Raw genomic sequence first — 54,890 nt, forward strand, 5'->3', positions numbered from 1 at the left:
GTGCTGGATGGTGAAGCGGTGGTAATCAAAGATATCGGTTTTGCTGGCGTGAAAGGTTTCGGCGGCGGATTTGACAATTACATGCTTTCCATGTTCGGAGAAGGAGCGATGAAAGCTTTTGTGCAGGAAGCCGTGGATGAAGCGTTGCGCCTCGACCGCGCGCTGGCCAGGCTCGATGCCGACCACGAGCATGTGAGCAAAAAAGTAGCGCTGATGCATTATTCGCCTATCAAGGAGACAGTGATCGGCGAGCCTGAGCCCATCTTTCCTTTCCTGGGGTCATCGCGCCTGTCGGAACCGTTGAACCGGAGACAGGTGGTGGCAGCGTTTCATGGCCACGCCCATGTAGGTACGCTGGAGGGGAAAACCAGCACCGGCGTGAGGGTCTTCAACGTCTCAAAACCCATTCTTGTCAAGGCAGGATATAAGTGTCCTTTTTACATGCTGGAAGTTTGAAGTTTCCGGTTTAAAGTTTCAAGTTTAAAACACACGCTAGACACGCACGGACACGGTTTTCGGCGGATCTTTATTTTCCCAAGGCGTAAGAATTACTTATGAATTCAACAATCTTGTGTTCATTTATTGATTTAATTGCTGCTTAAATGCCTGAATTTCGGGTGCCGATAGTCAGGATTTCAGCCCATGCCACGAAAAATTGCTAATCTCTGGATCATTGATGACGACCCCATGGCCTCTTTTTACATCAAAAGGCTGGCCGAGCTGGGAGAGCTTGCAGATATTATTACCATCTACGATAAAGCCCGTGGCGCCGTAGATTACCTGTTGCATCACCGGCAAACGGTGGAACATCTGCCAGACGTGATCCTGCTCGACATTTATATGCCCGAGCTCGACGGGTGGGGGTTTCTCCAGGAGTTTGCCAAGATCAAAGACCAGCTTGCCAAACCTATTGAAATATATATCATCAGCTCTTCAGGTCACCTGAAAGATATCAACCGGGCCAATTCCATCCCCGAAGTAAAAGCCTACATTCAGAAACCGGTAACCAAAGAAAAACTGAGGGAGGTTGTAAAACCGCTGAAAGGCTGATTTCCGCCGTCATCCATTCTGGAATCAAAGGCATGTTTTTTTAACATTATGACCGAAAAGGAGCCTTCTTTTCATCGGTTTGGTCATGCATCATTTCAATTTTTACCGGATCCGGCCTGCAACAGCTTCGTTGCCAGCCGATCCAAAGGCCATTTATCCTTGCACTGACAGAATAAGATCGCTGTCCGGTCGTTCGTTATTGAAGAGACCTTCGCATGTACAACCGCTCCCGTTGAAGTATCCAGGCAACTCATTCATTACCGGCCTATGCGCATAAGATCTCTACTGTTTTTTTTCACAGCCCTGGCATCGATCACCGCACAAGCGCAGAAGGCACACTGGGCGGTGCCTGATTTTGCCGTAGCGCAATACGCGGGAAGCATCGGTTATTTCAGCGCCGGTGCGGGCTACGACGTGTTCAGATCGAAAGCGCGTTTCAGCGCCCACTATGGCTATGTGCCGGAGAACCGGGGCGGCAGGGTCAACGTGATCTCGACGAAGCTCTTCTTCAAACCGATGACACTCACCGTCTGGAACCGCGTGCGCATGAACCCCATCGACATCGGCCTCATGGCGAGTTATAACGATCATAACAAAGCTGAATCGACCGGCCCTGAAGGCGACCGCCACAAAGGATATTACTGGTGGAACCCCGCGCTGCGCATGCACTTTGCCATGGAGAGCTCCGTCACCTACGAGTTTAAAAAAGGCCACTCCCTCCGGGCCATCACAGGCTACATCGAATACAACAGCAACGAGCTCTACTTCGTCAGCTTCTTACGCGATATCAATACCATCCGGTTGTCTGATGTTGTGAAGGTGGGGACGGGTTTCAGAATCTACTTTAATGAAAGAAAAGAAGCCCGGAGCCAGAAGAAGGACTAGTAGGAAGTACGAGGGACGAGGGACGAAGTACGAGGGAAAAATCCCCTTGTAGCGAAGTGCTCATGGCAAAACAGACGCGCGAATTAAGTACGCAGTAACTGTTCGGGGGATCCTTCGCTCACACAGACCATCGCACTGGCCACGCTCTGGATGATGGTCTTCGAATAGACAGTACTGCACGGCCGTGGACCGTCGACTGTGGACTGTGGACCTTTCAACGCATCGCTTCGATGCCACACACCAAATAAACCAACGGCGCATTCCAGTTAATGGCTACCTCATTACTTGCATAAGAGCAAACGTCGTCGATGTAGGCTTCATCGGGGATGGAGGATGGATATGCGCATTTGTCTTGCATGCCGGGGTTGGGGCCGCCTGCGAGAAGACCGGGCACCGGTGCTGTGACGCCATCAGCTTCTGAAGGGCGATGGTGTGGATGCATGGGTGTTTTGCTTCCGTGGCCCGTCACAAAAGAATATCCCGTGGCATTTCTGCCCAGCAGGTAATCGAGATTGGATAGGGCATGATCTGCATATCGCTTATCGCCGCTGATGCGGTATGCCTGGATCAGGAGGATGCCCTGGTTCGCCGCTACGGCATTGCTGCCCCAGACAAAATCTTTTGGCGTGGAGCCCATCACCGTGTGATAGGGATGTGAACCGACATCTTTGATCATGTCGCCGGCAAATTGCACGATGCGCTGTTTCATTTCTGCAACAACGGGCTGTGCCTCCGCAGGCAGTTGTTTTTCGTGGCGGATCAAGGTATAGTATCCGAGCAGGCGCACCTGGTTCCAGGTGGGCACCAGCAGCGCTCCCGGTGAGAGACCGATCGCATTCCTGTATTGCGCATCTTTTGTAGTGGCGTAGAGCTCCGCGGCAGCCCAGCTGAACTCGTCAGAAAAATCACGGTCACCATAGGCGCCGGTGGTCACATCCGGATCGAAGGCTTCGTTCATTTTGTTCTGGTCGTACTTTACGTCGGGATTTTTTTGCGCCCACTTCCAGGCATGCTGCGCGGCCCTGAGGCACGAGTCGGCCAGCCCCGGAAACTGACGTTCAAATTTTCGCAACACGCGTACGGCCTGTGCGCTGACAGCAGCAAGGTTCAAAGCGGCGGCGGTTCCCTTCTGCACCACATACCTTGGCGTGGTAGCCTGATCAGGCATCACCATCGGGTCGAACCTGGCATTGGTGCATTTGTGATAAACACCTCCGTCGGCGGGATCCTGCATCGTGAGCATCCAGCGCAGGTTCCACAAAATTTCATCGAGCACGTCGGGAACATCGTTGCCGCTTTCAGGGATCGCGAGCTTCAGCGTATCGAAATATGCCGGAAAATCTTCATAGGCTGAAAGCAAAGTACCTGTTGTAATACCGCTGTTGACGATGTACTTGTTGTAATCACCTGCATCGATCCAGCCCCGTGGACTCGATATCACCGTGCCTGCGGGTCTTTTCTCCGTGGCTGCCGAAGGATGCACGATCACCTCGCGATGGGTTGGACCCGAAGCCCTGCTCCACTGGCCGGCATACTGCGGTGTTAAAGCCATGGAGAAGCGCTGATAATAAAAGGCCTTGATGGACGCTTTGGCAACCCCTTCATGAATTTTTTCGCGGATCTCGAACGGGTAAGAATAGCCGAGGCCGGGAATCACCACTACGAACCGGCCCGGTGTTTTAAAAGCTGAAAAATCGGCGAGCCTGGTTGGCTTCGGAGAAAACGCAGAGCGTTTCACATCGCTCAGCTTACCGCTGAAATATTTTTGTTTCAGGTCCGGTGATGCAATGTAGAACTCGCTGTAGGCCTCCCCCGCCACCACCGCTATCTTTTGCGCCGGCGGGTAAAAACCGATCTGGTTGGTCCGAATATTCTCGGATAATTTTTCCTGGGCTTCGGAAGCACAGGAGATCATAAACACCATGAGCAGCAACACTACTCCCCGGTGACTGCTGATGTGAAAACGCATATGTTGTTGCATGTGTGTCAGGCTACGGAAGAAAAGATAATAAAAAAGCAAGGACCTTTTCAGATCCTTGCTCCCAACTAAACTAAATATTAACGGGTACGGTTTACGATCCGGACATTGTCAACGGTGATCGTGCCATCTATATCCGTTGCGGTTGCATTGTTGATCACCAGGCGGATCTCATGCGTGCCCTGCTTGAGGATGTCTCCGTAATTGGCCAGCTTCTTTCCTCCGGAGGTTGCCAGGTTTGAGAGCGGAACGGAAACGGTATACCAGTTACCATCGAGTGACTTCACTGCCTGCCCCAGCGGGTAAGCGTAGGAATACTCGGCGTCCAGGTTGATCCACACCAGCAGCTGAACTCCATCCAGGTTGTTGGTCGGTTTTTCCACCGCTACTTCCAGCCGCAGGTCCATGTCGCTGATGGCAGTTGCCGGTTCATAGCCAGCTCCTTCGGGGAACATCTTCTTGCCCCAGTAGGTAATATCGATCACCTTATCATTAGACCAGCCAAAGTTCTTGTTCAGCATGGTGCTGATGAGTCCGAACTTGTTGTCGATGGGTTTGATGATGCCGCCGGGGGTTGATGTGGTGATGTTCGAGCCCTGGATTCCCCATCCAAAAGGATTGAGGTCATCAAAGTTCATGAACATGCCGGTCTTGTTGCCGAACTGGCTTCTCACAGTCTGGCTGGAGAGACCACTGTTAGAGGCAACGAAAATATGTCCGCCAGACGCGGAAACGCCGGCCGGGACAGTAACCTTGAGCCAGGTGCCGTCAGGTGCCGTAGTGATGTTCGTGCCCAGCACATTGCCGGGGAACGCAACAGCCTGAACGAAGTAGAAATACTTACCGGTAAGGGTAATGGTCTCTCCTGCTTTAGCCATTTCGTTGCTCACCGACTCGATGATGGCTGGCGGAGGCAGGGTCTCGAAGTTATACGAGAAGCTCTGCCCGTCTTTTGTCACCACCCGCATGGTGTTGGATACATTGGGATTGGTAGCAATGGTCGGCACCTGGTCCACAATGGTTACAACGATGCTGCTATTGGAAACATAGCTGGGCAGCAGCTTCACATCATAGTCGTTCAGGTACAGTTTGGTGACTCCTCCGAGGTTGCGTCCCTGGATCACCAGCACGGCGCCGAGCGGAGCCTGCGTCAGGGAAACATCGCGCGTGGCAGGGTTGGTCAGCCGCACATTCGTGATGACCGGTGCCTCCGCTTCATCATCGCACGAGAGCAACACCGCCGAAGCAGCGATCATCACCAGGCACGATAGGTATAATGCGTGTATCTTTTTCATAGTTATAAATGATTTAAAGCTTAACGGATCAGTCTCTGCCCAGTGTTTTCATTTTACTAAAATCGTAAGCAACGGGCTCGGCATTCAGGTTCGGATTCTTCAAGAGGTCTCCTTCCGGAACGGGCAGCAGGAAGTCTCCACTGGTAGGCGTATAGTGCCTCGAGGCCAGGGTGATGGGCAGCGTTGCAGCGTTGCCGTTGTAGTTGCCCCTTTCCTGCGCCGCCAGCAGGGCGATCGCTTCGTCAGGCTTGTAGTAGTTCAGGCGCACATAGTCGAACCAGTTGTCACCTTCGTAGGCAAGCTCGCGCCTGCGCTCATTGAGGATGTCGTTAAAATTGAACTGGGTCAGGGCCACGTGGTTGGCGATGGACCGCGCGCGCACGGCATTCAGCGCTTTCAAAGCTTCAGCGTCGCTGGTGGTTGCGTTGTTACCCAGGATCGCTTCGGCGTAGATCAGGTACACATCGCCCAGTCTCAGCAGGTGCGTGCTCAGGTCGGTCTTCATAAAAGCAATGAGGCCACCACCTTCGGCTTCGTTATCCTTCGCATTTCCTACAATGTGTTTCCTGGCCCATGCGCCTGTAGGCGACTGGAATTGCGAGCCACCATCCCAGGTCACCTTGAGGCCTTTCGGGCTGTTGGCGTTGGTGGGATCACTCGGCTTGTCGCGCTGAAGGTCGGTATAAAAATCGCCGTCCATCATCATCGTAGATTTTCTCCTGGAGTCGTTCGTCACACGATTGCCCGCGCCGATCCTTGTTGCGTCTTCACCGAACAGCTGCTGCAGGTTGATGGAAGGGCCGCTCCATGTTCCCCATCCGTCTCCAAAACCCGTGAGGTTCTGCACGGCGAGGTCTGCCTGCATGGCATTCTGCGAGCCCCAGGCTTCTGCCGACTGCCAGTGCCATGAGAGCAGGTTCTCCGGATTGCGGTTGCCGGTGGAGATCCTGAACAGGTTCCAGTAAACAGGCTCCAGCTTCAGCGAAGAATTGACCACCATACCGGCGTACTCTTTTGCCTTGTCAAGGTCTGCCTGTTTGCGGGTGCCGATCTGGCCTACGCCCGATCTTGTGAGATAAACCTTCGCCAGCAGTCCATATGCCGTGTAGCGGTTGATCCTTCCGGGAAGATTCTCCTGGGGAAGCAGCTCGCCGGCACGTGTCAGCATTCTGACAATGTACTCGTATATGTCGGCCGTTGTATTCCTGTATAACCTTACGGCCGATCCATCGGTGATCGACTCGGAATTGCTTTCGATGATCGGAACCGGTCCGAACGATCTTACGAGGTAGAAATACGCCATGGATTTCCACACGAGCGCTTCGCCCAATGCCCTGTTCACAACTGCCTTGTCAAGCGATGCCGGCGCATATTTGGTGACGCCTTCAAGCACACTGTTGGCATATCCCACCGCCATCCACAGTGAATTGTATGCTTCACTGATGCCGGAGGTGGTAGCGTTAACGTTGAATGTATAGAAGGGATTGTCAGCGCCCTTATGCTCGTTGCCGGCCATCACATCGCCGATGTTAATGAACGAGCGCTGGAAATCGAACCAGACCCCGCCATACAGCGCATTGACCGTTGCATTGATCTGGCTCTCGGTCTTGAACCATTCTTCTGCAACATAGGCATCCTGCGGAGGGCGGTTCAGGAACTCGTCGCCGCATCCGGTGGGCACCACGCTTAACAGTGCCAGCATCCAGAAAATATATTTATACTGTTTCATAGTTTCTTCAATAAGGGTTGATTAAAATCCGAGGCTCAGGCCAACGGTGTACATTCTCGGAGAGGGGTAACGCCCGTTGTCTACGCCGAACAAGTTTCTGTCCCAGGTGTCCTGGCCCACCTCAGGATCGAATCCCGAATATTTGGTGAACGTGTAGGCGTTCTGCACCTGCGCGTAGACATATACGTTGCTGGCCTTGATCCTGCTGATCAGTGACGCAGGCAGTGTATAGCCAAGCCTGATGTTCCTGATCCTCAAATAGGATCCGTCTTCGATGTACCGGCTCGACACCCTTGTGTTCTCATTAGGGTCTGAGAAGGTTGCACGCGGAATGTCTGTATTCGGGTTGCTCACACGCACATTATTGATGTCGTTCCACCATCCATCGGTAGCGGCGTTGATGGGCTCGAGCTTGGCACGGTTGGTAACTTCCTTCAGCTGATTGTCCCACGCGCTTCTCATGGCAGCCAATCCTGATCCGTTGGGGTTCTTCATGGCATTGAATATCTTGTTACCATAAACTCCTACGAGGAATATCTCGAGTGAAAATCCACCATAACGAAAAGTGTTGTTGAACCCGAAAGAGAACTTGGGCTGCGGCGACCCAAGGTTTACCCGGTCGCGTGTATCGATGGTATCGTTCTTGTCGATGTCAGCGAACTTGAGATCGCCGGGCCACACAGTACCATCGCGCGAGAATATAGGCTGTCCGTCAGCACCAACATCGTTCTTAGGGTCCCACTGCACGGGGCTGTTCAGGATGTCTTCCTTATCCTTGAAGATGCCCACCACCTTGTATCCGTAGAAATTTCCCAGGGGCTGGCCATTCAGCGTGCGTGACACCAGTACGTTGCCCGAGGCGCCGATATTTCCGCTGAGGAACGCATCTTTTATGCCCAGGTCGAGCAACGTATTGCGGTTACGGGTAATGTTCAGGTCAGTATCCCACTGGAACTTGCCCGTGAGGTTTTTGCTGCTGACCTGGATCTCGAAACCTTTGTTCTCGAGCTCACCGAAGTTACCCCAGGGTGCTTCCCTTTTGACAGCGTCGTTTCCGATCGTTCCCATGTAGCCGGGGAGTTGCTGCACCAGCAGCAGGTCCGATGTAAGCTTGCGGTAATATTCGAAGGTGAGGGAGATCCTGTTCTCGAGGAACGCTGCGTCCACGCCAACATCCACCTGCTCGGAGCTTTCCCAGGTAATGAGCGGGTTACCGTAGTTTGTATACCTGAAGCCCAATCCAAGGTTGGTGGGCAGTGTGGCCAGCGTTTCACCATATTTGAATCCACCCTGATTGCCGGCGTTACCGGTCTTACCCCAGCTGGCGCGCAGTTTCAGGTTGCTGAGTGTTTTGATGTTTTGTAAGAATGGTTCACTTGTCAGCCTCCACGAAAGTGCTGCTGATGGAAAGTATCCCCATTTGTGGCCGGGACCGAAGTTACCGCTGCCGTCGGCGCGATAAGTGAAGGTTGCGTAATACTTCTCGTTGAAATTATAATTCAACCTTCCGTAGTACGACTCAAGCGCACCGCTGTTGGATGCATCCGCCGCCGTAAATTGCTTCGGATCGCCCAGGTCGATGGAGTGCACATCGTTGGTAGGCAGATCCCTGCCCGTAGCCCCTACGCTGTACCATCCCCATGATGAAGCTTCCTGGCCAAGCATGGCAGTGACATTGTGCACATTGGCAAACTGCTGGTTGAATGTGAGGTAATTCTTCACTTGCCAGAAGTAGCTCTGACCGCTTTGCCTTGAGATAGAGTTATGCTCATTCACGGCGCCGCCGCCGTAGTTGTAAGTAGGATTCCAGGAAGAGCTATTGTTGAGCTCTGCGTTTCCGCCGAACTCAGAACGCAGGGTCAGGCTCGGAAGGAACTTCAAGTCTGCATACACGTTGCCGATCACCGTGGCGCGCTTCAGGTAGTTTTTCTTGTCGAGGGCTTGCGCGAGCGGGTTCACAAAAGCACCTTCGCTGCTTACGCCAGCATACGAGCCGTCGAAGTTGCGGGCAGGCACGTCGGGCCTTGCTTTAAGGGCGGTGCCGATGATGCCACCCCGGTCAAAGACGCCGAGCCGTTCATCTGTTTTACTAACAGCCAGGCTGTTTCCCACGGTCAGCCATTTTTTAACGTCCGTATCCAGGTTTACACGCAACGAATAGCGGTCGAAATTTGAGCCGAGAATCATACCATCCTGTTTGAAATATCCTCCGGTGATCACATACCTGGTCTTGTCTCCACCGCTCAGGGTGAGCTGATGATTCATCACCGGCGCTGTTCTGAAGATCTCCTTCTGCCAGTCGGTTCCTTCACCCAACACTGATGGATCTGCAAACATCGGATCGGGAGTCTCTCCTGCGGTTTCCGCGGCCCAATCGTTCCTGAACTCGGCATATTCGCGCAGGTTCATCATCTCCATTTTTACGGGAGCCTGCTGCACGCCGTAGTAGCCGTCATACGCTACCTTGGCCTCGCCTTTTTTTCCACGTTTGGTAGTGATGATCACCACGCCGTTCGAGCCCCGGTTTCCGTAAATGGCGGTGGCCGAAGCATCTTTCAGGATCTCGATGGATTCGATATCACTCGGGTTGATGGTCGACAGCGGACTGTACGTAGTTTTTCCTGCACCACCCACTGCGCCAAGACCCATTTCATAAACGTTCCGGTTGTTGCCTGAGATCGGCACACCGTCGATCACATACAAAGGCTCCGTATCTCCATTAACAGAAGAGGTACCCCTGATGCGGATGGAAACGCTGCCACCGGGCTGACCCGACATTTGTGTAGCCGTGATACCGGCAACACGTCCGATCAGACCCTGGTCGATACCCGTTGTAACACTCTGGTTGATGGTCTCGCCTTTTACCGATACCACCGCACCGGTGAGATCGCTTTTCTTCACTTCACCATAACCGATCACAACAACCTCCTGCAGTGTTTTGATATCTTCGGCAAGTTTGATGTTCACAACGGTGAGGTTACCGACACGAACCTCCTGCGGCTCGTAACCGATGAATGAAATGCTGAGCACATCGGTTTCGGTCGCCTGGATGCCGAAGTTCCCATCAACATCGGTGGTGGTGCCCGAGGATGTGCCCTTGAGCACGATGTTTACACCGGGCAATGGCGAACCAGCCTCGTCTGTGATCTTACCTGTTATCAGCCGTTGCTGCGCGAACGCAACACTGCAGACGAACAGAAATAAAAACACCGAAGCCAGTCTGTTTAAGCCTCTGTAGTTTTTCTTCATACGCTTTCGTTTTGGTTAAGGGTTAAATTGTAAAATTGGATATGTTCTAGTTGTTTGAAACCTGATCAAGGACGTTTGAGAGACAAGGCCTTCCCCGCATAAGCGATCACCTGTGCGGGACGAGCCGTGAAGCCCATCCCGACAGGTTGATCATTGTTTACCCAAACAATCTCAAATTTTCTCTCCTTCAGCATGCCTGCATAGGCGCCCTGACGAGGTCCGATCGTCAGCGTCTGCGAGGCTTCATCATAGGAAAGTGATATTGTTGCATATTGACCTTGCTCATAGTTGTAGTTAACACCTTCGTCTTCATAAAGTGTGAAAGATGCATCCTTGCCTGTATACACATATAGTGTCAGTGGATCGGCAGGCTTTTGCGAGGTGAACTGGATCTCAGGCCCGGCAGGGATGATCGACCCCTCTCTGACAAACACAGGCATTTTATCCAGCGGCGCCTCCGCTTCAACGGTTTGCCCTCCTTCGAAGTATTTTCCGGTGTACAGGTCATACCATCCGCATGATTCCGGCAGGTAGACCTTGCGTGAGCGTGCCTTGTATTCGTAAACAGGGTTCACCAGCAGCGCAGGACCGAACATATACTGATCGGCGATATTGCGCACATGCGTGTCAGCCGGGAAATCCATCACCAGCCCGCGCATCAGGGTATAGTCTTCAAAATAGCTGCGACCGGCAAGTGAATACAGGTAAGGCATCAGCCGGTAGCGCAGCTTGTCGTAGTACACCATGCTCCGGTAAGCTTCATGGCCTTCAGGGGCGATGTTGAAGATCTCACGGAAGGGATACTGGCCGTGCGAGCGGAAGATGGGACAGAACGCACCGTACTGGAACCACCTTGTATTGAGCTCACGCCATTCATTCAGTGTTTCGCCCGTGGCCTTCTCGTACCTGCGCTCAACGGCAAACCCGCCGATGTCCATGGTCCAGTAAGGAATACCCGACAGCGAGAAGTTGATACCGGTGGCGATCTGGTCCTGGAAATCGCTCCAACGCGATACGATGTCTCCACTCCAGGTAGCCGCACCGTAGCGCTGCTGCCCCGCGAAAGCGGAACGGGTAAGAATGAACACACGTTTATCAGGACTTGACTTGCGCTGCCCTTCATAAACACTGCGCGCGTTCATAAGTGAATAGGCATTGAAGTATTTTGCGCCCGGTCCCATCGCCGTAGGACTCATATTGATCTTGCGTTCCTCCAGCGAAAGGTTGGAGTGCATGTCGGGCTCGGTTGCATCGAGCCACCATGCATCGATGCCCAGGCGGTTGAGCCTTGCATCGATCTGGTGCCAGAACATGGCGCCGGCGGCAGGGTTGAACGGATCATAAAAAGTAGACTCGTAACCTACGCCCACCCAGTCTTTCCGTTTCTTTTCCACGTTGCGCGCAAAAAGAAATCCGTTGCGGCTCATCTCTTCATAGTTCCTGGTGCCCTTGTTGAACTTCGGCCACACCGAGATCATGAGGCGGGCGTTCAGCTTGTTGTGAAGCTCATCCACCATGCGCTGCGGATCCGGGAACCGCGTTGCATCAAATTCATGGGAGCCCCACTTGGGATCTTCCCAATATTGCCAGTCGAGCACAATGTTGTCGAGGGGAATGTTACGCTTGCGGTATTCTTTCACCACATCGGTAAGCTCCTGCTGCGAACGGTAGCGCTCGCGACTCTGCCAAAAGCCCATGGCCCATTGGGGAACGATGGGGGCCTTGCCCGTAAGCCTGCGATAGCCGCCGATCACATCGTCGGCATTGTCGCCTTTGATAAAATAGTAGTTGATCTCATCGGCAACTTCAGAAAAAAAGGAAAGATCATTCTGCTCCTTTTCAGGAAGAGGATCAAGATGCTTCACGGCCATGTAGCCCCCATGGTCGGGATCCCATTCTATTTTCAGCGAATGCTTCTCCCCTTTTTTAATAGCGGTTGTGAACTTGTTCGTCCAGGGGTTCCAGTTCTGCCGCCATTTGTCGAGCACCAGCTGGTCATCCACCCACACCTTGAAATAACCTGAGGCATACACGAGAAACTTGTGCGGCCCCTCCACATCTGACGCGAAGAGTCCCTGCCACACCACCTTTCCTTTCTGCGCAACATCTTTGGGGAAATTGTCAACTTGAGGTGTCTCGAGGTACTCGAACTCGATCTTATCTTCGATCACACTTTTAACGATCTTGTCGCCAACATAATAATCAGCGCTCAGTCCGCCGGGCTTTTCTTCTTTTGTAAAAAGTTTCAGGGAGTTCAGCGGCTTGTAATCTCTCGGATCGCCAAACCTGCTGATGGAGTAGTTATCCCACAGGATGCCATAATTTTTGCTCGAGTAGAGGAAGGGAACAACGTCAACGATGTTGTGCTGCACGAGCTCCACATCCTGGCCCTTATAGTTCATCTGGCCGTTCTGATGGCCGCCCAAACCATAAAAGGCTTCGTCGGCCGGCGATTCAAACACCTGCCGTACCTGCCATGCCTTCTGATCTTCTACGGTGGTGGCGGTGAAGGTCTTGCCTCCGCCCCGCTGTTCGTGGAGGATCACGGCGCCGGTGCTGTCGGCAAAGGTCACCTCACCTGTGCTTAACGAAACGTTGGCCCGCAACGATGGCGTAACCAGCGTGGCCATTTCTTCAGACTCGATCAGCTGCCATGAGCCGTCTGTTTTCAGACCGGGCACCACCACAAGGCTCGGTGTTGTTGAAAAGGTATCGGCAGGGGTGGCTGTTACGTGGATGATATCGTTCGACACCACCTGAAGCCTCACCTGCCGGGCGCCGTCTGCCCGGGGATGAAGTGTTACTACGATGCCGTCATCAAGTTTCTGGACGGCTTGCTGCTGGTTGCAGGCCGTCAAAAGACACAACAGGAGAATAATGTTTGCTGAAAGAGCCCTCGTCATCGGTAAAATGTTTCAGTTCATTCGATTGCCGGTATAAGATTTCCGCAATCGGTTTCGATAAAGGTAGAGGGTAAACCGCCGTTGAATGGGTATTGAAATGTTCAGTAGTTGTGGCTGCGCCGTTAACAGAGGGGGTGAAAATGTTTCAAATCAGGGTCGGTTTTGTTAGCAGCTAGGCAGTTACGAAAATGCGTAACTGTCTGTGAATCAGGCCGGGGTTCGAAGAAGGAGGAGGTAAGGTACGAGGTACGAAGTACGTGAGCACCCTGATCGCAGATAGTGCGTTTCGCACAAATCGTACCTCGTACCTCGTATTTCGTACCTTCTATGGTTGTACCTTCTTAAAGCATGATAACTAATGCCATAGAGATGGCGATTGCGAAATAGAGAACGATCTCGAGAACAAACATCAGCCTGCCTTTCTTTTTCAGTCTTTCCATGCCGTAAACCCTGCTAAAATTCAAATGTACGCGCACACACGCTTTCAGGAGGTTATAAAATCGTTACGATTAGGGGGGCATTTGTTTATAATGCAAACTCGACCTCTATCAATCCGTTCAGTCCGGCATAATTCCTCGCACTGCTATACAGGTAATCCTCTGCATTTTCAACTATTCCTGCCTCAACAGGATTATTGTGCACGTAATCCAGTTTCTGGTCTATCATTTCATTGTAGAACAATTCAACGGCGTGATACTCGTTCTGCCAGAATTTATATTTCTCATGCTTTCTGCTATCATTTGCTTCGCGCCTGAAAATATCCAGCATCCATGATCTTCGGCTCTCCCGCTCGTTTTGCTCTATTGCTCGGCAGATATGAACAGACGTAAATTTCTTAAAGTCGCGGATAATCTCTTCAATCTTGTTTTCGGCGCTCCGTCCAACGATCATGTGAATGTGATTGCTCATCAAGCACCAGGCATAAACAACTAAGCCCTTTTCTTTCTGGCAATAGCGAAGAGAATCGAGCAATATGTCTCGATAAAGCTGACGTGTGAATACATCAACCCATTCAACAACAGCAAACGTTATAAAATAAGGACTGTCCTGATCTCGGACCTTGTATTTTTCGCTCATGAGAAGAGGGTCGTAAGCGTTTATTAATCCAAGATAGTAAATTCTTCGAGCAAGCGTAGTTTGTGAAACTAAGTTCCAGGTCCCCTCTGGGGCGGAAGTTTCTTCCGGCCCTTTTCTGGAAATCTTAGAATCGAAGCCCGGTCTTGATACGGAAATTACTTCCGTAACCGGGTCTGTTGTGGAACTAAGTTCCACTGCAAGAGTACAGCCCCGATCAAGGGGGAACAAAGCGCACGGAAATAACTTCCGCGCTAGTGGAGCTTCGAATCGTAGCCCCTGGGGCGGAAGTTTCTTCCGGCCCTTTCTGGAAATCTAGAATCGAAGTCCGGTCTTGATACGGAAGTTACTTCCGTAACTCAGTTACCTCTTCGCTCCCGCATACGCCGACGGCAGCACATTAAAATGATCTTTGAAGTACTTGCTGAAGTATTTGGGGTTGTTGAAGCCGACCTGGTAGGCGATCTCGGAAACGGTGAGCTGGCTTTTTTCCAGGAGCTGGGCGGCGCGTTGCAGGCGGATGGTGCGGATGAACTCGAGCGGCGACTTGCCGGTGAGCGCCAGCAGCTTTTTATACAGGTGCACACGGCTCATGCCCAGCTCGCGGCTGAACTCTTCTACCGTAAATTCGGCATCGCCCAGGTTGCTCTCTACCACCTTGATGGCATTCTGGATCAGCTTCTCATCGAGGGAAGTGATCGGCACATCGGCAGCTTTCACGTCGATGTGCTTGTGGAACATTTTCTGGAAGGCCTCACGCTGGGCCAGCAGGTTGCGGATGCGCGACTGTAAAATTTCGAAGTTGAAAGGTTTGGTTACGTAGTCGCTGGCGCCGCTGTCGAAGCCTTCTATTTTCTGCTCTTCGGCGGTGCGCGCGGTTAACAGGATCACGGGGATATGCGAGGTGCGCTGGTCGGTCCTGATCTTTTTGCAGAGCTCGATGCCATTCATTTCGGGCATCATGATGTCGCTCACGATCAGATCGGGTAAAGAAGCCAGGGCACGCTGTAGTCCTTCGTTTCCATTCTTGGCTTCCAGCACGGTATATTGAAGCTTGAGGTTGTCTTTGAGATAGAACCTGAAATCCTCGTTGTCCTCCACGAGCAGCAGCACCGGTTTTTTGCCGATGCGTTCGCCATGATGGTGGTACTCGGTAATTTCTTCGGATACGAATCCCGCTGATTCGATCGTCGCTCCGGGCGTATGGGGCACCAACTCTGTCAGGGGAAGCAGCACCGTAAAACAGCTCCCCTGCCCCGGCGCGCTTTCAACAGCAATAGACCCTCCGTGGATCTTTACAAATTCGCGCGTGATGGAAAGCCCGATGCCACTGCCCTGGTTCACCATACTTTTTGGTAAATCATGCTGGAAGAAACGTTCAAAGATCTTTTCCTGTTTGTCGACGGGGATGCCGATGCCGCTGTCTTTTACGTTGATGGCGAGCCATGTCGAATCGTCCTTGTCTGCGAAGCTCACCTCCACCGAGACGCTGCCATTCTCCGGCGTAAATTTGAACGCATTGGAAAGCAGGTTGAACAGTATCTTTTCGAGCTTATCCTGATCGAACAGTGTTTCGAGCTCCTGGATGGACGATTGAAAAGTAAACCGGATGTTCTTCTTTTCAGAAAGGTCTGAGAAGGAATAGAACACTTCACGGATAAATTTCACGATGTCGCCTTCCGAAGGATTGAATTTGATCTCCTGCACCTCCAGCTTCCTGAAGTCGAGCAACTGGTTCACAAGGTTCAGCAATCGCCTGGCGTTCCGGTGGATGAGCTCGAACTGGTTGCGCTGTTCTCCTGCGGCAGCGTGCTTCAACATTTTCTCCAACGGCGTTAGGATGAGCGTAAGGGGTGTGCGGAACTCATGGCTCACGTTGGTAAAGAATCTGATCTTCATCACATCGAGGTCATGCATGCGCTGGGCTGCCTCCCGCTCCTGCTGGATCCTGAAGTTCATACGTGCGTTGTAGAGGATCAGCCACCGGGCCAGGAACAGGGCTCCGAGAATCGCCACCGCATAGAGCACAAACGCGGTTCTGGACTTCCAGAAAGGTGGCAGCACAGTGATGGCCAGCGACGTTGGTGTTTCATTCCACACGCCGTCGTTGTTGGAAGCTTTTACCATGAAGGTATAGTTGCCTGGGTCAAGGTTCGTGTACGTCACCCGGCGGTGTGCCGCATCGGTCACGGCCCAGTCTTTGTCGAAGCCTTCCATCATGTATTTGTACTGGCTCTTCTCAGGATGAAAATTGCTGAGCACGGCAAACTCCAGGGAGAACACGTTGTCACTATGATCAAGCGTGAGGTGCTCAGTTTCATAGATCGCCTTTTGAAGCATCACCTTGCCGTTGAGCTCCTCGCCGATCTTCACGGTTTTGTTGAACACCTGGAGGTCGGTGAGGATAACCCGCGGCTTGTTCACGTTAAAGCCTATGTGCTCGGGCTTGAAGAGGTTAAAGCCACTGGCGCCGGCAAAGATCAGTTCACCGGCGGAGGTGCGGAACGCTGCATTCTCATTGAATTGTTTGCCCTGAAGTCCATCGGTCTCATCGTAGTTCCGGAACCGGATGGAAAGCGAGTCCTTTTTTCCCGGCACATAATCGATGATGAGGTTGGAGATGCCATGCGGTGTGCTCACCCACAGGTTGTGGTGGTCGTCTTCCAGCAGCGTGAGAATGGAATTGTGCGGAAGGCCATCTTCCTGCGTGTAGGCTGTGAAGGTTTTCGTTTTTTTATCGAACAGGTTCAGGCCGCCATAGGTCGCGATCCAGATCAGGCCGCGACTGTCCTCGAGCATTGCCAATATTGTGTTGTTGCTCAGCGTCTGCGGATTGTTCTGTTGATTGATATAGTGCGTGAATCGCCCGGATTGTTTGTCGAGCAGGTCGATGCCATAGCCCGTACCGATCCAGAGATTTCCTTCGCTGTCTTCCATGAAGGCCGGCACGTAGCTGCCATGAATGGAGTTGACACCGCCGATCTGGTAGTGATAGAACCGTTGCTTCTTGCGGTCAAAGAGATCGACACCATGGGTCAGTGTGCCGATCCAGAGATTGTCCTGCGAGTCTTCAAAAACTTCCCAGATGCTGTCGTCGCCGAGGCTGGCCGGGTCATCCGGATTGTGTTTGTAACGGGTGAACTTTCTGCCGTCAAAACTATTGAGCCCTCCGAAGTAAGTGCCGATCCACAGTTTTTTTTCGCGGTCGAAGCAGAGGCTGACGATCACATTGGTGCTAAGGCTGTTGGGATTTGATGGGTCGTGAAGATATTGGGTGAACTTGTTCTTCTTCCTGTCGAAGTAAATCAGGCCTCCGCCATTGGTGCCGATCCACAGGTTCTGCTTGTCGTCTTCAACAAAAGCGTTGATGTCGTTGAAGGGAAGGCTCGTTGCATCGGCGATCTGCTGCCGGTAGAGTCTGAAGCGATTGATGTTGGGGTGATAATACGAGACACCACTTTTGAAGGTGCCGGCCCAGATGATACCTTCCTTGTCTTTATACAGCACGTTGATGCTGTTCTGGCTGAGGCTCTTCTCATCTTCCTTGTTGTGTAAAATGTATTCGACTGAAAAATCGCGTTTGTCGATGAGGTTGATGCCGCCGTGATCCGTAGCTACCCATAAGATGCCCCTGTCGTCCTGAACAATACCCCGCACAATATCCATGTTCAGCTTCGGTTTTGGTGTGGTGCTGTCGATGTGCCGCCATGCCTGCGTGGTAGTATTGAAATAGAACAAGCCCGAATTGTTGTTGGGAATGTAGCACCAGAGATCGCCGTCGGTGTCCATGGTAAAATTGTATTCGAGCACTTCATTCCGGAAGCGCTGGTTCAGCTCGTGATTGCGGTAGGTGACCTTCAGCGTGGACGGATCTATCTTTTCAATGATGCCGTTGCTGTGCAGGATCCAGATGTTTCCCTTCGGATCTTCGGCCCACGATGTGATGCCGTTGGTAGTGAGGGAGGAACTATCGCCAGGCTGATGATCCAGCTTCACGGTCTGCCCGGTATTTTTCGCATACCGGAAGAGTCCTTGTGTGGCGTGAATGAACCAGTAGTTGCCTTTCGAATCTTTTTTGATGTCGTTGATCAGTCCTTCCGGGATGCCGTATTTCGCCAGGATCCGCTTCACATTGCGATGGAAAGTTTCCGTCAGTGGATCGTATACATTCGGTCCCGACCAGGTGTGGATCCATATTTTTCCGTCGGGACCTTCAAACAACTTGTTCACATCGTTGCTGATGACCGACGATGAATCGCCCGGGTCGTTGCGGTACACTTTAATGGTGTATCCGTCGTAGCGATTGAGTCCCGAGATGGTTCCCACCCATAAAAAACCGCGGCTGTCTTTTAGTACAGTTTTGATCTGGTTGTGAGACAGTCCTTTATTGACATCGATCCGCGTAAAGCGATATTGATGGGTTTGCGCTGAAAGCTGGATACAGCAGAGCCAGGGCAACAAACAGAAAAGAATGGGCCAGAATTTCATACGGATCCTTCAACCGTTCCACAATTTATGAAATCCCCGGAAAGAAAAATCCCTTTGAGGGTTTTAAACCCTCAAAGGGATATAGGGATAGAAAGCGTTGTTACTACGTTATTGCAATTTCACAGGCTCCATTTTCGGAACCAGGAAGTGCATGATGAGCCAGGCAAGCAGGTATGCCGCACCGCAGATGATGAACATGATGTAGTATGCCGTTTCGATCTCACCGATGCTGCGGTAATATACGAACAGGTTCTTCTGCACCAGGGCCGAAAGCAGGATACCACCCAGCGAGCCGAACATGCCACCGATACCCGTTACAGAGCCTACCGCCCTCTTGGGGAACATGTCTGAAACCGTAGTGAAGATGTTGGCGCTCCAGGCCTGGTGCGCGGAGGCTGCCAGGCCAATCACACCTACTGCAAGCCACACGTTGAGCTGCCCCAGGATCTGGGCGAAGACGATCGGTATTACCAGCACGGCATAGATCAGCATCGATGTTTTGCGGGCCTTGAACACCTGCCAGTTGTTGTTGATGAGCTTGAACGGGAGCCAGCCTCCCGCAACGCTGCCGATGGTGGAGATCAGGTATACCGCAGCAACAGGTACTGCCATCGCGGTTCCTTTGATGCCGTACTGACTTTCAAGGAAGTCGGGCAACCAGAAGAGATAGAACCACCAGATGGGATCGGTAAGGAATTTTCCGATCACAAACGCCCAGGTCTGCCGGAAGCCCAGCAACCGGAACCATGACACCCTGGGCTCAGCTTCTGTCGACTGAACTTCTGTAGTGGCATCTCTGTCGCTATGAATAAAATCGTATTCTTCTTTAGAAAGTTTTTTATGCCTTGAAGGAACCTCGTACATGAAGAACCAAAGTACCAGCCAGATAAAACCGAACGATCCCGTGATGACAAATGCCGCCTGCCAGCCCCATTCCGCAGCGATGAACGGAACACTCAGGGGTGCAACTATGGCGCCGATGTTAGCGCCCGAGTTGAAGATGCCGGTGGCCAGCGCACGTTCCTTTTTGGGGAACCATTCCGCCGTGGCCTTGATGGCTGCAGGGAAGTTTCCCGCCTCCGTAAGTCCCAGCGCACCCCGTGCCACAATGAATCCCACCGTGCCGCGCACCAGGGCATGACCTACTGCGGCAAGACTCCAGAACAGCGTGGCCAGGAAATAGCCGAGCTTGGTTCCGAGCTTGTCAATGAGTCGCCCCGCGCCCAGCAAGCCGATGGCATACGCCAGCTTGAAGGCGATCTCGATGTTGGCATAATCGCCGTCGTTCCAGCTGAACTCCCTCGTAAGGTCCGACTTCAGCAGGCTGATCACCGCGCGATCGAGGTAGTTGATGGTGGTGGCAAAAAATACCAGGGCACAGATGGTCCATCGGTAGTTGGTCACAGGGTTGGCGATGGCCTGCTGTCCTGGGGGCTTCATAGTATCGGTTTTGGTAGGCATGATTGGAAAAAATTATTGATTGGACTGAATTTTTTTAACGATGCTCATGGCTTCAGACACCTTCTGTTTGAGAAGGTCCCAGTTGCGCTGCTGCAGGATCTCTTTCGTGAACAGCTGCGAGCCCATGCCCACACACATGGCGCCGGCTTTGAACCACGCAGAAAGGTTCTGCTCGGTGGGTTCCACGCCACCGGTGATCATCAGGTTGAGGTCAGGTACCACAGGCATGATGGACGACACAAAGCCTGGCCCCAGCACCGAGCCGGGAAATACCTTGATCACTACCGCTCCGTTGTCTTTGGCTGTAACGATCTCCGTGAGCGTTGCGCAGCCCGGTATCCACAGCTTGTCATGACGGTGGCATACTTCCGCCATCTCTGGTTTCATGATGGGCGAGATAATAAAATCCGCTCCCGCATCGATGAATTTTTTGGTGGTGGCGCCATCCATGATCGTGCCGATGCCCAGCATGAGGTCAGGGAAGTGGTTGCGCTGGCGATGAAGGTGCTGAAAGATCTCGAACGAATTCTTCCTTCTGTTGGTGAACTCAAATACACGCACGCCGCCGGCATAGGCTGCCTGCAGCACCTGCTGTGCTTCTTCGGGATTGTCGTGTGTGAATAACGGAACGATGCCGGTCCGTTTCATTTCATCAAAGATCTGTTGTTTGCTGAAGGCCATGCTTATCTTAAAAGTTTTCCTACGTTCTCTCCTTTTACCAGGTTCTCTATTTCTGCTGCCGATGCCAGGTTCACATCACCTTCCACCGTATGTTTCCAGGCACAGGCTGCCGTGGCGAATTCCAGTGACTGCTGATCGTCTTTCTTCGACAACATGCCGTATACCAGTCCTGCCATGAATGCATCACCGGAGCCCACACGGTCTACGATGTGCGTGAGGTCATACGACTTCGATTGTAAGATCTTCTTGCCATCGAACAGTACGGCCGAGATCCTGTTGTGCGAAGAGCTTACAGAGTCGCGTTCTGTGGTGGCGATCTTTTTAACCGCGGGATATTGTTTCATTGTTTGCCTGCAGGCTTCCTCGAATGAATTGCCGGAGATGCCCATGCAGTTCTCCATATCGGTGATACCGGCGATCATCACATCGGTGAGCTCGATGAGCGCGGGCATGATGTCTTTTGCAGACTTGCCGTATTGCCAGAGGTTGCGTCTGTAGTTGATATCGCCGGAAATTTTTACACCTCTTTTGCGTGCGGCCTGCAGTCCTTCGAGACACACGTCGGCAGCGCCTTGCGAGATGGCCGGCGTAATGCCTGTATAATGGAACCATGCGGCATCTTTCAGGATCTCATCCCAGTTGATGGAGCCTTTTTGAATGTGCGCGAATGCGGAGTCAAAACGATCGTAGATGATCCTGGAGGCGCGGTGAATGGAACCGTTCTCCAGAAAATATACGCCCATGCGTTCATCGCCATACAGGATGAAGGAGGTGTCGACACCATATTTGCGCAGCGCCTGGGTAGCAGCAGCACCGAGGTCGTTGTCGGGAAAGCGGGTGACGTGCGCTGAGGGGATTCCGAAATTTGCTACGGAGACGGCCACGTTGGCTTCTGCCCCCGCATAGGTAATGTTAAAACTGGTGGATTGTGTGAAGCGGGCAAAGGCAGGTGTGGAAAGCCTCATCATCACTTCACCGAACGTAACAACTTTTTGACTCATGCGTCTGTTTTAAATATCAAAGGTTTGCGAGAGGGCACGCCGAAATTCCGACCAATTTAAGCGATGCAGGCAGATATAACATAGAGGGGAAACATTTACCTTTATCATTGAATGGAGGGACGTCAGTTAATTTTTCATTTATTCTTTTCCGGTTGCTGCAAACGTTCATAAAAATGTGTACATTGCGCAATCGATTGCGCAAGATAAGAGTTATTTTGATATGTCAAGTAAATATTTAAAAATTCATCCGTCTGATAATGTGCTGGTAGCCTTAACAGACCTTAAAGCAGGAGAAAAGATCGGTTCAAACGGCACTTCCTTTTCTTTGGTAGAGGATGTTCCTGCCAAACACAAGTTCGTGGAGAAAGCCATGGCACCCGATGAAGAGATCATCATGTACGGCGTGCTCGTAGGCAAGGCCCTCAAACCCATCGCTGCCGGCGGCTCGATCGGTACCCACAATGTCAAACACAAATCTTCCGCCTTCGCCGGCAAAAGCAAAACTTTTACATGGCAGGCACCCGATGTCTCCCGCTGGAAGAACAGAACGTTCCAGGGCTTCCATCGCAAAGACGGCCAGGTGGGCACCGCCAACTACTGGATCGTGCTGCCGCTGGTCTTCTGTGAGAACCGTAACGTGAATGTTATCCGGCATGCTTTTGAAGAAGCGCTGGGCTTCTCTAAACCCGATGCCTATAAAGACTATGTGCAAGACCTGGTGAAATTATACCAGGAAGGAAAGACGGATGCCATTGCCACGTACAATTTCAAAGGCAACAATACCAACGGACGTTCGAAGGTGTTTAACAACATCGACGGTATCAAATTCCTGACCCATGAAGGTGGCTGCGGTGGAACACGCCAGGATTCTGAAGCCCTCTGCGCACTGCTGGCAGGATACATCCACAATCCAAACGTGGCCGGCGCTACCGTGCTGAGCCTGGGATGCCAGAATGCGCAGGTCGATATCCTGAAAGAAAAACTGAATAAGCTCAACCCGAACCTGAGCAAGCCGCTCATCGTGCTGGAGCAGCAGAAGGAAGGAACCGAACAGGAATTGCTGGCACAAGCCATTCGCCAGACATTCCTCGCGCTGGCAGAAGTGAACAAACAGGAACGCAAGCCGGCACCGCTCAGCAAGCTCGTGGTAGGACTCGAGTGCGGCGGCTCCGACGGATTTTCAGGGATCTCGGCAAACCCCGCCATCGGACATACCTCAGACCTCATCGCTGCATTGGGCGGATCGTCTGTGCTCTCCGAATTCCCTGAGCTCTGCGGCGTAGAGCAGGAGCTGCTCAACCGTTGTGAATCTGAAAAGATCGCCAACCGCTTTGCCGACCTGATGCGCGCTTATTCAAAAGCTGCGGAAGCTGTGGGATCAGGTTTCGATATGAACCCTTCACCCGGAAACATCAAAGACGGACTGATCACCGACGCGATGAAGTCGGCCGGAGCAGCCAAGAAAGGCGGCACCTCTCCTATCACCGATGTGCTCGACTATACAGAATATGTTACCAAACCCGGCCTCAATCTTTTGTGTACACCGGGTAATGATGTTGAGAGCACCACGGCCCTGGCTGGATCGGGCTGCAACGTGATGTTGTTTACCACAGGCCTGGGAACCCCTACCGGCAACCCTATTTCACCCGTAGTGAAGCTGTCGTCAAACACCAAGCTCGCGCAGAAAATGCCCGATATCATCGATATTGACTGCGGACCTGTGATTGCCGGTGAGAAGACCATCGAGCAGATGGGTGAAGACATCCTGGAGTTCATCATCGATATTGCCAGTGGTACCAAAAAGACCAAGGCAACACAACTCGGACAGGATGATTTTATTCCGTGGAAACGGGGTGTCTCGTTGTAGCATCTAAAGGATGACATCCTTTGAAAGGATGTCATCCTTTACGCTTATCTCATCACCAGGATGCCTTTCGCGGTCAGCCTGATCTCTTCTTTCGATTCTGTAATGGCCGCGATCTCTTCTTTCGATTTTTTAGCATCTTCCGCGTAGTGCCTCAGCTCATCCACGGACGTGGTGATCTTTTTGGCTTCTCCATCGATCACTATGGTTTTGCCGATCATCGCCATGGGAACGAAGAAACCGTAGTCCTTCATCTTTACGAATACTTTATTGTTGTCAGGCATTTCCAGCGCCATCCAGCATCCTTTCTTGGGACAAACATCCACCACTTTGGCGATCACTTTCACATCGGCGCTCTCTTTTCCCTTCAGGAAGTCGGGCAACTGGGATACTTCAAAAGCCATGTCTGACGTTGTTCCGGCACCGAACGTTGCGCCCGCATCGGCTGGTACCTGTGGCGGCTGGGCCATTACCCCAACCGTGATCACGGTCAGGAAGAGGAGTATTGCAATTCTCATAGACAATTTTTTTTTGAAATATATTGATTTTATCTCACCCGTTCATGATGCGCTGTCAGAAATGATCTTGCGCGCTTCCAGCATCAGGCGGGCCTGGCCGAACAACGCCTCCACCTCCTCCAGCTCTTCCAAACTGAACGCGAGGTACATGTTCGATAGCGGACTGCAATAAACCCGGTCGCGCTGGTGTGGCAAGGGTTGGAACGTGTCAGGATGATACCTGGAATCCACGAGCCATTCCAGAAAACGGCACATCTCCTCCTCCTGGAACGCCAGCAGGATGTTTTTATAGGCAAAGTTGAACTCGCGGCAGCAGGTGCACTCACCAATGTAACCGTTGGCGCATTCAGCCAGGAGATGAAAGGATGTGGAGTTTTGATGCATAGTCAGTGTCAGTGATCGGTAATCAGTCATCGGTAATCAGTAGCGGTAAACGGTAATCGGTGATCAGTAATACAGTACAACTCTCAAAACCGATTACCGAATACCTGATTACCGATTACCACTCAACTAGGCCTTCTTAACGAGTTTATACTCGATCACCGGCTTACCCCGGGTGCCACCATCGGCAGCGTGGAAGCTCAGGAACTTGAGCTTGTAAATGTTTCCTCCTGGATCTTTGATCACATAAAACCGGTCTGTTTTTACGCCTACCGTACCCGTGGTAGCGCGCCAGTTGGAGCCGATCAGGTTACGATCCGACTTGAACGTGATGCCCGCAACATTACTTTCGTTAAAGGTGTCGTACGTGACGCCGGTACTGGTGAGCACTTCTGCAGCCTGTGTTCCACCCAGGTGGTTGATGAATACAAGGTCTGAGAATGCGTAAGGAATGTTAGGGCCTGACGGCGGTGGGTTGGGCGCGTAGTAGATGCTCCACGTCCATTCAATGTCCCACTTTGCTTTGGCGGGCTCGACGGAAACAGCACCATTGTCGAACGACACGTAGCTGAAATTGGCGGTGGCATCCTTGGCAATGGCCAGGCTTTTAATCGTGGTCTCGTTGATCTTCGCATACTGCAGTGTGTATCCAGACGCAGTACGCAGCACACGGATCTTCACAAGATCGGCAGTAGCACCAACGTTGTTCGTGCCACCGATGCGGTTGATGATATAGACCTTGTTCTCGGCATCGGTAGCCGACACCACAGGCATGGCCGTTTTGCTGAGATCGCCAAACACATTATCGATCGCAGGGAAGTTCTCATTAACGGTTGGATCGGTCTGCGACTGTCCTACTTTCAGTGCGTTGGGATCGATGTCGGCCGACGTTACTTGCGTGAGATCCGTTTTGCTGATGCCTACAACGGAAGCCCCAGTGGTGTTGTTGATGATCACCCTGAAATCGTCGCCGCCATAAAAGCCCAGGTCCCATTTGGTGCGGGCGATGGGCGTCTGCTGATTGTTGCTCAGGTCAACAAATACCGAGTTGCCGGCGCTGGTCCCTGATTCTGCTGCGATGAGCCCGTTGAGCTGAAGCTGCGAACCCTCCGAAACGATGGCAGAAAAATTAAGCTTCAGGCTGGCCGTTTCACCGATGAGCACCGGTTCGCCTACAGATGACAGCGTGAAGCCAATACTTTCTTTCCCGCTGAGGAAAATACCTGCAGGTTTGCTCACCGTGAAAGATGCCTGTGCGCTGCCCGAAGGAATGGTCAGTGTCAACGAACCCGAGCTTCCGTCAGGTTCTGTAGTGAAGTCGGTGCCGTAAGTCACACCCGTCGGCGCAAGCGTGATCGTAACAGGAACATCATTTTTTACGGCCCTCGACAACGTAACTTTTATTTCAGTCTGGCTTCCTTCGAATCCGACCTCGGCACTTTCAAAAATGGCAATGTTATCAGGATCCGCGGGTTCATCATCACAACTGCTGAGCGCAAAGAAACTCGCTACACTCACGAACAGGATCCACAGGTTTTTGTATCTGCTATGCATATGTTATTTAGGTTTATTATTATTTAGAATGATTCTATTTTCCGTGTATGGACAAAAAAAATTTACTGCGTAAGATGAAAGTTGAGTGACATGAAATACGACCTGCCATAACCCACTGGTAACGGGCCGCCTGTAGTATGTGCATCTCCTGTGGTAACAGTGCTATTCACCTGCACCACATCGAACAGGTTCTTTGCACCAACACCCAGGTCGAGGTACTTCATAAGCTTTTTTGTGATGGTCAGATCAGCCCAGTGATACGACTCTATTTTACCCAGGGCAGCAACCTGCTCGCCATTGACCGTTGTGGCTGTATAGCTGGACCGGCTTCCGTTGAATTTGTAGAAGGCGCTCACACTCGCACCAAGCGCATCCAGGTGCCAGGTAACTGTTGCGTTGACCTCAGGTGTCCACAGCAGCGAAGGCAGCGATCTGTCTTCTTCAGACAGATCGTTGTAAACACCGATGTAAGCGAATCCCGCCGAGGCCTGCACTTGCTTGCTGCGAATGGAATTATTCAGGGTGCCTCCCGCGGTCCTGTTCTTGTAAACATTGACATACGTGTACCGGTTATTGGCGGCATCGGTGGTTCCGAGCGTGATCATGTTCTCAAAAAAATTGCAGAAGCCTCCAAAGGTTGTGGTCATCCTCCATGCGGAAGAAGTGTACGTCTGCCACGCCAGGGAGCCTGTGAAGCTGTTGGAGTGTTCGGCTTTCAGGTCGGGATTTCCATCGATGTCGTGGTTGGCATCGTGATAGCTGAAGTACAACTCGCGCAAGGCCGGCGCGCGGAAGCCGTAAGCATAGGCCAGGCGCAGGTCGAGCTTGTTGTTCAGGGCAAACTTGGCATTAACGGAGGGGATGACAGGCGGCGCGTCGTATACCGAGTTATACGTGAAACGAAGCCCGGGTCGCACATTCACCGCTTTGGATGGACTCACTTCCGCGGAAGCGAACAGGGCGTAATCGTTGATGGTTCGTGTGCCGTCGATCCGGTCGCCAAAACCTTTGTTGAGATTCACGTCAATCCCCGGCTGAATAGATACTGTGGAAGAAAGTCTGTGCAATGCCGTAGCACGGAATGTCTTGCTGTCGAACCGCGCTTCATCCTGTGCGGCGGCATCGTTGAGGTACAATCGCCGGTCACCGGTTTCCATGTTCACCGTGGTGGCCTGCGTTCTGCGACTGTAATCCTGATAAGAAGCCTGGGCCGTGAGATCCCACCGGTTGGTCAGCTGCCATTCGGCCTGCGCCTGGTGTGTATACCGGTTGGTGATAAACTCGCGGTCGATGGCCATCAGCGCATTGGTGCGGATATCAACGTAAGTGTTTTCGTTCGACAGAATATTCTCGTTGAGGTAATTGAGCCTGTACCAGATCTTGAAGCGATCAGTGTTGTAACCAACGGTACCCATACCGAGCCATTGGTCTTTAGGATGCCATTCACGTACAGCCTGGTCTGTAGCACGACTCTCCTTCCATCCCCCGGAGTTATTACGGGTCACGCTTGCGGCAGCGCTCCAGCCATTGCCCTGCCACGCCACGTTCACGTTCTCATTGTGAATTCCTTTTTTCGAAAAAGCATCATACTCCTCGCCCGCCGTCTCTTCCTGCACACGCGCATCCACCGACAAGTTCCTGTCATCGGCAACACCTTTACGGGTAATGATGTTGATCACGCCGGCAAGCGCATCGGCACCGTAGACCACCGACATGGGGCCCTCCACGATCTCGATGCGTTCAATGGTGTTGATGTCGATCTGGTTCAGGCTTTCGCGGGTGGCGCCGCGGTCGAGCAACGGAACGCCGTCCAGCAGGATCTTGACGTTCTGACCACTCATGCCCATCAGCGCGATATCCGATGTACCCAGCGTAGGGTCGTTGGAGAAACGGATGCCCAGCTCCGTGTTGAGTACAGTCTGTACGTTGACAGCGGCCCGTTGCCGGATGATCTCACTGCTGATGGTGCGCACCTGGTAAACGGATTTTCGAAGCGATTGCGGCTCGAACTGCCCCGTGACCACCACCTCTTTCAGCTCCAGCGTTTTAAGGCTGTCCTGCGCCAACGCATCGGCTGCGGCAATGATGAGCAATATCCTGATCAGCGCTTTCATGCCTCTTGCAGTGAGAGTTCTTCGATCAGTTTTCTCCAGCCTTCAAGCTCGGGGATGCCGGGTTTGCGCAGTCCGAAGAATTGTACAACCAGGTTCTTTTTGGCATCAAAAACCTCGATACTGGTAACCATTCCTTCCGTAGTAGGTTTCTTCACAACCCATGTGGTGTTCACCAGGTCTTCACGCAGGTGCATGTTAAAATCGGGATCGAGCACATTCAACCAGTTCTCCATCATACGGATGGTCTGCACTTTGCCCTGATGGATCTGCAGGTTGCCACGGTTGCCGGCAAAGATCATGATGGGCAGCTTCTGGTTGGCGGCATCTTCGAGCACTTTGCGCAGCGAGCTCTTCTTCACCTGGTAAGTAAATTTTCCTTCCGCCAGGTAAAGCGCGTCGAGGCGATTCACTTCGTGCCGGCGCAGCATGCCGAAGAAATCATGCGTGTCTTTCATGTTTTCCCAGTCGGTGAGCAATGCTCCGGCATCTACTTCGTCTATCGACCGCGTTGCCAGTTCTTTTACGGCGGTCACCGTAATGGTGGGCTGCTGGTCTTTCGCCTTGAACGCTTCTACGATGGCGTCGAAGGCTTCCTGGTTGCTGCCGGGCCTGTTGCCTTTGGCTTCCTGCAGAAATACTTTCGTCACAGCGGTGCCGGCTTCATCAAAGATCTGGATGCTCTGCTGAAGACCGTTGGGGGTCTGTTGCTTCACGGCGAAACCGAACTTCCATCCGGCGAAGAAGACACGCGTTTCGATCGGGCCGATCACGGTAGCCATGGCATGCGCGGCATTTCCCATGATATCGATCTTCTGGAACGTTCCCTTATGCTCCAGCACACAACCATCGTTACGGGTAAGCGACATCACTCTTCCCAGCGATGGGAGCTGTTTAAGCAGTTGTGTCCAGTCGCCTTCGAGGCGTGTGGTGTAGTCGCCCACGGTGGTGGCCAGCAGCTCGGCCTCGCTCACGCCCAGTTTCAGCGCGGCCTCCCGGATCCTGATGCCCGGGCTGGCTGCTTTTACGCCTTCCCAGGCCTGGCGCAACGATGTGGCGGAAGTATGAATGGTATTGGTCATGATCAGTTGATTTTTAGTTTTGGGGTATAGACAAATGTTTCTCTTTCGGGTATGATGTACGGGCAATTGTTGCAGGGATCGTGATACACGTTCACCCGGCAGCAGAATGTTTCTTCGATGTTGGGTTTGGTAAAAACTTCACGGGCGCCGCCTGACGCAACGATCTTTCCGTCTTTGAGGAAATAAAGATGATCGGCAAACTGTACGGCCTGGTTCAGGTCATGCACGATGGCCATAACGCCGATATTCCTTTCGCATACCTGGCGGGCCAGGCCGAAGATCTGTTGCTGCTGCGCGATGTCGAGACTGGAAGTAGGCTCGTCCAGCAGGATGTAACGCGGATATACCGTTTCGTCCCACACTTGCGCCAGCACCCGCGCCAGCTGCACCCGTTGCTTTTCGCCACCCGACAATGTCATGTAATTACGATCGCGGAAAGCTTCAACGCCGGTGAGCGCCATCACCTCCTTCAGAATGCGTTCGTTCTCGCTGCGTAGTGTACGATGGGCGTGGCGTCCCAGCATCACGATCTGCATCACCGAAAAGGCAAACTGCACGGTGGTGCTCTGCGGAAGCACCGCACGTACCAGCGACAACTCTCCGGAGGTATAGGTCGAGATCTCTTTACCGTTGATGGATACTTCACCATCATCGGCCCTTTGCTCATGCGCCAGCACCTTCAGCAGTGAGCTTTTGCCCGCACCGTTGGGTCCCACCACCGCGGTAAATTTTCCGGGGCGGATCGTAATATCAACATTGTTCAGGATGAGCCTGTCACGAACACGGAGCGATATGGATAAGGCCTGGTACATCAGATCTCTTGTTTACGTTTGGCGTTCAGCAGCAAGGCAATAAAAAACGGGGCACCGATAAGCGCCGTGACAACACCGATGGGAAGCTCCGCAGGACTCACCACTGTTCTGGCAATGACATCGGCCAGGATGAGCAGCAACGCTCCACCCAGTACTGAAGCGGGTAACACCAGCCTGTGATCGGGCTCAAACAGCACCCGCACGAGGTGAGGCACCACCAGCCCGATAAAACCGATCACGCCGGCCATCGATACGCCTACGCCAACACCCAGGGCACTGAAAAAAACAATGGTACGTTTGGTACGCTCGATATCAACACCTACGTGAAATGCTTCGGCTTCGCCCAGGGCCATGGCGTTGAGCGAACGGGATTGTAACAGCTGCACAACAACTGAGGCGACCATCAGGGGTGCCGTGATAAAAAGTTTCTCCCACGTTGCGCCGCCAAGATCGCCCAGGGTCCAAAAGGTATAGGTGCGAAGCTGGTTTTCGTCTGCATAAAAGATCGCCAGGCCGATGACAGCGCCCGTCAATGCCTGCATGGCCACGCCGATGAGCACCAGCACAGCAATATTGGTTTTGCCTGCCTGGTAGCTAAGCTTCAATACCAAAAAGGTTGTTATGATACCGCCGGCAAACGCAAATAGCGGAACCAGCGCATTGTACACCCACCCTGATGACGGCAACGCCATGACGCTGCCAAAGACCACCACAACCACCACGGCAGCCGCAGCGCCTCCTGAAACGCCAATGAGGCCCGGCTCCACCAACGGGTTCCGGAACAATCCCTGAAGCGCGGCACCACTGACGCCCAGGGTTGCGCCAATAAGCAGGGTCATGATAATGCGTGGAAAACGGATCGCGTTCAGCACCACCTCATGGGTACTGTTCACTTCCACCGATGAGAATAAACCCAGCTTCTTGAGCAGGATCACGGCAACATCCTTCGCGGGAATGGATACAGCGCCAATGGTGAGCGAGCATACAACGGCCACCAATAGCAGGATGCCAAGTCCGCCGATCACTGCGGTGTTCCTGCTGGCCGTTATCGGTAGGGCTATCTGCATTTATTTAGCCCTTAATTCGGGGTGCAACATCATCAACAGCTCTTTCACCGTTTCACCGAAACGTGGTCCGAAGTTGGTAAGCTTCAGGCTGTTCACGCCGACGATCTGTTTCTTTTTGCCGGCGGTGGTCTGCGCTACACCCGGGATCTTCAGGGCGCCTTCAATACCACCGATACTCTCCAGACCGGAAGAGGCCATCACAATGTATTCCGGATCAGCCGCGATCAGTGCTTCCGTATTCAAGGGTTTGTATCCCTCTATATCGGGAACAGCATTGGATGCGCCTACATAATGAAGAATGTGTGAGAAGGTCTTTTTGCCGGCTACACTAACGGTGGCCGTGCCGCGATTATAGATACAAAGTGTTTTAGGCGAGGCCGTGGCTTTTGCCAGCAGCGCTTTCGCTTCGGCGAGCTCCGTTTCATTTTTGGCGATCAGCTTTCTCCCTTCCGCCTCACGCTTCAGTGCCGCCGCGATCTGTGTGATGCATTTTTTTGTGTCGTTGAAATCGAACCGCTCCTCCACCACCAGGAGTTTGATACCAGTTGAAGCGAGCTGTTGCAGTACAGCGGCATCCACATAATCTTTTTCGGCAATGACCAGCGTGGGCTTCAGGCTGATGATGCCTTCTGCGCTGATGCCCGATCTGTAACCGATGGAAGGAAGCTGTTGAATATGTTCAGGATAAAGACTGGTGCGGTCAGAAGCGATGATCTTGTCGCAATCGCCCAGCGCGCATACTATTTCAGTGAGGGCACTGCCGGCGGTAATGATGCGCTCGGAAGACTGTGCTTTACCCGCGACCGTGATCGCTGTCAAAGCCAGGAAGAGAACAAAGTGTTTCATTGTTTAGAATAATTCTAAACAAAGGTAGGTTGCAGGCCAATCCTGCGTCAATCGCCTTCACAAGCCAATTTTCAAATACCCTGCAGAGGGTATCCAGTCACTTCTGATGGGTAGCTGATAAAAACGAAAGTCCGGCAGTAGTTCACTCTAACCTATTTGGATTAATTCTAAATAAGGGATAAAATTGCATCTTTATTCCTGTGGAAAAACCTGAGATTAGCATTTTGTTAGCTGATAATCAGCCGCTTACGGTAGCTGGTCTGCGATCGTTCCTGGCTGATAGAAGTGATCTGCGGGTGATCGAAGAGGTGCATGATGCCAAAAACCTGCGCGATGCCGTGAGCCGCAACCAGCCCGACCTCCTGATCGCGGACTATAACATACCCGGATTCATTACCCTGGATGACCTCGGGCAGCTAGCCAGGGATGTGACCCCACTGAATATCCTGGTGATCTCCTCAGACAATGATAAAGCTTCCATCATGAAGGCTTTGCAGCTGGGCGTGAAAGGATACCTGACCAAGGCCTGCAGCAGGGATGAGGTATTGCTGGCCATACAATCGGTGGCCAAGGGCGAGAAGTTCTTCTGTCACAAGATCCTGGACATTATCATGGAGAAGCATTTTTCGCCACAGCCGGAGAACTGCGACCCTACCATTCTTACCGTACGCGAAACGGAGATCCTGAAGCTCATTGCGAAAGGACGGTCCACACAGCAGATCGCAGACAATCTTCACCTGAGTCCACACACCGTACAAACGCACCGGAAGAGCATCATCCGCAAGCTTCAGATCAAGTCACCAACAGAGTTTGTGATCTACGCGCTGGACCTGGGGATCATTCAGAAATAGCTACGAGCTGCGAGCCCTGAGCTGTGAGTTTGCGTTACGCGTTTTGCGCGGCGAGCTCGGCCTGGCGTCTTTTCAACGACTTATCCAGCACAAAAGTACCGAAGGGAAGCAATGATGCGCCGAGGGCTACCAGCACCGAGAACCAGTTCCAGCGCATGGCCCTGATGCTCAGGAACACTGCGGCCACATAGGCGATGAACAATACGCCGTGTACCCAGCCCGTGAATTTAACCGCTTCGGGGATGTCCATCATATATTTCATCGGCATGGCAATGAGCAACAGCACGAGGAATGAGATGCCTTCGGAGATGCCTATTATTCTCAGGTTTTTGACCGTTTTCTGCATGGTTTGTGTTTTCGGCAACAAAGGTACTTGCTAACGTCCAATTTGCAAGTTTGGTAATCGGTAGTCAGTAATCAGTAATCAGGTAATCGGTAATCAGTAATCGGTGTTCAGTTATACACCCGCAGACCGATTACCGGTTACCGAATACCGATTACATTATTTCCCGCACGATCAGCCTCAGCTCATTGAGCATCATGGCGGTGGCTCCCCACACGATCTCTCCATCTATTTCAAAATGCGGGGCCAGCATCTTGTACCGGCCCGCTGCGAGGATCTCCTTTTGTTTCATGGCATCATCCCTGACGATGGATGCGAGATCACCTTCCAGGATCCTTGCCACTTCGTATGGATCGGGTTTGAAGTGCGGCCTCCCGTTTGCCGTAGCGATCACCGGTGTGACCATAAAATTGCTGGGCATCACAAAAAAATCACTGAGCTTGCCCAATACGGTGAGCTCGCTTTTTTTCACCCCGATCTCCTCTTCACACTCGCGTAAAGCCGTCTGCACGGAATCTTCGCCCGGCTCGGCCTTACCTCCGGGCAGACTGACCTGTCCGCCGTGAGCGCCGGGATACTCTGCCCGTTTGATCAGCGGAAATTTGAGTGTACCCTCCTCTTCGAACAAGAGGATGATCACGCCGCCCGGTTTCGGGGCGATCTTGTGGTCGAAGAGCGGCCTTACATCGCCTACCGGGTGCGCACGAAAGGGTTCGTGGGCATCACCACCAGGTAGAGGCAGAAGAAGACGCTGCTGTAGTTTTTCGCTGAGGTTCCGGAGGGATAAAGGCATCACGGTTGAAACAAAGCACAATGATAAAAAAACGCCGGGGAATGAAGAAGGTTCCCGGTCCAACCTTACCGGCAATTACTGTGTCTAAAAGAAAATGCACGTTATGAAAAACCTCCGTCACCTCTTTCTGTTCATGCTACTCTGCCTGTGCGGTTGTGATAACGAAGATGATAACCTCATGATATGTGGCGTCGCCAAGGACAATTGTGACCTCGTTCCCGATCCCGGTCATTGCATGGCATACATGCCCAGATACTACTTCGACAAGACCGAGGGAAAATGTAAAGAATTCATCTGGGGCGGCTGTGGTGGCGTTGTACCTTTCAATACCATGGAAGAATGTCTGCAGTGCGAGCAGACCAAAAACAAATAGTCCAGGAATGTAAAAGAACCAAGACCTATGAAAAAACTTCTCCCCTTCATGCTCTTCACTTTCCTCTTTCTATACAGCTGTGACGACAAAGAGGACCGCCTGTGCGGTTGCATGCCTCCTCCAAAATCCAGGTGTGAGCTAACGCCTGACCCGGGTCCCTGCGACGCACATATCCCCAAATATTACTTTGACAAGACCGAAATGAAGTGTAAGGAGTTCATATGGGGCGGCTGCGAAGGCGTTGTGCCTTTTAATACCATGGAAGAATGCCTGCTATGTGAGCAGAAAGCAGCAACCCTGAAAAAGTAACAATCAGAAACTGTCTTCGAATTTTGCCGCACCATCCTGTGACGACAACGTTACTGCGTTGATGCTTCCCGTGCCCTGGAAACGGTAGACCAACCCTACGATCTTTTTAGAGTCATGCACCTCGATCTCCTGCGCCAGCTCGTTATTGATGAGGATGCGGCCTTTTCCATTTTTCACTTCGCAGCGCACTTTCACCCATTGTGAAAGGTCGCATCCGAAAGCAGAGAGATCCGTTTTTTTACCATCGAATCCCTGATCATCCACGGCCAGGTACAGGTCTGAAACACAACCTTTGATGGATAACGGAACGATGATGATACTGCCTTCGAGCAACAGAGAAATATGCACGAACTGGCAAACGCCGGAGCCTTCGTTATAATCGCTGCGCACCTCGGTCTCAAAAATAAAATTGTCGGACCTGATGTCTCCAAAATCCTTCACGTTGTAATAAGACAACGAGGGTGTCTCCGGCTGAAAAGAGATGTTGTTCTCTTTCATCCTGCTTACCGGTAAGCTGAGCATACCGGGTTTTCTGAAATCGGCATCCTTGAAATATACGGGCACGGGCTCTTTGTTGGCGAGGGCCATCCAGCCACCCGATGTGATCCACAGATTGTGCTCCTTCACCACCTCACCCGCTACCACGAGCTTGGCCTGGAAAAAACCTGGCGTATAATAAATGGAAGTATGCTGACGTCCATCGCGGGGCACCTGCGTTCGCCGGCGCTCATCCCACGACTGCTGGATAAAAACAGAATCGACTGGCGCAGCGGAAGCATCATAATCGAAGATCACGGAATTAGGCACACCTTCTGACACTACCTTCATGCTGCTGAACGCGTACTGCGCGGGGTGAATTTGCTTTTCAGGACCCTTGCGGAATCCGTAAAGAAAAATGAACAGGATACCACCGCAGAGCGCCGTGCCTACCAGTCCTGAGCGCCAGAGTCTTCTGGTCTTGGCGGTACTTTCCGAAGCAGCCTTGTCTTGCATGGTGTGCTCCGTGCCATTGATATGTCCGTGACCGTTCCCATTACCGGACACTGCCGGCTGGCTTTGCTTGAAGGTGCGCCAGTTCTCATAACCGGTGAACTGGGCCAGCGTATTCAGTGTGGTGATGGTGGGCTTGCTGTCGTACTTCACCTTGCCCCAGATCCGCTTCAGGGTGGCAACGCTGAGGTTCACGCCAGTAGCCTCCTGGATCTTTTCACTGAGCACCTGGAAATCGTGGTTGGTCCATGATTCACTTCCTTCCCATCCCAGCTTTTCCTGGACCAGGTTCTTGCATTTATTCAGCAATATTTCGTCGGCATCCATAAGCTTGTCAACCATCGTTTCCCTTGTTTCTCCTTGAACAAAACATGTTCCGTTTTTGAACGGGTTTGTACACATCCCGGCAGCCCGCTTTCAGTATAATCGAATAAGATCGGCGGGGCGTTTTCTGTTACGAAAATAGCGGAAAAAAATGAGGAGTCAGAAGAAGGAGTAAGAAGTAAGGAGGCGGGGTAGGAATGAATAGAAGCATTGTAACATCAAAAAATAGATCATCATGAAAAGGAACATCAGTATTATCATTTTTTTAGGAGTTGTACAGTCTGTTTGTGCGCAGACGGCTGTTCCGTTTACGTCGGAGCGCTGGAAGTTTGAGGCCGAAGACCATCGCGCGGAAACGCATTTGGGCAAGCCAGGTGTGCGGTTGAAGGGAGGACGGGCTACGCTGCCGGATGTGAGCTTCGAGAATGGCATCATCGAATATGATATCGCCTTTTCGCAGCAGCGGGGTTTTCTCGGTGTGAGCTTCCGCATGCAGGATAACAGGAACTATGAAGAATTCTATGTGCGTCCCCACCAGTCAGGCAACCCTGACGCCAACCAGTACACACCCGTATATAACGGCCTCGCGGCATGGCAGCTGTATTACGGTGAAGGTTACGGCGCCCCGGTACAATATGCTTTCGATGAATGGATCCATGTCAAGCTGATGATCTCCGGCCAGTACATGGAGGTTTATATCCGTGATATGGAGAAACCAGTGCTCTTCTCTGAATTAAAGAGACCGGTTAGCAAAGGATACCTCGGCATCACCAACAACGGTGAAGGCTACTTTGCCAACTTCACCTATACCATTACAGATAACGTGCAGCTGCAGGGAACACCCAAACCGAAACAACCCGCCACACCGGGCACCGTTACGCGATGGGAGGTTTCTACACCAGTATCCGGAAAAGAAATGATGGCTGCCACCTCACTCAAACCAATTGAGAAAGGCTTATCATGGAAAACCGTGGAGTCTGAAAATACAGGCACTGTGAACCTGGCAAGTGTAGCCGAATGGTCTGAAGAGAACAACACCGTGCTCGCGAGGGTGGTTGTGAACGCCGAAAAAGACCAGCTCAAAAAATTTGTCTTCGGTTTTTCAGAGAGTGCCCGTGTATACCTCAATGGCAACCTTCTGTACTCCGGAGAAGATGTTTACCGCTCACGCGATTACAGGTTCCTCGGCACAATAGGTTATTTCGATGCCCTCTACCTCAACCTGAAAAAAGGCCGCAACGAGATCACTATTGCCGTTACCGAAATTTTTGGTGGATGGGGAGTGAGGGGGAGGTTCGAAGAGGTGAGTGGCATCAGCTTCCCGTAATTCAGTTACCAGTTGCCGGTTGCCGGATAGCCGGTTTAGTCTGGTGTGAACATCATGGTTTCGTTTCAAATGCAAGGTTTCAGATTACCTTGATGTTATCAGCCGTCTATCGTTGACCAGAACTCAAAACGTGTAGCGTATACGTCACAAACTGGCAACCGGTAACTGGCAACCGGCAACCTTCAGTTCCGCACCGGTACCGGCATCACGATCTGACTTAGGTGCCCGTTCTGACCGACGGATTGTACGGCGAAGAAATAGTTGTCTTTGGAGTGAGGTAGCTCGGCTTTGGTATCAGTGACGAAGATCTTCTTCTCCCAGAAAGGCTGATAGGTTTCGCGCATAAGGATGTAGTAACCTTTTGGTTTGGGGCCCGATGCCGGAGCTTCCCAGCTGAGGTACGTCATGTTGTCGAGGTTGACACGCATCTTCACCTGCGCCGGTTGCGCGGGAGCTTTCGCCAGGGTGGCCAGCGCTGCAAGGTTGAGCCTGGCAACATTGGCGGCATAGGTGTAGTCGACAAACTCAGATAAGTCTCCGTACTGAATGTTATTCTCCACCCGCACATTCTGGTGCTGGTGATTGAAGTTCTCGTTGAACTCGGTAAAACGCACCGCCGTGAACCCAAGCTGATTGAATGGCGTATGATCACCCCCGCGTAAAAAACGATCGGGTCTCGCATTGATCGTGGCCACAAAACCTTTCAGGTAAGGATCACTCACTTCTTTGATGTATCGCGCCAGCTGTCGCGAAGGACTGTCGTTCTCGGCTTTTAAAGCATTGCGTGCTGCGGTCTGCTCATCTGTTTCCAGCGCCGGCACCATCTCGCTGAAGATCCGCACGGTTTTATCATTCTTGTCGCCTGTTTCACTGGCTACTGAGTTACCAACAATGTCGTTGTTGAGCATGGCAATGAGGTTGGCCTGTTCCGCTTTCAGCTTGCTGGCCATGTGCCGCGCGCCCACCAGGCCCTGCTCCTCCCCCTGCACCGCCATGAAGATAATGGTGCATGGAAACTTCTTCTTCGACAGCACACGGGCCAGCTCCATCACAACAGCGACGCCTGATGCATCGTCGTTTGCACCGGGAGCGATGCCTACGCTGTCCATCACATCGGTATTGCGTGAATCGAGATGACCACTTACCAGCAGCACCCTGTTGTCTGTAGGATCGACACCTTTTAAAGTACCCAACACATTCTTCATAGTTACTGGCCGGGTGATGCGTGGCTGCCGCGGATTGGGCTCAAGCCGGTAAGGATCGAGTTGTACCGTCATATCGGCTTTATTGCGTTGGGCAAACTGTTTGAATTTGTAGGCTACCCATCTCCTGGCTGCGCCTATCCCGCGGGTGGCGCTTGCCGTGTCACTTAAGGAATGGCGTGTGCCAAAGCTCACCATTTTGGCAATGTAACTTTTGATGCTGTCGGCGGAGATTTCCTTAACGAGCGCCGCGATCTCCTGGTCAATCACCGGCTTAACGATCTCGGGCTTGGGAACACTACCCTTTTGCTGGGCAATTAAAGAACCGGCGAATAAGAGCGGGAGAAAAAGAAGCTTTCCAATGGCAAAACGCATGATGAGGTTAAGGTTAAGGCCAAAAGATAGTCAAAAAAAGTTGCCGGTTGCCAGTTGACGGATAGCCGGTTCCTGCCGGGTTAACCGGTTGCCGGTTGCCGGATAGCCGGTTTCGAGCAGCATGAGCATCACGGTTTTGTTTCAATGCTTGGGTTAGGATGAGATGGACGTCTTCAGTGTGATGTCTTTCTTGAACAGAACTCGAGCCCGAAGGGTACACGTCGCGAAACTGGCAACCGGTAACCGGCAACTGGCAACCGTTTCAAGCCATGGAAGCAAAGTACCCCCTCAGCTGCTTCTCGATGAGGCTGCAACTGACCAGGAACGGCTTCGAGTTGATGGTGATGTGAATGACAGGGTGCTGGATCACATAACTTCCACGGATGTCACCCAGGGGCGTGGAAACATCGAAGTTACCTGCATCTGAATTGCCCTGAAAATTGCCGCCTGCGCCCGTGATGGCGGTCCTTGCCTTTTTGGCAACTTCATCGGCGGTAGCGTTAAAAGAAATGGAAAAACTACATTGAGCCATGTGGAAATCCTTGTTTCAATACCTGGTGAAGATAAATAAATTTTTATACCAGCGAGTAAAAGGTACGAGGTACGAAGGACGAGGTACGTTCGGATCGTACCTCGTATCTCGTACTTTGGAATATTGGTTCGAAGGAAAGATGTGGCCGGCGTGTCCAACCGTGCTCAAAGACTCAAAAACTCTCTCGCGCCTTTTACCGCTGCTTCTACCGTAGTATAAACGATCACTTCACAATCGTCATCGGTAACAGCAACTTCGCGCACAAGGCTGTCTTGTTTGGCGGTGATCATCCATTGACAGTAGTATCCCTCACCCTGCGAGAAGGTATGCAGGTCTTCTTTCCTGTGAGCTACAGGCTGCACAGTAAGCTCGTAAACAAACCCTTCGTCTTCAAACTTCTCCTGGTGATTCATGTTGTTGGCTGGTACGGAATGCAAACTGAAGAATGTACACACAAGTTCACCGGTCGCCTGCGGTTTCCGGTACTTTTACTACATGCGTACCACGTGGCAGGCACCTATTAAATGTAAGGATTCCCGCATCAGAAACTTCATGGAAACAAGAGATTTATTTACCCTATCAGCACTTTGTCGATTTTCTTTTATGATATTTTACTTATATGATGGGGAACCGCGTGTTGAGAAGCAATGTTGTCGGCTGGAAGCAGGCAGCCGATTCAGTGATATTTCTTAATTTTAGACCACTATGTCAATATCGTCACAATCAGATCTACTCGGAATACAAAGGATCAGCGAAGTAGTTGGTGTTACCCTGAAAAAGATGCGTGAATTTGCCAGGCCCGGCATGACCACCCGGCAGCTTGACGATTATGGCGGCACATTGCTCAAAGAAGCGGGTGCCCGCTCAGCACCGTACATCACCTACGGATTTCCGGGCCACACCTGCATCAGCGTGAACCGGGAAGCGGCCCATGGGATCCCGTCTGAAAAAGTGACGCTCATGGAAGGCGACCTGGTGAACATCGACGTCTCCGCCGAGCTTGACGGATACTTTGCCGATAACGGCGGCTCTTTTGTACTGGGTCCTGACCTGCACAATCACCAGGCGCTGGTAGAGACCTCCAAACGTGTATTGTTCAACGCCATCAGCCAGATCAGGGGTGGTGTAAAGATCGCCGAGATCGGAAGACTGATCGAGACCGAAGCACGGCGCTCGGGCTACAATGTGATCAGGAACCTGGTTGGCCACGGCATCGGCAGAAAACTGCACGAAGAGCCCTCAGAGATCCCTAACTTTTACGATAAACACAATACAAAACGTTTCAGGAAAAATTCAGTGGTAGCGGTGGAGACCTTTATCTCTACGAAAGCCTCATACGTTTATGACAACGGCAATGGCTGGACGTATGCCGCGCGCGATGGCAGCTTTGTAGCCCAGCACGAACACACGATCATGGTTACCGACGAAAAACCCCTGATCCTCACAGCTTCTAATGGGATCTGGGAATGATTGTCAATGGTCGATGTGCAAATATGCCGATGGCAGTTCACTTCAATGGCATCCCCGAATTTGACCATTTTCGGAATTACCTCCGGGCAAAAGATATTTTTAACGGGTGTGATCTATACACTTAAAAGCCGGGCGGCATGTGTAGAAAAAAAGCCGCAGTATTTTGACTTACTGAGGCTTTTTTTATGGATTTAAGGTGATGTAAACTTAGTCTGCCTTCTTCCTGAAATACATCAGAAGGCTATACCATAGATATCCAATCACAAAAAGGATCATCAGAAAAAATACAGGACTCTCCATACCCAATAGTTTAAGTTTCCAAATGTAACGACGGTATAAAATGTTGTACCCGTCAGATCGCTCATTGGACAGCAAATGCCGTTGAAAGGTTGGAACGTGACCTAGCGAAAAAAACGAATGTGTTTTTGTCTGTTGCAACATCCGGTCTGTTCGTCTGTGAGTTAGTCCTGTTGATCGCTATAAAGTGCAGTTTGAAGAGGTGGAGGCTTCAAAAAAAAAATTTAATTCAATTATCTACCGAACCAGTTGAACCCAGCCTTTTAAAGTCTGCTGTTGTTTCTTCGGATCCATGACATCGAACGTTACGTTGGCAACGTAATAATAAACACCCGTTGAGAGCCACTGCCCGTCATTATCCCTCCCGTCCCAATTGATGTAGATGCTGCGCTCGCCTCCGCTCCTGAACGTATACACTTCCTTTCCCCAGCGGTTGAATACCTGGAAGTTGACCTTCTTCACAAAACGCTCGCATTGAGCATAATTGTCGTAACCAGGCACGCACGACTCAGGTGTATGCTGGATCAGGGGATTGAACGGTCCATAAGCGCTGAAGTATTCGTTGCAGTCATTTCCATCCGGTGTAAATACATTGGGCAATGCAAAATAAGGACAGTTGTCATTGCAAACGATTTCACTGTATTCACTCTCGATGCCCTGGCCATCCACTGATGTCACCTTGTAACACCTGGCGAACGAAGAAAGATTTCTGTCGACATAAGAATCACCTCTCACCTTGTCGGCGATCAGGGTGAACTCGCCATCTGGTGAAGACGAAGCATACACCCTGAACGAATGGATCTGCTTCTCGCAAGCTACCTGCCAGTGGATCCGGTTGCTGAAATCCCTGACGAGGCATTGTGAGGCGGCAAACAGCGCATCACAATCGATAACGTTCAGTGAAAGCGAAGGAGCGCAGGGCTTGCCATCGGCATCGGGCACCACACACACTACCTGCGAAAAATTCTCGAGCGGTTCGCGGATCGCAGCATTGCCATACACGCCGCGAGTGAGCACCCTGTAACAATATTTCTGTGTTTTGTCCAAAGGCATGTTATTATACTGTCCCCGGTCGTTATAGGCAAAGCCATTGCTGCTCTTCACGCTGTCGATGAGAATAAAATTCTGGGGGTCATCCGAGGTTCCTCTGAACACCAGGTGATACGGGAATCTCTCAGAAGTATTGAGCCACGGCACGTCGGCATTCCACGTGAGCGCTACACGGTCTGGCAGCACCCTGGGATCGAGGCGCACGGAAGAAGCCACGGCAGATGTGTCAACAGGGATCCACGAGGCAGGGTCGGAAGTGGTATTGGAGTACAGCACGATCCTGTAATTGAAGATCCCGTTCTCCGTGTCAATGCCGTCATCAACAAATGTGGTGTCCCGGATCCTGCTCTCCGGTGTGATGCGGATAACATCGTTTCCGTCAAAACCATTTGCCCTGTAAACCGCATATTCGTAAGGGCCGGGAAACTGCGACCGGTCTATTTCAAACGGCGCATACCAGTTCACCCGCACGGCGCCATCTTCTGCGTGTGTTTTCTCCACGGTAACGTTGGTGATCACGGGAGCGTTGGCAAAAAAGGGCGGGAGGCATATGTCCCTTGAGACATAGCTCTCGCCGCCCATAGGGAGAGGGAAAACAGCTACTAACCTGTAACAATAGGCCGCTCCCGGAGCAAGACCTTTCCCGTTGTTGGTGTCGGTAAAACGGGTCACCGGCTGACTGCTATCCGGATCTTTCAATCCCACTGTTGCCACCAGCGAATAACCGAGATCGGGCATGCCGGTCTCGCAATGTGAAGGCAGATAAGGATCGCCTTCGATCTTTCGCCACACCTGCATCTGGCTTGCATTGCTGCAAACGTATTCGTCCCACTGCAGCGTAGCCGAGCGTTTGTCGTGATCGGACCGTGCGTCTCTCCAGTTGGGTGGCGGCGCAACAACTTTTATCCTCCACGTTTTAAACGTCACGAGCTTCGGTCCCCGCGGCGGATTGTCAGTGATCTTGAACACCACATGGTAATATTGATCCCTCACGTGCTCACAGGAAGTGCTCCATTCAAACGAAAGCCTGGCAGGCGGTGCTGACGGCTGAAACTTAGGAGGCCGGGGATCGAAGGTGGCGGGCGACACCAACACCCTCAGTGCTTCAGAGTGCACCTCGATGAGCACAGGATGATTCTCAGGATCGGTTCCAAAAATAGTTTCCCGCAAGGTAGTACCTGCTATCACACAAGTGTCGTTGGGGATGATGAGGTCAGGGCGTGTGTTGTTACAATCCTCCACAACGATCTGCATGTCGCGTGTCACATAGCCTATACGATGCCAGTTACCAGATTTGTCTTTCGCCCATTCGATGATCCTGAAAGCGATGTTGTACTCACCTGCCGCTCCGGGCGCATCCCACTTGAGGTCACCGGTCGACGGATTGATCGAGAAAGACGGGATGCCGTTGTTGGTTTCGTTCCCGTTTTCATAGTTAAGATAGAATCTTCTGTCCGTAGGATCACGGTAGGAAGCCACGGGTGTCTCGCGCCCAAACATGGGTACAACCAGCTCATAGGAAAGGCTGTCGCCTCCATCGAGGTCTGACGCCGCGGGATTATGAAAGAATGCCACACCCACACACGCCCTGTCTATGGGCGGCGCTTCCAGCACGGGCAGGTATTTATTACACGATAGCGATGGGTCGACCAGGAACTCTGTTTGAACCACAAAAAGAATGGCATCGGAATTCCCGTCATTGAGGTTCACGATGTGATCGTTTCTGAAAGGTTCCGAATAACTGACAAGGTATACGCCGGGCGCGGGATAAACGTGGTTGATCTTGTAGATCACCATGCCCATATTCCGGCCCAGGTCAGGCCGTGGTTTGGTGACCTGCGGCGGTATCAGCATGCGCGTTCCATCTCCGAAATCGAGCCAGTCTTCAGGCCCGCCGACCACCACACCTGATTCCGTATCAAGATAGGCAGTGAAGGTGATCTCGAAGGTGAGCGATGAACAACTTACTCTTTGGATGGTTATTTCCCCCGCGCGAAGATGAGATGCCCGGGTAGCAGTGAAGAGCATCAGTCCTGACAACAGCAGGAACAGAAAGGGGATTTTTTTTGGCATAGTCAGTCGATTGGTTTAGGTATGAGACGACCATGGCCCACAAAAATAATTTTGCAGGTCAGCTTACATTACTGATAACTGTTGCTCGTTGGCATTTATTATACCAGGATAGAAAAGATTTGACCAGGATTAGCAGGATTTTGGGATTTTTCAGGATTGGTGGGAAGGAACTTTATAATGTTCGATGCCTTTCAACGCCCGCATAGCTTGGTGTACTCGGCCTGCGTAATGTCAGCATGTGTCATTGCCTTATGATAGTAGGCACAAGCCCGCTCTTTCTCCCCTTTGAGAAAAAAAGCTTCGCCGAGGAAAAAATTGATCCGGTCTACGGAGGCATCCATTTGTTCGGCCCTTTCGAGCAGCCTGATGGCCGATGCGGCATCTTTTACCTTTAAATAATAGATGCCTTTGTTACGGTATGCCCAGGCGTTGTAGGGATCTTCGCTGATGCTATGGTCGATATCTGTCAGCGCGCTGGTCAGGTCGTTCTTTAAAAGGTGGAGATAACCACGGTTGTTGATAAAGTAGGCGTCGCTGGGTTTGAGCTCCAGTGCCTTGTTGATCCACACCATGGCCTGGTCGTAGTCACCTTGCTCCATGGCAATAAGCGAAAGTGTGTTGAAGGCGTTGGGCTCTTTATCTTCGAGCTTCAGCGCCTGGTCGATAGACCTGCGGGCCGAATCGTATTTCTTCTCATAATAGTAGACGGTGCCCAGGTTCACCAGCGCGCTGGCGTTTGATGCATCCCGGCGTAGTGCTTCGTGAAAAGAACGGGCCGCTTTGTCATAGTCATGCATCTTGGTATAGATCAGTCCGCGTGAAAAAAATACAGGCACAGTATCGCCATGATGCCGGTCATACATGTCGAGGTCGGCCAGCGCAGCACCGGCATTGTTGAGCTCATACTGTGTGTTGGACCGGTTCAGGTACACCTCATAAAAATCGGGGCGGCAATCCAGCGCCTTGTTGTAATATTCCAGCGCTGTGCCAAAGTCGCCCTCCTTATGATAGATCGTGCCCAGGTTATTCCAGGCATCGGCGAAGCATGAATCGATGCGCAAAGCTTCATGGTAGTATCGCTTGGCCTCCTGGAAGCTCCGCGTGGTCACCTTGTCATTGCCCAGCAACAGAAATCGCTGCAGCTTGGTCTCTTTACTGTCTCCACAAGCCGCCAGTGCCAGCAGCAAGAGCAAATGCCAGTTCTTCATATGTTTCGGGTTACGGCAAAACTAAATTGTCAATGATCAATGTGCAAATCAATAACAGGATTAACAGGATTAACAGGATTCACTGGATTAAGTGTCCAGGTATTCAAATCCTGTCTATCCCGAGAATCCTTTCATTCTGGTCATCCTTCGATGCTGGCACCAAACTACCGTTCGGTGAGCTTTTACAGGGCCGCCTGCCGCTCAATTTTTTACCAGATTTATCGTGTTTAACAGCGGGAAATTTTGAGTTATCAGAACATTTTTTGTTATTGCACCCGCATTCAGATATGAATATAACGCTCAACATTAGCCTGCACCACCATCATCATGTTACCCACACGATGCGTGGCAAGGTATTATTTTGAGTTTTTAATAACTAAAATATCAGGGGCTTGTCACGTGTGGCAAGCCTTTTTCATTTTAAACGGTTTAGCAGCTTATGCAGACATTACTTAGAATCGCCATTCAGAAATCGGGTCGCCTCCAGGAAGGATCGCTGGAGCTTTTAAGGGAAAGCGGACTGTCGTTCAGCAACGGAAAAGATCAGCTGAAAACACAAGCCCGTAATTTTCCTGTGGAAGTATTATTCCTCCGCGACGATGACATTCCCCAGTACATCGAAGACAAGGTGGCCGACGTGGGCATTGTAGGAGAGAACATCTTCGTTGAAAAACAAAAGAAGAACCAGTTGATCCGCAAGCTGGATTTTGCAAAATGCCGCCTCTCCATCGCCGTGCCCAAAACCGACGACTACAAAAGTGTTCAATGGCTGCAGGGAAAAAACATCGCCACGTCGTATCCCAACATCGTCAAAAGTTTTCTGAAGAAAAACAATGTCGAAGCCGGCATCCACGAGATCAGCGGATCGGTGGAGATCGCCCCGGGCATTGGCCTGGCCGACGCCATCTGCGATATCGTGAGCACCGGCAGCACATTGCTGAGCAATGGCCTGAAAGAAGTGGAAACCGTAATGCAGTCTGAGGCCGTCATCATCGCCACACCCGAGCTGGAGCGGGCCAAGCAGGAGATCCTTGACAAGCTCCTGTTCAGGATCGAAGCCGTGAAGAAAGCCAAGAACAACAAATATATTTTATTAAACTGCCCCAATGATGCCATTGAAGGTATCACGTCGGTAATCCCCGGCATGAAGAGTCCAACCATCATTCCCCTGAAACGCGAAGGCTGGAGCTCCCTGCATTCTGTGGTGGATGAGAACGACTTCTGGGAAAAGATTGACCAGCTCAAAGCTTTCGGCGCCGAAGGGATCCTGGTGGTGCCCATCGAAAAAATGATCATGTAAATTCTTTAATAACCACATTTGTAAATTCAAAAGGCAGAGCCATGAAGATATACACCAATCCGTCTGCAGAAACGTGGAAAGAGCTTGTACAACGGCCACAGATCGAGCTCAGCTTTCTGGAAAGCTCCGTGCGCAACATCATCAACCGCGTGAGAAAGTCGGGCGACCAGGCCATCCGCGAGCTCACCCTTCAGTTCGACAAGGTGTCCGTGCAAGCGCTGCAAGTGACTCCTGCCGAGATCGCTGAAGCAGAAAAGAGCTTGTCAGAAGATCTTAAAAAAGCTATCCGGACCGCTGCGGCCAACATCGAAAAATTCCACGCGGCACAAAAACGCGATGTGGTGGAGCTTGAAACAACGCCGGGCGTGCGTTGCTGGCGCAAAGGTGTTCCCATCAGCAAGGTCGGTATTTATATTCCGGGAGGATCGGCCCCGCTTTTTTCAACGGTGCTTATGCTGGGCATTCCTGCAAAGCTTGCCGCCTGCGAAGAGGTGATCCTCTGCACACCGCCTGACAAGAATGGAAAGATCAATGCGGCCATCCTGTTCGCCGCACAACTGGTAGGCGTTACAAAGATCTTCAAGGCCGGTGGCGCGCAAGCTATTGCAGCGCTCGCTTATGGAACGGAGACCATTCCCGCCGTGTACAAGATCTTCGGGCCGGGAAATCAATACGTGACGAAAGCCAAACAGATCGTTACCGAAGACGGTGTTGCCATCGATATGCCCGCCGGCCCTTCAGAAGTGCTCGTGATGGCAGACGAGACCGCCAACCCGAAGTTTGTAGCGGCAGACCTTCTCTCACAAGCAGAGCACGGAGAAGACAGCCAGGTGATGCTGGTGCTGCTGAATGAAAACCTCCTCAAGCCCATCCAGGAAGAGATCGCCGCGCAGCTGAGCAAGCTGCCCCGTAAAGCCATCGCAGAAAGAGCCCTTGCCGCCAGCAGCGTGGTGAGCTTTGCCGACCGCAAAACAGCCGTCAGCTTTGTCAACGCTTACGCGCCCGAACACCTCATCATCAATCTGAAAGATACCGACACCGTAGCCGCGCAGATCGTGAACGCCGGTTCTGTGTTCCTCGGCAACTTTTCACCCGAAGCCATCGGCGACTATGCGTCGGGCACCAACCACACCCTGCCCACCAACGGTTATGCGAAAGCGTACGCCGGTGTATCACTCGAAAGTTTTATGAAGTACATTACGTTCCAGCAGCTCACCGCGGAAGGGATCCGGAATTTAGGACCCAGCGTTGAGCAGATGGCTGAAGCCGAGCAGCTCATTGGTCACAAAATGGCTGTACGCGTTCGCCTGGAGCAGTTAAGCACAAACTAAGACACCATGACAAAACGATCTAAATCTTTTATCGACATCAATACACTGGTGAGAAAGAACATCCTCACCCTGAAACCTTACTCCTCTGCCCGCGACGAGTTCAAAGGTGAAGCGGAGGTTTTCCTCGACGCCAATGAAAACCCCTACCCCTCACCCTATAACCGCTACCCCGACCCGCTGCAGCGCTCCGTGAAAGCAAAGCTGGCCGAGGCGAAGGGCGTTGATCCCGCGAACATATTCCTCGGCAACGGCAGCGACGAAGCCATCGACCTCCTGATCAGGGCATTCTGCGAACCGTACCAGGATTCGATACTGATCACAGATCCCACCTATGGCATGTACTCCGTCTGCGCCGAAGTGAATGGCGTCAATGTACAACAGGTGGTGCTCACACCCGACTTCGACCTCGACCTCGAAGCGCTCCCTAAAACTTTCGATGCGTCAACCAAGATCCTCTTTCTCTGCAGCCCCAATAATCCCACGGGCAACCTGCTCAGCCGCGACAAGATCATGGAGGTGCTCAAACGTTTCTACGGCCTGGTGGTGATAGACGAAGCCTACATCGACTTCGCCAAAAGCAAGAGTTTTGTGCACGAGCTTGCCAAATACCCGCACCTGGTGGTGTTGCAAACTTTCTCAAAAGCCTGGGGCCTCGCCGGCCTTCGCCTGGGAATGTGCTTTGCATCGCCGGAGATCATTCACATCCTGAACAAGATCAAGTATCCGTATAACGTGAACATCCGCACGCAGGACCTCGCGCTCGATGCGCTGGATAACGCCTACCGGAAAGACATCTGGGTGGATGAGATCCTCACGCAGCGCGACAAGCTTGTGAAGGCGCTGAGGTCTTTGAAGATCGTTGACAAGGTGTTTCACTCCGATGCCAACTTTGTACTGGTGCGCGTCAAAGATGCTCCCTTCACGTATCAATACCTGACCGATAACAAGATCATCGTCCGGGATCGCTCGCGGGTTACGCTGTGCTACAACTGTATTCGCATCACGGTAGGAACTCCTGAAGAAAACGACAAACTCATCGAGGCACTTAAAAAATTATGAAAAAAGTATTGTTCATCGACCGCGACGGAACTCTTATCATTGAACCTCCCGATCAGCAGATCGACAGCCTTGAAAAGCTGGAGTTCTATCCGGGTATATTCACCTGGCTCGGCAAGATCGTGCGCGAATCGGATTATGAGCTTGTGATGGTCACCAACCAGGACGGCCTTGGCACCGAGAGCTTCCCCGAAGACACCTTCTGGCCGGCGCATGAGAAGATGCTGAAAGCCTTTGAGAACGAAGGCATCCGGTTCTCACGGATCCTGATAGACCGCTCTTTTGCACACGAGAATAAACCCACGCGAAAACCCGGCATCGGCATGCTCACCGATTTCCTTACGGGATCGTATGACCTGAAAAATTCTTACGTGATCGGCGACCGTGTCACTGATATTCAGCTCGCCCACAACATCGGTGCAAAAGGTATCCTGATCAACAGCGGAAGCCTCGCTCCGAAAGTGAAAGAGGCAGGGCTGGAAGCATGCTGCGCGCTGACGTCGGCAAGCTGGGAAGCAGTTTATAAACTCGTGAGCCAGCCCGAAAGAAAAGCGTCTGTGACCCGTACTACCAAAGAAACGGACATCAGCATCAACATCAATCTTGACGGGAACGGGAAGTCGTCCATCACAACAGGCCTCGGTTTCTTCGATCACATGCTCGATCAATTGTCAAGACATGGCAACATCGATCTCGAAATAAAAGTGAAAGGCGACCTGCACATCGATGAGCACCATACCATTGAAGATACGGCGCTGGCACTGGGTGAAGCGTTCCTGAAAGCGCTGGGGGATAAACGTGGCATCGAGCGTTACGGCTTCTGCCTGCCGATGGATGACTGCCTCGCGCAGGTGGCCCTTGACTTTGGCGGAAGGCCATGGCTGGTATGGGAAGCCGAATTCAAACGCGAGAAGATCGGAGAAATGCCGACCGAGATGTTCTACCATTTCTTCAAATCGTTCTCAGACACCTCGAAGAGCAACCTGAACATCAAGGCCGAAGGAACCAACGAGCACCACAAGATAGAAGCGATCTTCAAAGCTTTCGCGAAAGCGATAAAAGTTGCAGTGAAGCGAGAAGGGAATCAGTTGCCAAGTACCAAGGGAGTGTTATGATACAAAGTGAGTCCTTTATTTCCCGCAGATCGCGCTGATCAACGCAGAAAAAGATCTGCGACTATCTGCGGAATCTGCGGGAACAAAACACTGAAATAAGAAAAATGAAACTTTCCATAATACGATACAACGCCGGCAACATCCAATCCGTCTCCTTCGCGCTGGAGCGACTGGGGGTCGATTTTACGATCACGGATGATCCGGAGCAGATCAGCAGCGCGGACAAAGTCCTGTTTCCTGGGGTGGGTGAAGCCAGCACCACCATGAACTACCTGAGGAACAAAGGTCTCGATAAAGTGATCCTGGGCCTGAAGCAACCGGTGCTCGGTATCTGCCTCGGTATGCAGCTGATGTGCCGGCACTCGGAAGAAAACAACACGGACTGTCTTGGCATCTTCGATGAGACGGTAAAACAATTCATCCCCAAGGGCGACATGAAAGTTCCGCACATGGGATGGAACCAGCTGAAGCTTTCCAATGGCTGGATGGATCCTGCCCTTCAAAACAAAAACGTATACTTTGTTCACAGCTTCTACGTGCCGGTGAATCCGCATACATCGGCCGTTACAGAATACATCAATCCTTTCAGCGCGGCCATGCGCAAGGATAATTTTTACGCTGTGCAATTCCACCCGGAGAAATCCGCGGAAGCTGGCGAGCTTGTACTAAAAACTTTTTTAAGGTCATGAGGATCATTCCCGCTATTGATATTATCGACGGAAAATGTGTACGTCTTACCCAGGGCGACTATGCCCAGAAAAAGATCTACAACGAAGATCCGCTGGCCGTAGCCAAAAGTTTTGAAAACGCCGGCATAAAATACCTCCACCTGGTAGACCTCGATGGCGCGAAAGCAGGCGCTGTGAAGAATTGGGCCGTGGTAAAAGCCATCACCTCGGCAACAAAGCTCCAGGTAGATTTTGGAGGAGGTATCAAAAAAGAAGACGATATCACAAAGCTGCTCGACCATGGGGTGAAGCAGGTGAACCTGGGCAGCATTGCCGTGAAAGATCCGAAACTGGTATTTCATTGGATCAGCAAGTTTGGCGCAGACAAGATCATTCTCAGCGCTGATGTCAAGAACGAGCTGGTACAGATCAGCGGCTGGCTGGAAAGTGCTTCTATCACCATCGAGGATTTCGTGAAGGATTTCGAGCAACATGGTATCCGGTACATCACCTGCACCGACATCAGCACCGACGGCATGCTGAGTGGCCCGAACGAAGCCCTTTATCAAAAACTGGTAAAACGGTTTCCCGGCATACAATGGATCGCCAGTGGTGGCGTAAGCGCAGTCTCCGATCTGGAGAAGCTGAAGACACTGGGAATGGACGGTGTCATTATCGGTAAAGCTATTTACGAAGGAAAGATCAAACTGGAAGAACTCACGAAATTCTGATATGCTCACAAAACGTATCATACCCTGCCTCGACATCAAAGACGGGCGCACTGTAAAGGGTGTCAATTTTGTCAATATCCGCGATGCGGGCGATCCCGTGGAACTGGCCGCGGCTTATGCGGAACAAGGTGCCGACGAGCTGGTGTTCCTGGACATCTCCGCTACCAATGAAAAACGGAAAACACTGGCATCGCTGGTAAAGCAGATCGCCAGGCACATCAATATTCCATTCACAGTAGGCGGTGGCATCAGCAGCCCTGAGGATGTAGGCCCTTTGCTGGAATCGGGCGCAGACAAGGTGAGCATCAACTCTTCAGCCGTACGCAATCCGCAGCTGATCGACGAGCTCGCCAAAGCCTTCGGGTCTCAATGTATTGTGCTGGCGATAGACGCGCGCAGGGTGGGCAACCAGTGGACAGTGCATACCCACGGCGGCAAACAACCCACCGATAAGAAATTGTTTACGTGGGCTAAAGAAGGCCAGGAACGCGGCGCCGGCGAAATTTTGTTCACCAGCATGGACCACGACGGCACCAAGAGCGGGTTCGCCATCGATCCACTCGCCAAGCTCAACGGGCTGCTGCACATACCTGTTGTTGCTTCGGGCGGTGCCGGCAACGAAGGACATTTTATGGACGCCTTCGTTTTAGGAAAAGCTGATGCAGCGCTGGCAGCCAGCATCTTCCACTTCGGCGAGATCAAGATCCCCGCCCTGAAATCATTCTTACAGCAAAAAGGAATCAACATCAGACCAGGCCATGAATAATTTAACAATAGATTTCAGCAAGCTGAACGGACTCGTTCCCTGCATCATCCAGGATGCCACCACGCAACGTGTGCTCATGCTGGGATTCATGAACGAAGAAGCTTACAACAAAACGATCCAGGAAAAAAAGGTGGTCTTCTTCAGCCGCAGCAAACAACGCCTGTGGATGAAAGGTGAAACTTCCGGCAATGTGTTCGACCTGGTGGACATCGTCTCCGACTGCGACAACGACACATTGTTAGTGAAAGTGCACCCCCGGGGACCTGCATGCCATACCGGAGCCGACACCTGCTTCAATGAAATCAACGAGCAATGGAATATCGACGCGCTCGAAAAGGTCATCCACGACAGAAAGGTCAATCCATCCAAGTCATCGTACACCACCAGCCTCTTTGAATCGGGCCTCAACAAGATCGCACAAAAAGTAGGTGAAGAAGCCGTTGAGCTCATCATCGAAGCCAAGGACAATAACAAGGAGCTGTTCCTCAACGAGGCCGCAGACCTGATGTTCCATTACCTGGTGTTGCTGCAGGAGAAGGGGTATACCTTCGATGACGTGCTCAGTGTTTTGAAAAAGCGGCACAAGAAATAGGGAATCAGTTGCCGGTTGCCAGTTGCCGGATAGCCGGTTTCGTGCAGTGTGGACGTCGTGATTTTTGTTTCTGCACACGGGTGAATGAGACACAGAACCCATACGTGAAAGTGTAAACCTCTCAAAACTGGCAACCGGTAACCGGCAACTGGCAACTACTTGTCGTTATACACGGTGAGGTCAGACGTTTTCGGGTAGGTCTTCAGGTACGAGAGCTTGTAGGTGATGGTCTTGCGCCGTTCCATTTCCGAATACTCCGCTTCGAGCATTTCGGCTGACTCGTTTACCATGGAGAATGAGATCGACGTTCCATTAGGCTCAATGTGTTTGTAGATAAAGGTCTTTCCCTCGGCCAGCACGCTCAGCTCGCCTACCACGGGATATTTTTTAGCATCGCGGTAGCTGAGCGAAACCTCCAGGTAGTCGCGTGTGGAGCTGGGCCAGTCGCGGAGGATGGCTATCCGCGCGTAATTATCCTTACGCTCCACGATGGTGATCTTTTCGCGTTTGCTTAAGAAACGTTTGTTTCGCTTCACGATCACACATGATACGGAATAGATGCCTTCGAGAGGGTCGCTCTTCTCTTTTCCGAAGTAACGCCGCATCATGTCCTCGAAATCAACTTCCTCGTAAACGGTTTTCTTGAGCTTCTTATCGGATCTCGGCTGCGCTTCAGCCAGGTGCGACATCAGCATAACAACGAGCAGTACTCCATACACTTTGCGCATAACCATGACGTTTTTAGAAACAGATATCCTCGTATACACCACTGGTGCTCGTGCGACATGAAAGCTTACCCCTCATGGCATCGGGCTTAAACAATGATTTTCCCAGCAGCATGCGCACACATTCCTGGATCCCCTCTGTGATAGACGGATGGGGGTGCACACATTCCGCCAGCTCTTCAATACCTTTATCCATCGAAATGAGCAGCGCCACAGCCTGCATGGCACTGGAAGCGTGGTTGCCCACGATCTTCAGGCCCAGGATCTTCATCTGCTCGTCGTTGCTCACCAGCAGCTTGATAAACCCCTGTGTATTGCGTTTGGCGATGGCACGGGGAATACAAGCGTAGTCGAGGGTAACAACTTTGTAGTCGATGCCCTTTTCACGGGCGCTCACTTCGTTCAGCCCCACCCCTGCCACTTCCGGGTTCAGGAACATGATGGTGCTGATGTTCTCGTACACCAGTTTCCGTTTCGGATTACCGAAGATCTTCTCCACAGCGTACCGCCCCTCCAGCTCCCCCACGTTGACCAGCGAAATGTCTGATGTAATATCTCCTACAGCATAAATATTGCCAATGTTGGTCTGTGTGTCGTTATCTTCAATGCCACGTTTGGTGATATTGATGGTAACGTTGTCTTCCCAAAGCTCTTCATAGTTAGGGGTTCTACCCACCGCCACAAGGGCTTTTGCCACATTGAAGATCTCCTTGCCACCGTCCGTGTACTCGAGCTCGTACTCCACGCGATCGTTTTTTACTTCCATACGGATCAGCCGCGAATTCCGGTGGATCAGCACGCCGTTGTTCTCCATATTGCGCTCGATCACGCGTACCACATCTTCATCTTCAAACGGCAGGATGCGGTCGCCTTTATCGATCAGGTGCACTTTAGTTTTTCCGAAGCCGGAAAAGATCGTGGCATACTCGCAACCGATAACACCAGCGCCCACGATCACCATACTTTCCGGAAAATCATCCATGTTCTCGATGCCATCGCTGGTCATCACGATCTTTTCATCGATCGGTAACTCGGGCAGATAACGCGGACGGCTTCCTGT

At 51.8% G+C, this 54,890-nt stretch carries 45 protein-coding genes; 17 read left to right on the forward strand and 28 right to left on the reverse strand.

What is annotated here, in order from left to right; genetic code table 11:
* From KK083_RS27580 to KK083_RS27590, 3 genes are all read left to right on the forward strand, one after another.
* Positions 1–456 (forward strand): metallophosphoesterase family protein (locus KK083_RS27580; protein ID WP_438834732.1); only part of this gene is annotated, 456 nt, incomplete at its 5' end.
* A gap of 186 nt (positions 457–642) precedes the next feature.
* Entirely contained in the window at positions 643–1,050 is a 408-nt protein-coding gene (locus tag KK083_RS27585; protein WP_254169371.1) for a response regulator, read from the forward strand.
* A 267-nt stretch (positions 1,051–1,317) separates the two neighbouring features.
* Positions 1,318–1,935 carry a hypothetical protein gene (locus KK083_RS27590; protein ID WP_254169372.1) on the forward strand — a complete coding sequence of 206 codons (618 nt, stop codon included), beginning with the start codon at positions 1,318–1,320 and terminating at the stop codon, positions 1,933–1,935.
* Positions 1,936–2,149: 214 nt separating this feature from the next.
* Here the strand turns inward: KK083_RS27590 and KK083_RS27595 are convergent, their stop codons facing one another.
* From KK083_RS27595 to KK083_RS27640, 10 genes are all read right to left on the reverse strand, one after another.
* Positions 2,150–3,916, reverse strand: a complete 1,767-nt coding sequence (locus KK083_RS27595) for a glycoside hydrolase family 9 protein (RefSeq protein ID WP_254169373.1) — start codon at positions 3,914–3,916, stop codon at positions 2,150–2,152.
* A gap of 77 nt (positions 3,917–3,993) precedes the next feature.
* Positions 3,994–5,208, reverse strand: a complete 1,215-nt coding sequence (locus KK083_RS27600) for a glycan-binding surface protein (protein WP_254169374.1) — start codon at positions 5,206–5,208, stop codon at positions 3,994–3,996.
* Between the two features lie 28 nt (positions 5,209–5,236).
* Complete coding sequence (locus tag KK083_RS27605; protein WP_254169375.1) at positions 5,237–6,937, reverse strand: RagB/SusD family nutrient uptake outer membrane protein; 1,701 nt, start codon at positions 6,935–6,937, stop codon at positions 5,237–5,239.
* Between the two features lie 21 nt (positions 6,938–6,958).
* Positions 6,959–10,186, reverse strand: coding sequence for a SusC/RagA family TonB-linked outer membrane protein (locus KK083_RS27610; protein WP_254169376.1), 3,228 nt, complete (start codon positions 10,184–10,186; stop codon positions 6,959–6,961).
* 65 nt (positions 10,187–10,251) lie between these two features.
* A complete protein-coding gene (locus KK083_RS27615) occupies positions 10,252–13,089 on the reverse strand; it encodes a glycoside hydrolase family 31 protein (protein WP_254169377.1) in 2,838 nt (945 codons plus the stop codon).
* Positions 13,090–13,614: 525 nt separating this feature from the next.
* Positions 13,615–14,166, reverse strand: coding sequence for an REP-associated tyrosine transposase (locus KK083_RS27620; RefSeq protein WP_254169378.1), 552 nt, complete (start codon positions 14,164–14,166; stop codon positions 13,615–13,617).
* Positions 14,167–14,526: 360 nt separating this feature from the next.
* Complete coding sequence (locus KK083_RS27625) at positions 14,527–18,651, reverse strand: hybrid sensor histidine kinase/response regulator transcription factor (RefSeq protein ID WP_254169379.1); 4,125 nt, start codon at positions 18,649–18,651, stop codon at positions 14,527–14,529.
* Between the two features lie 108 nt (positions 18,652–18,759).
* The gene (locus tag KK083_RS27630; protein ID WP_254169380.1) at positions 18,760–20,091 is read right to left on the reverse strand and encodes an MFS transporter; all 1,332 of its coding nucleotides are present in this window, start codon (positions 20,089–20,091) and stop codon (positions 18,760–18,762) included.
* 33 nt (positions 20,092–20,124) lie between these two features.
* Entirely contained in the window at positions 20,125–20,793 is a 669-nt protein-coding gene (locus tag KK083_RS27635) for a beta/alpha barrel domain-containing protein (protein WP_254169381.1), read from the reverse strand.
* A gap of 2 nt (positions 20,794–20,795) precedes the next feature.
* Positions 20,796–21,794: a sugar kinase gene (locus tag KK083_RS27640; RefSeq protein WP_254169382.1), complete on the reverse strand. Its 999-nt coding sequence runs from the start codon at positions 21,792–21,794 to the stop codon at positions 20,796–20,798.
* Positions 21,795–22,014: 220 nt separating this feature from the next.
* Between KK083_RS27640 and KK083_RS27645 the strand changes: the two genes are divergently transcribed.
* Positions 22,015–23,661 carry a UxaA family hydrolase gene (locus KK083_RS27645; RefSeq protein ID WP_254169383.1) on the forward strand — a complete coding sequence of 549 codons (1,647 nt, stop codon included), beginning with the start codon at positions 22,015–22,017 and terminating at the stop codon, positions 23,659–23,661.
* A gap of 44 nt (positions 23,662–23,705) precedes the next feature.
* On the opposite strand, the gene KK083_RS27650 is transcribed toward KK083_RS27645, so the two are convergent.
* The 8 genes from KK083_RS27650 to KK083_RS27685 all read right to left on the reverse strand — a co-directional run bounded on the left by KK083_RS27650 (position 23,706) and on the right by KK083_RS27685 (position 32,029).
* Positions 23,706–24,176, reverse strand: a complete 471-nt coding sequence (locus KK083_RS27650; protein WP_254169384.1) for a DUF4920 domain-containing protein — start codon at positions 24,174–24,176, stop codon at positions 23,706–23,708.
* Positions 24,177–24,218: 42 nt separating this feature from the next.
* The gene (locus KK083_RS27655; protein ID WP_254169385.1) at positions 24,219–24,560 is read right to left on the reverse strand and encodes a DUF6686 family protein; all 342 of its coding nucleotides are present in this window, start codon (positions 24,558–24,560) and stop codon (positions 24,219–24,221) included.
* A gap of 126 nt (positions 24,561–24,686) precedes the next feature.
* Entirely contained in the window at positions 24,687–26,111 is a 1,425-nt protein-coding gene (locus KK083_RS27660; RefSeq protein ID WP_254169386.1) for an HmuY family protein, read from the reverse strand.
* A 62-nt stretch (positions 26,112–26,173) separates the two neighbouring features.
* Entirely contained in the window at positions 26,174–28,225 is a 2,052-nt protein-coding gene (locus KK083_RS27665; protein ID WP_254169387.1) for a TonB-dependent receptor plug domain-containing protein, read from the reverse strand.
* Positions 28,222–29,304, reverse strand: coding sequence for a hemin-degrading factor (locus KK083_RS27670; protein ID WP_254169388.1), 1,083 nt, complete (start codon positions 29,302–29,304; stop codon positions 28,222–28,224). The genes KK083_RS27665 and KK083_RS27670 overlap by 4 nt, the downstream gene beginning before the upstream one ends.
* Positions 29,305–29,306: 2 nt before the next feature.
* Positions 29,307–30,116, reverse strand: a complete 810-nt coding sequence (locus tag KK083_RS27675; RefSeq protein ID WP_254169389.1) for a heme ABC transporter ATP-binding protein — start codon at positions 30,114–30,116, stop codon at positions 29,307–29,309.
* Positions 30,116–31,183 (reverse strand): FecCD family ABC transporter permease, encoded by a 1,068-nt coding sequence (locus tag KK083_RS27680; protein WP_254169390.1) that lies wholly within the window; start codon positions 31,181–31,183, stop codon positions 30,116–30,118. Before KK083_RS27680 ends, KK083_RS27675 begins: the two co-directional genes overlap by 1 nt.
* Positions 31,184–32,029, reverse strand: a complete 846-nt coding sequence (locus KK083_RS27685) for a heme/hemin ABC transporter substrate-binding protein (protein WP_254169391.1) — start codon at positions 32,027–32,029, stop codon at positions 31,184–31,186.
* 224 nt (positions 32,030–32,253) lie between these two features.
* Between KK083_RS27685 and KK083_RS27690 the strand changes: the two genes are divergently transcribed.
* Entirely contained in the window at positions 32,254–32,880 is a 627-nt protein-coding gene (locus KK083_RS27690; protein WP_254169392.1) for a LuxR C-terminal-related transcriptional regulator, read from the forward strand.
* A gap of 34 nt (positions 32,881–32,914) precedes the next feature.
* On the opposite strand, the gene KK083_RS27695 is transcribed toward KK083_RS27690, so the two are convergent.
* Positions 32,915–33,226, reverse strand: coding sequence for a DUF3817 domain-containing protein (locus KK083_RS27695; RefSeq protein ID WP_254169393.1), 312 nt, complete (start codon positions 33,224–33,226; stop codon positions 32,915–32,917).
* Positions 33,227–33,377: 151 nt separating this feature from the next.
* The gene (locus tag KK083_RS27700; RefSeq protein WP_254169414.1) at positions 33,378–34,016 is read right to left on the reverse strand and encodes an NUDIX hydrolase; all 639 of its coding nucleotides are present in this window, start codon (positions 34,014–34,016) and stop codon (positions 33,378–33,380) included.
* A gap of 103 nt (positions 34,017–34,119) precedes the next feature.
* On the opposite strand from KK083_RS27700, the gene KK083_RS27705 reads away from it, so the two are divergent.
* Entirely contained in the window at positions 34,120–34,389 is a 270-nt protein-coding gene (locus tag KK083_RS27705; RefSeq protein ID WP_254169394.1) for a BPTI/Kunitz-type proteinase inhibitor domain-containing protein, read from the forward strand.
* 27 nt (positions 34,390–34,416) lie between these two features.
* Complete coding sequence (locus KK083_RS27710) at positions 34,417–34,698, forward strand: BPTI/Kunitz domain-containing protein (protein WP_254169395.1); 282 nt, start codon at positions 34,417–34,419, stop codon at positions 34,696–34,698.
* 3 nt (positions 34,699–34,701) lie between these two features.
* Here KK083_RS27710 and KK083_RS27715 read toward each other — a convergent pair whose 3' ends face one another.
* On the reverse strand, positions 34,702–36,030 hold the full coding sequence (locus KK083_RS27715; protein ID WP_254169396.1) for a hypothetical protein: 1,329 nt from the start codon (positions 36,028–36,030) through the stop codon (positions 34,702–34,704).
* A 217-nt stretch (positions 36,031–36,247) separates the two neighbouring features.
* Between KK083_RS27715 and KK083_RS27720 the strand changes: the two genes are divergently transcribed.
* Positions 36,248–37,339 carry a hypothetical protein gene (locus tag KK083_RS27720; RefSeq protein WP_254169397.1) on the forward strand — a complete coding sequence of 364 codons (1,092 nt, stop codon included), beginning with the start codon at positions 36,248–36,250 and terminating at the stop codon, positions 37,337–37,339.
* Positions 37,340–37,521: 182 nt separating this feature from the next.
* Here the strand turns inward: KK083_RS27720 and KK083_RS27725 are convergent, their stop codons facing one another.
* The 3 genes from KK083_RS27725 to KK083_RS27735 all read right to left on the reverse strand — a co-directional run bounded on the left by KK083_RS27725 (position 37,522) and on the right by KK083_RS27735 (position 39,885).
* Entirely contained in the window at positions 37,522–38,916 is a 1,395-nt protein-coding gene (locus KK083_RS27725; protein ID WP_254169398.1) for a M20/M25/M40 family metallo-hydrolase, read from the reverse strand.
* 262 nt (positions 38,917–39,178) lie between these two features.
* Positions 39,179–39,448, reverse strand: coding sequence for a hypothetical protein (locus KK083_RS27730; RefSeq protein WP_254169399.1), 270 nt, complete (start codon positions 39,446–39,448; stop codon positions 39,179–39,181).
* A gap of 164 nt (positions 39,449–39,612) precedes the next feature.
* Entirely contained in the window at positions 39,613–39,885 is a 273-nt protein-coding gene (locus tag KK083_RS27735; protein ID WP_254169400.1) for a hypothetical protein, read from the reverse strand.
* 268 nt (positions 39,886–40,153) lie between these two features.
* Here KK083_RS27735 and map point away from each other — a divergent pair, with 268 nt between their 5' ends.
* Entirely contained in the window at positions 40,154–40,918 is a 765-nt protein-coding gene (gene map / locus KK083_RS27740; protein WP_254169401.1) for a type I methionyl aminopeptidase, read from the forward strand.
* A 534-nt stretch (positions 40,919–41,452) separates the two neighbouring features.
* On the opposite strand, the gene KK083_RS27745 is transcribed toward map, so the two are convergent.
* Together KK083_RS27745 and KK083_RS27750 are read right to left on the reverse strand one after the other, a co-directional pair.
* Positions 41,453–44,338, reverse strand: coding sequence for a T9SS type B sorting domain-containing protein (locus KK083_RS27745; protein ID WP_254169402.1), 2,886 nt, complete (start codon positions 44,336–44,338; stop codon positions 41,453–41,455).
* 191 nt (positions 44,339–44,529) lie between these two features.
* On the reverse strand, positions 44,530–45,546 hold the full coding sequence (locus tag KK083_RS27750; RefSeq protein ID WP_254169403.1) for a tetratricopeptide repeat protein: 1,017 nt from the start codon (positions 45,544–45,546) through the stop codon (positions 44,530–44,532).
* Positions 45,547–45,985: 439 nt separating this feature from the next.
* Between KK083_RS27750 and hisG the strand changes: the two genes are divergently transcribed.
* From hisG to hisIE, 8 genes are all read left to right on the forward strand, one after another.
* On the forward strand, positions 45,986–46,846 hold the full coding sequence (gene hisG / locus KK083_RS27755) for an ATP phosphoribosyltransferase (protein WP_254169404.1): 861 nt from the start codon (positions 45,986–45,988) through the stop codon (positions 46,844–46,846).
* A gap of 41 nt (positions 46,847–46,887) precedes the next feature.
* The gene (hisD, locus tag KK083_RS27760) at positions 46,888–48,177 is read left to right on the forward strand and encodes a histidinol dehydrogenase (protein ID WP_254169405.1); all 1,290 of its coding nucleotides are present in this window, start codon (positions 46,888–46,890) and stop codon (positions 48,175–48,177) included.
* A gap of 6 nt (positions 48,178–48,183) precedes the next feature.
* Complete coding sequence (hisC, locus tag KK083_RS27765) at positions 48,184–49,236, forward strand: histidinol-phosphate transaminase (RefSeq protein ID WP_254169406.1); 1,053 nt, start codon at positions 48,184–48,186, stop codon at positions 49,234–49,236.
* A complete protein-coding gene (hisB, locus tag KK083_RS27770) occupies positions 49,233–50,348 on the forward strand; it encodes a bifunctional histidinol-phosphatase/imidazoleglycerol-phosphate dehydratase HisB (protein ID WP_254169407.1) in 1,116 nt (371 codons plus the stop codon). Before hisC ends, hisB begins: the two co-directional genes overlap by 4 nt.
* A 104-nt stretch (positions 50,349–50,452) precedes the next feature.
* A complete protein-coding gene (hisH, locus tag KK083_RS27775; RefSeq protein ID WP_254169408.1) occupies positions 50,453–51,037 on the forward strand; it encodes an imidazole glycerol phosphate synthase subunit HisH in 585 nt (194 codons plus the stop codon).
* On the forward strand, positions 51,034–51,747 hold the full coding sequence (hisA, locus tag KK083_RS27780) for a 1-(5-phosphoribosyl)-5-[(5-phosphoribosylamino)methylideneamino]imidazole-4-carboxamide isomerase (protein WP_254169409.1): 714 nt from the start codon (positions 51,034–51,036) through the stop codon (positions 51,745–51,747). The genes hisH and hisA overlap by 4 nt, the downstream gene beginning before the upstream one ends.
* A 1-nt stretch (position 51,748) precedes the next feature.
* Positions 51,749–52,513 (forward strand): imidazole glycerol phosphate synthase subunit HisF, encoded by a 765-nt coding sequence (gene hisF / locus KK083_RS27785; RefSeq protein ID WP_254169410.1) that lies wholly within the window; start codon positions 51,749–51,751, stop codon positions 52,511–52,513.
* Entirely contained in the window at positions 52,506–53,105 is a 600-nt protein-coding gene (gene hisIE / locus KK083_RS27790) for a bifunctional phosphoribosyl-AMP cyclohydrolase/phosphoribosyl-ATP diphosphatase HisIE (RefSeq protein ID WP_254169411.1), read from the forward strand. Before hisF ends, hisIE begins: the two co-directional genes overlap by 8 nt.
* Positions 53,106–53,260: 155 nt before the next feature.
* On the opposite strand, the gene KK083_RS27795 is transcribed toward hisIE, so the two are convergent.
* On the reverse strand, positions 53,261–53,833 hold the full coding sequence (locus KK083_RS27795) for a hypothetical protein (protein ID WP_254169412.1): 573 nt from the start codon (positions 53,831–53,833) through the stop codon (positions 53,261–53,263).
* A gap of 13 nt (positions 53,834–53,846) precedes the next feature.
* A partial coding sequence (locus KK083_RS27800) for a dihydrolipoyl dehydrogenase family protein (protein WP_254169413.1) occupies positions 53,847–54,890 on the reverse strand: 1,044 nt, incomplete at its 5' end.

The sequence above is a fragment of the Chryseosolibacter histidinae genome (genome assembly GCF_018598225.1).
GTDB classification, from domain to species: domain Bacteria; phylum Bacteroidota; class Bacteroidia; order Cytophagales; family Cyclobacteriaceae; genus Chryseosolibacter; species Chryseosolibacter histidini.

Coding starts and splice junctions, on each gene's coding strand:
- KK083_RS27585 (WP_254169371.1), top strand. CDS start 643: ATGCCACGAAAAATTGCTAATCTCTGGATCATTGATGACGACCCCATG.
- KK083_RS27590 (WP_254169372.1), top strand. CDS start 1,318: ATGCGCATAAGATCTCTACTGTTTTTTTTCACAGCCCTGGCATCGATC.
- KK083_RS27595 (WP_254169373.1), bottom strand. CDS start 3,916: ATGCAACAACATATGCGTTTTCACATCAGCAGTCACCGGGGAGTAGTG.
- KK083_RS27600 (WP_254169374.1), bottom strand. CDS start 5,208: ATGAAAAAGATACACGCATTATACCTATCGTGCCTGGTGATGATCGCT.
- KK083_RS27605 (WP_254169375.1), bottom strand. CDS start 6,937: ATGAAACAGTATAAATATATTTTCTGGATGCTGGCACTGTTAAGCGTG.
- KK083_RS27610 (WP_254169376.1), bottom strand. CDS start 10,186: ATGAAGAAAAACTACAGAGGCTTAAACAGACTGGCTTCGGTGTTTTTA.
- KK083_RS27615 (WP_254169377.1), bottom strand. CDS start 13,089: ATGACGAGGGCTCTTTCAGCAAACATTATTCTCCTGTTGTGTCTTTTG.
- KK083_RS27620 (WP_254169378.1), bottom strand. CDS start 14,166: ATGAGCGAAAAATACAAGGTCCGAGATCAGGACAGTCCTTATTTTATA.
- KK083_RS27625 (WP_254169379.1), bottom strand. CDS start 18,651: ATGAAATTCTGGCCCATTCTTTTCTGTTTGTTGCCCTGGCTCTGCTGT.
- KK083_RS27630 (WP_254169380.1), bottom strand. CDS start 20,091: ATGAAGCCCCCAGGACAGCAGGCCATCGCCAACCCTGTGACCAACTAC.
- KK083_RS27635 (WP_254169381.1), bottom strand. CDS start 20,793: ATGGCCTTCAGCAAACAACAGATCTTTGATGAAATGAAACGGACCGGC.
- KK083_RS27640 (WP_254169382.1), bottom strand. CDS start 21,794: ATGAGTCAAAAAGTTGTTACGTTCGGTGAAGTGATGATGAGGCTTTCC.
- KK083_RS27645 (WP_254169383.1), top strand. CDS start 22,015: ATGTCAAGTAAATATTTAAAAATTCATCCGTCTGATAATGTGCTGGTA.
- KK083_RS27650 (WP_254169384.1), bottom strand. CDS start 24,176: ATGAGAATTGCAATACTCCTCTTCCTGACCGTGATCACGGTTGGGGTA.
- KK083_RS27655 (WP_254169385.1), bottom strand. CDS start 24,560: ATGCATCAAAACTCCACATCCTTTCATCTCCTGGCTGAATGCGCCAAC.
- KK083_RS27660 (WP_254169386.1), bottom strand. CDS start 26,111: ATGCATAGCAGATACAAAAACCTGTGGATCCTGTTCGTGAGTGTAGCG.
- KK083_RS27665 (WP_254169387.1), bottom strand. CDS start 28,225: ATGAAAGCGCTGATCAGGATATTGCTCATCATTGCCGCAGCCGATGCG.
- KK083_RS27670 (WP_254169388.1), bottom strand. CDS start 29,304: ATGACCAATACCATTCATACTTCCGCCACATCGTTGCGCCAGGCCTGG.
- KK083_RS27675 (WP_254169389.1), bottom strand. CDS start 30,116: ATGTACCAGGCCTTATCCATATCGCTCCGTGTTCGTGACAGGCTCATC.
- KK083_RS27680 (WP_254169390.1), bottom strand. CDS start 31,183: ATGCAGATAGCCCTACCGATAACGGCCAGCAGGAACACCGCAGTGATC.
- KK083_RS27685 (WP_254169391.1), bottom strand. CDS start 32,029: ATGAAACACTTTGTTCTCTTCCTGGCTTTGACAGCGATCACGGTCGCG.
- KK083_RS27695 (WP_254169393.1), bottom strand. CDS start 33,226: ATGCAGAAAACGGTCAAAAACCTGAGAATAATAGGCATCTCCGAAGGC.
- KK083_RS27700 (WP_254169414.1), bottom strand. CDS start 34,016: ATGCCTTTATCCCTCCGGAACCTCAGCGAAAAACTACAGCAGCGTCTT.
- KK083_RS27705 (WP_254169394.1), top strand. CDS start 34,120: ATGAAAAACCTCCGTCACCTCTTTCTGTTCATGCTACTCTGCCTGTGC.
- KK083_RS27710 (WP_254169395.1), top strand. CDS start 34,417: ATGAAAAAACTTCTCCCCTTCATGCTCTTCACTTTCCTCTTTCTATAC.
- KK083_RS27715 (WP_254169396.1), bottom strand. CDS start 36,030: ATGGTTGACAAGCTTATGGATGCCGACGAAATATTGCTGAATAAATGC.
- KK083_RS27720 (WP_254169397.1), top strand. CDS start 36,248: ATGAAAAGGAACATCAGTATTATCATTTTTTTAGGAGTTGTACAGTCT.
- KK083_RS27725 (WP_254169398.1), bottom strand. CDS start 38,916: ATGCGTTTTGCCATTGGAAAGCTTCTTTTTCTCCCGCTCTTATTCGCC.
- KK083_RS27730 (WP_254169399.1), bottom strand. CDS start 39,448: ATGGCTCAATGTAGTTTTTCCATTTCTTTTAACGCTACCGCCGATGAA.
- map (WP_254169401.1), top strand. CDS start 40,154: ATGTCAATATCGTCACAATCAGATCTACTCGGAATACAAAGGATCAGC.
- KK083_RS27745 (WP_254169402.1), bottom strand. CDS start 44,338: ATGCCAAAAAAAATCCCCTTTCTGTTCCTGCTGTTGTCAGGACTGATG.
- KK083_RS27750 (WP_254169403.1), bottom strand. CDS start 45,546: ATGAAGAACTGGCATTTGCTCTTGCTGCTGGCACTGGCGGCTTGTGGA.
- hisG (WP_254169404.1), top strand. CDS start 45,986: ATGCAGACATTACTTAGAATCGCCATTCAGAAATCGGGTCGCCTCCAG.
- hisD (WP_254169405.1), top strand. CDS start 46,888: ATGAAGATATACACCAATCCGTCTGCAGAAACGTGGAAAGAGCTTGTA.
- hisC (WP_254169406.1), top strand. CDS start 48,184: ATGACAAAACGATCTAAATCTTTTATCGACATCAATACACTGGTGAGA.
- hisB (WP_254169407.1), top strand. CDS start 49,233: ATGAAAAAAGTATTGTTCATCGACCGCGACGGAACTCTTATCATTGAA.
- hisH (WP_254169408.1), top strand. CDS start 50,453: ATGAAACTTTCCATAATACGATACAACGCCGGCAACATCCAATCCGTC.
- hisA (WP_254169409.1), top strand. CDS start 51,034: ATGAGGATCATTCCCGCTATTGATATTATCGACGGAAAATGTGTACGT.
- hisF (WP_254169410.1), top strand. CDS start 51,749: ATGCTCACAAAACGTATCATACCCTGCCTCGACATCAAAGACGGGCGC.
- hisIE (WP_254169411.1), top strand. CDS start 52,506: ATGAATAATTTAACAATAGATTTCAGCAAGCTGAACGGACTCGTTCCC.
- KK083_RS27795 (WP_254169412.1), bottom strand. CDS start 53,833: ATGCGCAAAGTGTATGGAGTACTGCTCGTTGTTATGCTGATGTCGCAC.